The following is a 57,290-nucleotide window of genomic DNA, read 5'->3' as shown; positions in this document are numbered from 1 at the left end:
GTTCGGCAACGACCGCCTCGACTTCCGCCCCGAGAAGTACTGGGCCCCCGGCACCAAGGTCACCCTCCGCCTCGCCCTCGACGGCGTCGAGGGCCGCCCCGGCGTCTACGGCACCCAGGCCAAGGAGGTCTCCTTCACCATCGGCCGCAGCCAGGTCAGCACCGTCGACGCCCGGTCGAAGCGGATGACGGTGGTGCGCGACGGCAAGACCCTCAAGAACGTGCCGATCAGCGCGGGCGCCCCGGGCACCGAGACCTACAACGGCCAGATGGTGATCAGCGAGAAGCACCCGGTGACGCGGATGAACGGCCAGACCGTCGGCTTCGGCGGCCAGTACGACATCAAGGACGTCCCGCACGCGATGCGGCTGAGCACCTCCGGCACCTTCATCCACGGCAACTACTGGTCGGGCCGGGCCGCGTTCGGCACCCGCAACGCCAGCCACGGCTGCGTCGGCCTCTACGACCAGCGCGGCGGCGGCGACCCCGACACCCCCGCGGCCTGGTTCTACCGCAACTCCCTCATCGGCGACGTCGTCATCGTCAAGAACTCCCACGACGGCACCGTCCAGCCCGACAACGGCTTCGGCGACTGGAACCTCTCCTGGGCGAAGTGGCAGGCCGGGTAGGACGGTCAGGGGCAGGGCGGCGCGCGGCGTTAACGCGTACTAACCTGCCCGCATGACTGTGCATCTTGAGGTCGCCGACGGCGTCGGCACCATCCGCCTGGACCGCCCGCCGATGAACGCCCTGGACGTCGCCACCCAGGACCGGCTCCGCGAGCTCGCCGAGGAGGTCGGCCGCCGCGACGACGTCCGCGCGGTCGTGATCTGGGGCGGCGAGAAGGTGTTCGCGGCCGGTGCGGACATCAAGGAAATGCAGGCCATGGACCACGCCGCCATGGTCGTCCGGTCCAAGGCCCTCCAGGACTCCTTCACCGCCGTGGCCAGGATCCCCAAGCCGGTGGTCGCCGCGGTCACCGGCTACGCCCTCGGCGGCGGCTGCGAACTGGCGCTCTGCGCCGACTTCCGGATCGCCGCCGACAACGCCAAGTTGGGCCAGCCCGAGATCCTGCTGGGCCTGATCCCGGGCGCCGGCGGCACCCAGCGGCTGGCCCGGCTGGTGGGCCCCGCCAAGGCCAAGGACCTGATCTTCACCGGCCGCCAGGTGAAGGCCGCGGAGGCGCTCACCCTCGGCCTGGTGGACCGGGTGGTGCCCGCCGACGAGGTCTACGCGCAGGCGCACGCCTGGGCGGCGCGGCTGGCGTCCGGGCCGGCGCTGGCGCTGCGGGCCGCCAAGGAATCCGTCGACGCCGGGCTGGAGACCGACATCGACACCGGGCTGACGGTCGAACGCACCTGGTTCGCCGGGCTGTTCGCCACCGAGGACCGGGAGATCGGCATGCGGAGCTTCGTCGAGGACGGCCCCGGCAAGGCCAAGTTCCTCTGAAACGACCGGGGTTGACGGGGCGGGCGGGGTTTGGCCGGGCGGTCGTGCCTCGTGCGGGCGAATGGCCGCACGCCCCGTCGCGCCGTACCGGGGCCCCGCCGGCGGCCGGTGACGCGCCGCCATCCGCGGAAGGTCGTCGCAGGTCAGCGCGGTGACGTGGGCTCCCGCTGCCGTCCGCGTGGGTCCGGGGGAGGCGCGGGCCCGGCGGTTTCGGACAACGGATTCCGCAGGTTCCGCCCCCCGGGGCGGCGCCGGGCCGCCATCATGGGGGCATGGCGGGTCTCGATGGAGTGGAGCAGCCGCGGCCGCAGAGCGGGGCGGCCGCCGCACGCTGGGAAGTGCCCGGGGCGGACGGGCCGGCGGCCCCGGCCCCGGCCCCGGCCGGTCCGGTGCCCGTCGGGATCGACCTGGTCGGCGACCCGACCCTGGGCGAGGTCAGACTCCCCTCGCGCCCCCAGTCCGCGCGCACCGCGCGCCGGTTGACCGCCGCCATCCTCCTCAAGCAGTGGTCCCTGTCGCCGCAGCTCGCCGAGCACGGCGTGCTGCTGGTCTCCGAGTTGGTCGGCAACGCTGTACGGCACACCGGCGCCCGGACGTTCGGACTGCGGATACTGCGCCGCCGCGGCTGGATCCGGGTGGAGGTCCGCGACCCCTCGCGCGGGCTGCCCTGCCTGATGCCGGTGCAGGCGATGGACGTCAGCGGCCGCGGGCTCTTCCTGGTGGACAAGCTCTCCGACCGCTGGGGCGTGGACCTGCTGCCGCGCGGCAAGACGACCTGGTTCGAGGTCCGGGTCACCGACCGCTGAGATCCCGCCCGCGGAACGGGACTGGGGCCCTCCCGCGGGGATGCCGCGGGGTGAGCCCCAGTTCCCGGCCGTCCGCGGGCGGAAGGGGGGTGCCCGCGCGACCGGAGGCGACCGGGCCCGCGCCGGCGGGGGTCGCCGCGGACGACTATGGCAGGCCGCCCCGCCGTCGACCAAAGTCGGCAAAGCGGAAAAAGAGGGACATCTCGCCATCAATGGAGGGGTGTTCCGGGGTGAGCTGTGCCACCGCGGACGTGCGGCGCCGGCGGTCCGTAGGATGGGACGAACCGGAAGACCCGGGCCGACACCGAGGGGGAGGGACCATGCACCGGCTGCGCCGCTCGGCGACGCTGACCCTGCTGCTCCTCCTCGCGGTCGCCTTCGGGGCGCTGCTGTGCCGGACCGGCGGCGACCAGGCGTGGCGCGAGGGCCGCGCCACCGCGGCCGTCGCGAACGGGCGGAGCGTCTTCGCGGACCCGGTCGCCGCACCGCCCGCCGCCACCGCCCCGATCGCGGTCGCCGACGGCATCAAGAACTGCTCCGGCCACCGCGCGCCGAGCCCCGGCGAGAGCGCCCCGCTGCCCGCCCCGCACCGCGCCGAGCCGCTCGCCCCGGACACCACCGGCGCCGGGCCGCTCGCCGCCGACCTGCCCCACCAGTTCGCCCTGGCCCGCCCGCCCACGGGCGCCGGCCCCGCCACGGACCACACCGCGCTCCTGCCCGTACTGCGGATATAGGCCGCCCCGCGCGGGCCCGTCGCCACCCTCCCGCCCGCCCTCCCGGCGGACGACGGGACCGTGCCGACCGGCCCCGGGCCGCCCTTGTGCACATCCCTTCCGTACGTCAGGAGCTTTCGCATGTCCGCTTCCGCCTCGCCCGCCCGCAAACTCGCCGCCATCGGCGCGGTCCTCGCCCTGGTGGTGGCGCTGGTCGCGCTCGCCGTCGCGGTCGGCAGGACCATCGAGAACGGCCGGGAGACCGCCGCCCCCGCCGCCACCGCCCACACCGGCCCCGGCCAGGACGACGGACAGCAGAAGCTGTACGACGACCTCGCCCGGCGCACCGTCCGCCGCACCGCCGGCGACCCGCTGGCCCTCGGCAAGCCCCATGCCCCGGTCGTGCTGGTCGAGTACGCCGACTACCAGTGCTCGTTCTGCGGCCGGTTCAGCCGCGAGACCCAGCCCGCCCTGGTCAAGAAGTTCGTCGACGACGGCACCCTGCGCATCGAGTTCCGCAACTTCCCCGTCTTCGGCGCCGATTCCGAGCGCGCCGCCCGCGCCGCCTGGGCCGCCGGCCGGCAGGGCAGGTTCTGGCAGCTGCACGACGTCCTCTACGCCAAGACCCGCAAGGGCGACGCGCTCGCCGAGGACAAGCTGGTCGACATGGCCCGCACCGCCGGCGTCCCCGACCTCGACGCGTTCCGCACCGACCTGAACTCGCCGGCCGCCGAGCAGGCCCTGAAGAAGGACCAGGACGAGGGCTACCAGCTCGGCGTGCAGTCCACCCCGTCCTTCCTGATCAACGGCCGGCCGGTCGCCGGGGCGCAGGAGTCCCAGGTCTTCGAGCAGGCCATCGAGCAGGCCGCCAAGGCCGCCCGGCACGGCGGAGCAGGGGCCCGGAAGTGACCACCGACATCGGCTACCTCGCCGCGTTCCTGGGCGGCACGCTCGCGCTGATCAGTCCGTGCAGCGCCCTGCTGCTCCCGGCGTTCTTCGCGTACTCGCTGGCCGGCCCCGGCCGGCTGCTGGCCCGCACCGGGGTGTTCTACCTGGGGCTGGCCACCACCCTGGTGCCGCTGGGCGCGGCCAGCACGGCCGCCAGCCGGCTCTTCAACGGCCACCGCGACCTGCTCATCGCCCTCGGTGGCTGGATCGTCATCGCCCTCGGCGTGGCCCAGATCCTGGGCCTGGGCTTCGCCTCCCGGCGCGCCCAGGCCGCGGCCGCCCGCATCACCCCGCGCACCGCGCTCTCCACCTTCCTGCTCGGCTGCGTCTACGGCCTGGCGGGCTTCTGCGCCGGGCCGATCCTGGGCGCGGTGCTGACCGTGACCGCGGTCAGCGGCTCCCCGGTCTACGGCGCCTCGATGCTCGCCGTCTACGCGCTGGGCATGGCGCTGCCGCTGTTCCTGCTGGCCCTGCTGTGGGACCGCTTCCGGCTCGGCACCCGGCGCTGGCTGCGCGGCCGGGAGTTCGCGCTGGGCCGGCTGCGGCTGCACACCACGTCCGTGCTCTCCGGGCTGTTCTTCATCGCCATCGGCGTGCTGTTCCTGACCTTCAACGGGACCAGCGCGCTGCCCGGCATCCTCGACGCGGACACCGAGGCCCACCTGGAGGAGTGGGCGGCCCGCCTGGGCAACGGCGTACCGGACGCGGTCCTGCTCGCGGTGGCCGCGCTGGCCGTCGCCGCGGTGCTCGGCCGGATCGCCCTGCGACCGGAACGCCAACGGGACGCCGGGGCGGGGCGCGGCGAAGGGGAGGCGGACGACTCCGGCAGCGCGTCCAACTAGGGCGTTTCTGACGGATATCCGACGCCGCGGAGATCCGTCAGAAGCGGCCCAGGCGCCCCCGCCCCGCCGTTACGCGCTCAGGCGCCGGTGCCAGCCCGGATGCGGGCGGGAGCGCGGGCGGGCGATCGGGCGGACGTGCCCCGGCTGCGCGTCCGCCCGGCGCCGGCGGTCGTTGCACAGCAGGCATTTGCCGTAGCCCGGCGGAAGCGGGTCTTCCGGGTCGCCGTAGAGGGGGTCCACCGCACCGCCCGGGTGCAGGGCACAGCCCGTCGGGCCGGTGGTGAGGGCCCCCAGCGAGCCGGCGGCGGTCAGCGCCTGGCGGAGGACGTCGACGAGTCGGTCGGCGTCCTGCCGGGTCGGTGCCGAGCGGAGCGCGGAGGCGAGGTCGGAGGCAGTGGTCAGCGCGGTCTGGAGTTCGTGCAGGCGTGCGTCACCCATGTCGTGGAGAGTAAGCGGCCCCACTGACAGTTGATCTTCCGATCGCACTTCGTGGCTTCCCATGGCCGGATGCATGCCCGCTGCGACCCGTGGTTTAGCACCGGGCCGGTGACCGCTGCGTTGCCGGCGGGTGACCGGACGGTGCGGGGCGGGCCCGCGGTGGGCCCGCCCCGCCCGCCTCAGGGAGCGATCGGCAGCGCCCGCTTGTGGGCGGTGCGGCGGTAGCGCCCGACGATCGCTCCAAAGGCGGCCTCCTCGACCGGCTCGCCCTCCAGGAAGTCGTCGATCTGGTCGTAGCCGACGCCCAGCGCGTCCTCGTCGGGCTTGCCCGGGTCGAGGGTCTCCAGATCGGCCGTGGGGACCTTGTGGACCAGCTCGGCGGGGGCGCCCAGCGCCTGCGCGACGGCGCGCACCCGGCGCTTGGTCAGCCCGGTCAGCGGGACCACGTCGGCCGCGCCGTCGCCGAACTTGGTGAAGAAGCCGGAGACCGCCTCGGCGGCGTGGTCGGTGCCCACCACCAGGCCGCTCGTGGCGCCGGCCACCGCGTACTGGGCGATCATGCGCTGGCGGGCCTTGATGTTGCCGTGCACGAAGTCCTGGTGGTGCGCGTCACGGAAGACGACGCCGCCCTCGACGGCCGCGGCCAGCGCGGCGTCGCTGGCCGGCCTGACGTCGACGGTCAGCAGGCGGTCGGGGCGGATGAACTCCACCGCCCGCTGCGCGTCCTTCTCGTCCGCCTGCTCGCCGTAGGGCAGCCGCATCGCGTGGAACGCCGCGTCGTGGCCCTCGGCGCGGGCCCGCTCCACGGCGAGCTGGCAGAGCCGGCCCGCGGTGGTGGAGTCGACCCCGCCGCTGATCCCCAGCACCAGGGAGCGCAGCCCCGCGGAGGTCAGCTGCGCTGTGAGGAAGGACACCCGGCGTTCGATCTCCCGCACGGCGTCGAACTCGGCGGTCACCTGGAGTTCGCGGGCTATCTCCTGCTGCAGGGCCTTGGCCGCCTGGTCCGTCACCGGTGCTCCTTACGCTGTTCGTCACGCGCTGTTCCCCAGCCGCGCGACGCGGGTCACGCGGAGTGTCGGCCAGGCGTATCGGGGTACTGCCCAGGAAGTTTATGCGGGGTGCGCCCACTTCTTGAGCTCGGCCTTGCTGCCGAACGCCGCGACGTCCTTGTCCAGCGGGGAGTCGGTGTACTGGTGGATACGCCAGTTCGCCTTGATCCGCGGGTGCCCGGCCGCGACGTAGTCGGCGATCCACAGCCCGTCCGCGGCGTAGGAGGTGGTGTCGCGGTGCAGCCAGAACTCGCGGTTGCAGTAGAGCAGCACCCGGTGGGTGGGGCGCAGCTTCTTGACCTCCACGAGGAACTGGTCCTTCTGCGCGTTGCTGGCGTAGCTGCCGGAGCCGGTGGTCTCCCAGTCGGCGGCCAGCAGATCGCCCTGGACCGATGCGCACTTCTCCACGAAATAGCGGGCCTGGGCGGCGATGTCGCCCGGCCACAGGAAGTGGTAGAAGCCGACCACGGCACCCGCCTCCCGGGCCCGCGCCGCCTGTGCCGACTGGTGCGGATTGACGTAGGAGCGGCCTTCGGTCGCCTTGATGAAGACGAAGTCCAGCCCCTTGGCGGAATATCCGGTGTTGTAGGAGCTGACATCGACACCGTGCAGCATGAGCGGCCTCCTGCCGTCGGACCTGCGGAATGCGAAGCGTCATCTGCGCGAAGCGGCAGCCGCCCCGTCAGCAGTTCAGCATGTTCACATCCGGGGACGCCAGATTGCCGCGCCGAAGTTCCCATCAGAGAAGGGGAGTTGGGGGCGCGAGGCGCGGATGATGTGAATGAGGGGGAAGGGGTGGGTGGGCGGTCCGGTCGTGTTCGCCCGGTCGTTTCACGTTCGTTCGTTCCTGCGGGGGAGTGCCCGGGAACGGGCCCGGCCGAGCACGCGGTGCACGGACCGGCTCCGGCGGGTGGCCCGCAGCTCCGCGATCAGGCGGTCGTAGCGCTCGGCGACCGGCCCGGGGCCGTGCCGCCGGGCGCTCTCCAGCGCCGCCGCGCCGAGCGCCCGGCGGCGCTCCGGGTCCCCGGCCAGCTCCAGCAGCGCCCCGGACAGCGCCCGCCCGTCGTCGCACGGCACCAGCACCCCGCCCCCGCCGCCCTGGATCAGCTCCGTCGGGCCGGGCGGGCGGCCGGTGCCGACGACCGGCACACCGCGCCGCATCGCCTCGACCAGCGCCGGCCCGGACGCCCCGGCGTCGGCGGCCGAGGCGGCCAGCGCCGCGCCCGCGAACTCCGCCCCGTCGGGCGAGCGCGGCCCGGCCAGCTCGGCCCGCCCGGCCAGCCCCAGCCCGTCGATCAGGCTCCGCAGCCGGGCGCGTTCGGGGCCCTCGCCGTGGATCCGCAGCCGCCAGTCGGGGTGCCTGGCGCAGACTGAGGAGAACGCCTCGACGAGCAGGTCGAAGCGCTCGGCCGGGACCAGCCGGCCGGCCGCCGCGAGGACCGGACCGGCCCCTTCCGCGTTCGCGGTGGGCGGCGGGGCGTCCGGCGACGGGACCACCGCCGGCATCGCCAGCACCCGCACCCCGGGCAGCGGCAGCCGCGACCGCCAGATCGCCGCCTGAGCCTCGGTGGTGGTGACCAGGGCGTCCAACGCCCGGTAGGGACCGGCGAGTTCGGCCCGCAGCGGGGCGCCGTGCGCGTCGTACCGCAGCGGCACCTGGGCGATCCGCAGGGCCCGGCGGGGGCCGAAGCGGGCCAGCGCGGCGTTGACGCCCGGCCGGGTCCCGATGAGGACGTCGGCGTCGGTGCCGCGCAGGAACTCCGCGGCCCGCAGATCGACCAGCCGGCTGTACTGGTGGTGCCGCCGATCGGCGCGCGGGAGGTCCACCGCCGGCTCGCCGAACAGCGGGTGCGCCATGTCGGCGCTGCCCATCCGGGTGTCCACCAGCGGCACCAGCCGCACCCGCGGGTCCACCGCGCACCGCGGGACCTCGCGGTGCCGCAGCATCGAGACCAGCTCGACGTCGTGCCGGTCGGCGAGCGCGGCGGCCAGCGCGAGGGTGGCGCGCAGCGGGGTGCCGACGGCGTACGCGTTGTGCAGCAGGAACGTGATCTTCATGCGGTGTCTTCCGGGAGTCGCGCCCAGGGAGCCCGGGTGAGTGCTCCCGGGGTGCCGGGCCGTCCGTACGCCGACCGGGCCGGTCCTCGTGTCCGGTCCCCGCGGGCGGCCCGGCCGGCACCGGCAACCGTTGCGGGCACGGGTAAGCCGAGGGCGTGCCCCGGGTGAGAGCCCGGTAAGAAAGCGCCCGCCGGACCGGCCGCCCTGTGAGGGGGACGGGGTGCCTTGGCAGACTTGCCGGGTGACCCACTCCGTGCTGCTCGCCGAGGACGACCGCCCCATCCGCACCGCGCTGGAACGCGCGCTGACCCTGGAGGGGTACCGCGTCACCGCCGTCGCCGACGGCATCCAGGCACTGGCCGCCGCGCACCGCGAGCGGCCGGACGTGATCCTGCTGGACGTGATGATGCCGGGGATCGACGGGCTCCAGGTCTGCCAGGTGCTGCGCGCCGAACAGGACCGCACCCCGGTCCTGATGCTGACCGCCCGGGTCGAGACCGCCGACCGGATCGCCGGGCTGGACGCCGGCGCCGACGACTACGTGGTCAAGCCGTTCGAGGTCGAGGAGGTCTTCGCCCGGATCCGGGCGCTGCTGCGGCGCACCGCGGAGCCGCCGTCCCCGGCGGGCGCCGACGGCACCGGGGCCGGCGAGCCCGGTGCCGGCCATGACGCCCGGGCCGCGGAGAGCGGCGTCGTCGAGGCGGCCGACCTGCGGATCGACGGCCCCTCGCGGCGCGCCTGGCGCGGGACGCGCGAACTGGAGCTGACCCGCACCGAGTTCGAGCTGCTGGAGCTGCTGGCCCGCAACGCCGGCATCGTCCTGGACCACTCGACGATCTACGACCGGATATGGGGCTACGACTTCGGACCCGGCTCGAAGAACCTCGCGGTCTACGTCGGCTATCTGCGGCGGAAGGTCGATGTGCCGGGCAGCCGGCCGCTGATCCACACGGTGCGCGGCGTCGGCTACGTCCTCAGGGAGGACTGAGGTGCCCGGGCGCCGCGGTCCGTCCGCCCGGCCGCCGGGGGCCCGCCGGCCCCGCCGGCGGCTGCCGGCCTGGCTGCGGTCGCGCGAACCGGCCAGTCTGCGCACCTCCTTCGCGCTGGCCTTCGGCGCCGTCGCCGCCGGGGTGACCGTCCTGGTCGGCTTCCTCAGCTACGACGCGGCCGCCCGGCTGGTGCGGATGGACGAGAAGTCGGTCTTCTCCCAGGTCGTGAAGGACCTGCGGACCCAGGTGCGGGAGGAGCCGCACACCGCCGCCGACTACGCGGCGGGCCCCGGCCGCGCCCACGGCGGACCGCGCGACGAACTGACCGGCGCCACCCGCACCGACGTCCAGGTCCTGGCCGCCGACGGGCGGATCGTCGACGCCGGGCACCCGGTGCTCCCGGTGGGCGCGGGCGAACGGGGCCTGGCGGCACGGCCGGAGGCCGGCCGCTACGAGGAGCGGGTGGCCGTCCTGGGCGAGGAGGAGTACCACGTCGCCACCGTGGCGCTCGGCGGCGGGCGCGGCGCCGTCCAGGTCGCCCAGAAGCTCAGCGGCACGGAGGTGCTGCTCGCCACGCTCCAGCAGCGCACCGTGCTGCTGGCCGCCGGGGTGATCGCGCTGGCCGGGGCCGTCGGCTGGTGGCTGGCCTGCCGGATCACCGGGCGGCTGGTCCATCTGACCGCGGCCGCCGAGAGCGTCGCCGCGCACGGCCGGGTCGACGTCGAGGTGCCGGTGGCCGGCCGGGACGAGGTCGCCCGGCTCGGCCGGGCCTTCGACGACATGCTCGGCCGGCTGACCACCGCCGTCCGCGACCAGCAGCGGCTCGTCCAGGACGCCGGGCACGAGCTGCGCACCCCACTGACCTCGCTGCGCACCAACATCTCGCTGCTCAAGCGCTTCGACGAGCTGCCGCCGGACGCCCGCGAGGAACTGCTGGCCGATCTGGCCGGCGAGGCCCGGGAGTTGACCGACCTCGTCAACGAACTGGTGGCGCTGGCGGCCGGGCAGCACGGCGACGACCCGGCCTCCGACGTCCGGTTGGCCGAGGTCGCCGAGCGCGCGGCCGCCGCGACCCGGCGCCGCACCGGCCGCGAGATCACCGTGCACACCGACCGCCCGGCGGTCGTCGAGGGCCGGTCGGCCGCCCTGCACCGGGCGGTCGGCAACCTCCTGGAGAACGCCGCCAAGTTCGACGCCGACGGCACCGCGCCGATCGAGGTGGTGGTCCGCGGGGCCCGCGTCGAGGTCCTCGACCGCGGCCCCGGCATCGCCGACAGCGACCTCCCCTACGTCTTCGACCGGTTCTACCGCGCCCCGGCCGCCCGCGGCCTGCCCGGCTCGGGGCTCGGGCTGGCCATCGTGCGGGAGGTCGCGGTGACCCACGGCGGCCGGGCCTTCGCCGCCACCCGCCCCGGAGGCGGCGCCCGGCTGGGCTTCACGGTCGGCGAGGACGGCCCGGACCCGGCGGCCGACGGGATGACCAGGGCCGCCGGCCGGCTGAGGTGACGCCGGCCGCGGGCCCCTTGCGCCCCCGATCCGCCGGAGGCGCCCTGGTCGGGCACCGGCACCGAACTCCCGTGTGCCGGGCGGGGCTTGACGACGCGCCCTAACGTCCCGAGTGCTCCCCCTGGGCCGTCTCCACGGTCTGGTGCAGATCGGCCGCCGCGTCCACCGCGGCCGCCGCGGAGAACGCGACGCAGGCCAGCAGGGCGGCGGCTCCCAGGCGGCGGCCGCGCGGGACGGGGCGGCGGCGCGGGCGGTCCGCCGGGGCGTGGGGGGCGAGCAGGGCGGCGACCCGGCGGGGGACCGGGCCGGCCGTCGCGGCGAGCACGGCGCTCGGGCGGGCCGGGCCCGCGGTGCGCTCCCGGGCGGCCAGCGCGGCCCGGCCGATCGCCCGCGCGGTGACCTGGCGGTCGCCCACCTGACCGGCGGCGGTCTCGTCCGCCCAGCGCTCCAGCGCGTACGCCAGCGGGGAGCGCAGCCCGCGCAGCAGCGGATGGCAGACCGCGGACAGCGCGACGGTCAGCAGGAAGAGGTGGTGGCGGCCGGCGAGATGGGCGCGCTCGTGGGCGAACAGGGCTTCCCGCTCGGCCGGCGGCAGCGCCCGCAGCATCCCGGCGGTGACCACCACCCGGCCCGGCCGGCCGGGCAGGGCGTAGGCGTCGGGCGCCGCGTCCGGCAGCACGCACAGGTCGCCGGCGAGGGCGTGGGCGTCGGCGGTGCGCCGGGCGGCGCGCAGCTCGGCGCGGTGCCGCAGGGCGCGGCGGGCGAGCGCGAGGGCGGCCCAGACCAGCAGCGCGCCGGCGACCGGGGCGGCCGGGACCGCCACCATCGTGTCGGCACCGGGGAGCGCCCGCTGGAGATGGCCGAAGGCGGCGACCGGCGGCAGCCGCAGCGCCCCGGCGACCGTGAGCAGTCCCAGCGCCGCGGCCGTGCAGCCGGCCAGCACCGCGGCGCAGCCGGTCAGCAGCCAGGCCGCGGCGCGCGGCGGCAGCGACTCGGCGAGCCGGCGGGCGGTGGGCACCGCCAGCAGCGGCATCAGCAGCGGGACCCAGACGGCGATGATCACGAGGTGGCCCCGGAGCCGGGGAGGTGCCCGCCGGCGCCGCCCTCGGGGCCCGCCTCGTCCAGCAGGGAGCGGAGCAGCCGCTCGTCCTCGGTGGTCAGCTCGGAGACGAAGCGGGCGAGCGCGGTGGTGCGGTCGTCCTGCTTGTCCAGCTCGCTGCGCATCCGCCGGGCGGTCAGGCCGGCGGAGTCGTGTATCGGGGAGTAGGCGAAGCCGCGGCCGGCCCGGGTGCGGGAGACCGCCCCCTTGCCGTGCAGCCGGCTGAGGATGGTGGTGACGGTCGTCCGGGCGAGTCTGCCGCCCAGCTCGCCCTGGACCTCGGCGGAGGTCAGCGGACCGTCGGCCGCCCACAGGGCCGCCAGTACGCTGGCCTCCAGCTCGCCGGCCGGACGGCGCGGCGCGGGTGTCGCCTCTGCCACGGAACCGTCCTCCACCCTTCCGTCGTCTACAGTGCTGTAGACCGTCTGCGGCAACCGCAGACGGCGGGGTCCGCCGCTCGGCAGGCCCGCAACCCATTATGGGAGGGGCCACCGACATGGCCGTAGCGGCCGCGGCACTGCACGCCGGCACCGTCACCCAGGCGGTCAACATCCTCGACGCCGGCTCACTGCTCGCCGCCTTCGGCGCGCTCGGCGTCGCCGTCGTCCTCTTCGCCGAGACCGGTCTGCTGGTCGGCTTCCTCCTCCCCGGCGACTCGCTGCTGTTCACCGCCGGGCTGCTGTGCGCGCCCGGCGTCGGCGGCGCCGTCCACCTCTCCCTGCCGCAGGTGCTGGCCGCCGCGGTCGTCGGCACGCTCCTCGGATCGCAGACCGGCTACTGGATCGGTCGCCGCGGCGGCCGCGCCCTGCTCACCCGCGGCCGCTCCCGCAAGCTCGCCGAGGGCGCCGCCCGTGCCGAGGAGTACCTGGCCCGCTACGGCCACGCCAAGGCGATCGTCCTGGCCCGCTTCGTGCCCGTCGTCCGCACCGTGCTCAACCCGCTCGCCGGCGCCCTGAACGTGCCCATCCGCACCTTCACCCTCTGGCAGGCCCTCGGTGGCTTGATCTGGACGCTCGGGCTCACGTTCGCGGGATATCTCCTGGGCGCATCGGTGCCCAACGTGGACCGCTATCTGCTTCCGGTCGTCGCTCTGGTCGTGCTGGTCTCGCTGGCGCCCATTGCCCTGGAGGTGCTCCGGGCCCGCAAGCGCCGCAGGGCCGGCGGGCCGGAGGCGGAGCCCGCCGATGCGCCGGATCGCGCCACCGCGCCACCGGCACCCTGATCGACCCGTCACACTTGCTGGAGCACGCCGGCGGCCGGTGCACCACCGAGGCCGTCCGGCAGCCAGCCCACGCACCATGCATCGACCCGCCAAGGAGTAAAGCCCAGTGACCGACCTCGCCTTCGGCGGCGCCTCGATCGACGGCGGCCTGTACACCTCCGTGACCGGCTTCGCCCAGGACATGCCGCACTTCCTCAACGTCCTGGTCTCGTACTGGACCGACTTCGGGCTGGGGGTCTTCGCGCTGCTGATGCTGGTCGGCTGGTGGAACGCCCGGCAGCGGCTGGGCGGCAGCACCCGCCGCCGGCTGGGCCCCGGGGAGGGCCGGCACTCCGGACCGGTGACGATGGCGATGGCGCTGGCCGTCCCGGTCATCGTGATCCTGGCCTACGTCGCCAACGACATCGTCAAGAGCTTCTTCCACGAGCAGCGCCCCTGCCAGACCCTGCACGTGATCACCGTCGACGCGTGCCCGCCGCTCGGCGACTGGTCCTTCCCCAGCAACCACTCGACCATCGCCGCCGCCTCAGCCGTCGCCCTGCTCCTCCTGGACCGCCGGCTCGGCGCCCTCGCCATCCCGGCAGCGCTCCTGATCGGCGCCTCGCGGGTCTGGGTCGGCGCCCACTACCCGCACGACGTCCTGGTCGGCCTGATCGTCGGCTCCGTGGTGGCCGCGGCCCTCATGCCGCTCGCCCGGCGCGCCGCCCCGCTCGTCGAACGCGTCCGGGAGACCCCGCTGCGCCCGCTGGTCGCCGCCCGGTGACGTCCTCGGGGGCGTCGCCGGAGCCGGCCGCCGCGATCCGCGGCCCACGTCTCGGCGCACCCCCGAGCCGACTGCTCGCCCTCGCGGCCGTCTGCGCCGCCCTCTTCACGGCCCTGGCCGTCACCACGGCCCTACGGCACGGCGCCCCGCTCGCTCCCGAGCGGGGCGCTCTGCATGCGGCCCTCGCCCACCGCGGGGAGCCGCTGCGCTCCCTGGCCGGCGCGCTGACCGCCACCGGAACCGGCGTCGTCCCCTATCTGATGGCACTCCTCGCCGGTCTGTCGGCCGGCCGCGACGCCCGCGGCCGGCTCCGCGCGGCCCTCGGCGCGGTGCTCGTCCTCGCCGCCGGCCAGGCCGTCCGCTACGGCCTGATGGAGCTGCTCGCCCGACCCCGGCCGCCGCACGCCGACTGGGCCGCCGGGGCCACCGGCTTCTCCTTCCCCTCCGGCCACGCCACCACCTCCGCACTGGCCGCCGGCCTCCTGGCCTGGGGCGTGCTGCACCGCACCCGCCCCGGCGCCGGCCGCCCCTGGTGCGCGCTGCTCGCCCTGTGGGCGGTCGGCGTCGGCCTCACCCGTGTCTACCTGGGCGTCCACTGGGCCGGCGACGTCCTGGCCGGCTGGCTGCTGGCCGGCGCGCTGCTCGCCCTCGCGCTGCTCCTGGACCCCCTTCTCGTGCCCCGCGCGCCGGGGACGGCGGAAGCTCTGCCCACCGCTTGGCCATGAATCGCTGACGATCGGCCCAGGTCTTCCCCAAGGCCGCATGGACCCTTGCCGTGCCGAGCACCACTGTGCTGGGCACCGGCCGACCGCGCCCGGCCGCCGCCGGTGCCGCATCCGCACCAGCGCAAGCCGAGGGGGACCGCCATGCACCACCGCACCCGTACCCTGACCGCCGCCCCGGACGCCGCCGGGCACCGCTGCCCCGCCGCCGCGGCCGCCGACCCCACACCGTGCGACGGCCCGCCCGCCGCCACCCTCATAGACCGCGACGGCCGGGAGCTGGCCGGCTGCGTCCACCACTGCGCGCGCCTGCTCCCCGGCCTCGACGGCGCCCGCGTCCACCCCTTCGCCCCCGCCGCGCAGGCCCTGGACATCTACGTCCGGGCCCGTGAACTCCCGCCGTTCGCCTGGGAGATCGGCCGGTAGCGGAGCGCCCCGCGCATACGCCCCGGGCGCCGGCGAGGGTGGGCCTCGCCGGCGCCCGGGGCGCGGAACGGAAGGGGGGTCAGCACTCGATGATGTTCACCGCGAGGCCGCCGCGGGCGGTCTCCTTGTACTTGACGCTCATGTCGGCGCCGGTCTCCTTCATGGTCTTGATGACCTTGTCGAGGGAGACGTGGTGGCGGCCGTCGCCGCGCAGCGACATCCGGGCCGCGGTGACGGCCTTCACCGCGGCCATGCCGTTGCGCTCGATGCACGGGATCTGGACCAGGCCGCCGACCGGGTCGCAGGTCAGGCCGAGGTTGTGCTCCATGCCGATCTCGGCGGCGTTCTCCACCTGCTCGGGGCTGCCGCCGAGGACCTCGGCCAGACCGCCGGCCGCCATGGAGCAGGCCGAGCCGACCTCGCCCTGGCAGCCGACCTCGGCGCCGGAGATCGAGGCGTTCTCCTTGAAGAGCATGCCGATGGCGCCGGCGGCGAGCAGGAAGCGGACCACCCCGTCCTCGTCGGCGCCCGGGACGAAGTTGACGTAGTAGTGCAGCACCGCGGGGATGATGCCGGCCGCGCCGTTGGTCGGGGCGGTCACCACCCGGCCGCCGGCGGCGTTCTCCTCGTTGACGGCCATCGCGTAGAGGGTGACCCACTCCATGGCGCGGGCCGCCGCGTCGCCCTCGGAGCGCAGCGCGCGGGCGGCGTTGGCGGCCCGGCGGCGGACCTTCAGACCGCCGGGGAGGATGCCCTCGCGGGACATGCCGCGGGTGACGCAGGCCTCCATGACCCGCCAGATCTCCAGCAGGCCGGTGCGGATCTCCTCCTCGGTGCGCCAGGCCTTCTCGTTCTCCAGCATCAGGGCGGAGATGGACAGGCCGGTCTCGCGGGAGAGCCGCAGCAGTTCGTCGCCGGTGCGGAAGGGGTGGGTCAGGACGGTGTCGTCGAGCCTGATCCGGTCCTCGCCGACCGCGTCCTCGTCGACGACGAAGCCGCCGCCCACCGAGTAGTAGGTCTTCTCCAGCAGGGGGGCGCCCGCCGCGTCGTAGGCGAAGAGGGTCATGCCGTTGGCGTGGTACGGCAGCGACCGGCGGCGGTGCAGGATCAGCTCGGTGGACTCGTCGAAGTCGATCTCGTGCGCGCTGCCTATCTCGGCGCCGAGGAGCCGCAGCCGGCCGGTGGTGCGGATGCGCGCGACCTCGTCGTCGGCGCGCTCGACGTCGACGGTGCGCGGGGAGTGGCCCTCCAGCCCGAGCAGGACGGCCTTGGGGGTGCCGTGGCCGTGGCCGGTGGCCCCGAGCGAGCCGAAGAGCTCGGCGCGCACCGAGACCGTCTGGGCGAGCAGACCGTCCTTCTTGAGCCGGCGGGCGAACATCCGGGCGGCCCGCATGGGGCCGACGGTGTGGGAACTGGAGGGGCCGATGCCGATGGAGAAGAGGTCGAAGACGGAGATGGCCACGGGGGCTGACTCCCTTGTCTGCTCGGGGTGGATGTTGTGCAGATACGGGCAGGACGGGGTATTCCGGCCCGAATGTCGAGCGTAACCCGCTCGCGGGGGATTGCCGCCGGCCGGGAAGCGGCGGGCGGCGGAAGGGGAGGTGAAGCCGGACGGGCGGCGGGCGCGGGGAGGGCGCCGGGCGCGGGCGGTCCGGGAAGGGGAAGCGCGGCTCCGGGCCGGGGCCCGGCCCGGAGCGCGGGTGGGGTGGCGGGCCTGGGGCGGCCCGCCACCGGGTCACCGGGGGCCGTGGCGCCCCGGTGACCGGCCCGTCACAGCGACGGGTACAGCGGGTACTTCTCGGCCAGGGCCGTGACCCGGGCCTTGAGGGCCTCGCGGTCGTAGGAGGGCTTGAGCGCCTCGGCGATGATGTCGGCGACCTCGCGGAAGTCCTCGGCCGTGAAGCCTCGGGTGGCCAGGGCCGGGGTGCCGATCCGCAGGCCGGAGGTGACCATCGGGGGCCGCGGGTCGTTCGGGATCGCGTTGCGGTTGACGGTGATGCCGACCTCGTGGAGGCGGTCCTCGGCCTGCTGGCCGTCGAGCTGCGAATCGCGCAGGTCGACCAGGACGAGGTGGACGTCGGTGCCGCCGGAGAGCACCGAGACGCCGTGCTCCTTGACGTCGTCCTGGACCAGGCGCTCGGCCAGGATCCTGGCGCCCTCAAGCGTGCGCTGCTGGCGCTCCTTGAACTCCTCCGACGCGGCGACCTTGAAGGACACCGCCTTGGCGGCGATCACGTGCTCCAGCGGACCGCCCTGCTGGCCGGGGAAGACCGCGGAGTTGATCTTCTTGGCCAGCTCGGCGGTGGACAGGATCACACCGCCGCGGGGGCCGCCCAGCGTCTTGTGCGTGGTGGTGGTCACCACGTGGGCGTGCGGCACCGGGGAGGGGTGCAGACCCGCGGCCACCAGACCGGCGAAGTGCGCCATGTCGACCATCAGGTACGCGCCGACCTCGTCCGCGATCCGGCGGAAGGCGGCGAAGTCGAGCTGGCGCGGGTAGGCGGACCAGCCGGCGACGATCAGCTTGGGCCGGTGCTCCTTGGCGAGGCGCTCGACCTCCTCCATGTCGACCAGGTTGGTCTTCTCGTCGACGTGGTAGGGCACCACGTTGTAGAGCTTGCCGGAGAAGTTGATCTTCATGCCGTGGGTCAGGTGCCCGCCGTGCGCGAGGTTCAGACCCAGGATGGTGTCGCCCGGCTTGATCAGCGCGAACATCGCGGCGGCGTTGGCCTGCGCGCCGGAGTGCGGCTGGACGTTGGCGGCCTCGGCGCCGAAGAGCGCCTTGATCCGGTCGATGGCGATCTGCTCGACCACGTCGACGTGCTCGCAGCCGCCGTAGTAGCGGCGGCCCGGGTAGCCCTCGGCGTACTTGTTGGTGAGGACCGAGCCCTGGGCCTCCATGACGGCGACCGGGGCGAAGTTCTCCGACGCGATCATTTCGAGGGTGGACTGCTGGCGGTGCAGCTCGGCGTCGACGGCGGCGGCGACGTCGGGGTCGAGCTCATGGAGGGAGCTGTTCAGAAGCGACATGAGACTTCCTGGAGTTAAGGGCGAGCGGGCAGGGCGCCGCGGCCCCGCCCGTGGCGGGTGCCGGGCCGGGTCAGCCGGCGGCGAAGGCGGTGTACTCGTCGGCCGTGAGCAGGTCCTCCGGCTCACCGGCGAGCTTCACCTTGAACAGCCAACCGCCCTCGAACGGGGCGGAGTTCACCAGCGAGGGGTCGGCGGCGACGTCCTCGTTCACCTCGGTGACCTCGCCGTCCACGGGCGAGTAGAGGTCGCTGACCGACTTGGTCGACTCCAGCTCACCGCAGGACTCGCCCGCGGTGACGGTGGCCCCGACCTCGGGGAGCTGCACGAAGACCACATCGCCGAGGGCGTTGGCCGCGTGCTCGGTGATGCCGACCGTCGAGACGCCGCCCTCGGCGTCCGACAGCCACTCGTGCTCCTTGCTGTAGCGCAGCTGCTGGGGGTTGTCCATGGCTCGATTCTCCTGTACGCGGGGGTGTGATGGTGACGGGGGTCTTGCCCAGTGAGACGCGTGGCGCCGGGCGCACGGGCGCAGGTCCGCGGTGGGCGCCGCGGACTCGCCGCTCCCGCCTGCTACTTCTGGCGCTTGTAGAAGGGCAGCGCGGTGACCTCGTAGGGCTCGTGGGCGCCGCGGATGTCCACCCGGACGCCCGCCGTGCCCGGCGCGGCGTACGCGGCGTCGACGTAGGCCATGGCGATCGGCTTGCCGAGGGTGGGGGAGGGCGCGCCCGAGGTGACCTCGCCGATCACCGTGCCGTCGGCCGCCACGACCGGGTAGCCGGCGCGCGGCACCCGGCGGCCCGCGGCCACCAGGCCCACCAGCGTGCGCGGCGGGGACTGCTCGGCGCGCTCGGCGGCCGCGGCCAGCGCCGCGCGCCCGACGAAGTCGCCCTCCTTCTCGAACTTCACGACCCGGCCCAGGCCCGCGTCGAACGGGGTGAGCGCGGTGGTCAGCTCGTGTCCGTACAGCGGCATCCCCGCCTCCAGGCGCAGGGTGTCGCGGCAGGACAGACCGCAGGGGGCCAGGCCGACGTCCTCGCCCGCCGCGGTCAGCGCCTCCCACAGCGCGACCGCGTCCGCCGGCCGGACGAACAGCTCGAAGCCGTCCTCGCCGGTGTAGCCGGTGCGGGCGATCAGCGCCTCGACGCCGGCGACCGTGCCGGGCAGGCCCGCGTAGTACTTCAGCCCGTCCAGGTCGGCGTCGGTCAGCTTCTTGAGGATGCCGGGGGACTCCGGGCCCTGCACCGCGATCAGCGCGTAGGCGTCCCGGTCGTCGCGGACCGCGGCGTCGAAGCCCGCCTGGCGCTCGATCAGCGCGTCCAGCACCACCTGGGCGTTGGAGGCGTTGGCGACGACCATGAACTCGGTCGCGCCGAGGCGGTAGACGATCAGGTCGTCGAGGATGCCGCCGTCGGGGGCGCAGATCATGGTGTAGCGGGCGCGGCCGACCTTCAGCGCGCTGAGGTTGCCGACCAGCGCGTGGTCGAGCAGGGCGCCGGCCTGCGGGCCGGTGACGGTGAGCTCGCCCATGTGGGAGAGGTCGAACAGGCCGGCGCGGGTGCGGACCGCGAGGTGCTCCTCGCGCTCGCTGCGGTAGCGCAGCGGCATGTCCCAGCCGGCGAAGTCGGTCATGGTCGCGCCGAGCGCGCGGTGCGTGGCATCGAGCGCCGTGCGGCGGGGGGCTTCAGTCATCGTTCCGGGCTCCCAGGCATGGGTGACAAGACGGTCTCCCCATCTGTCATCGGAACCTGAGAGGTTCACCGGGATCCCGCGGGCGGGCCCGGTTTGCACCTTGGGTGGAGCCGCCCCGTTCAGCCAGGCAGTGGCTCGCTTTTCAGATCTGCCTCGCCCGCGCGGTATATGGGGCCTGAGAGATTCAAGGGAGGACTTGCTCCTTCGGCGCCCCGCCAAGACGGCCGGGGACTCTCCCGCGCGGATTCAAGCGGCCGGTATGGAATTGGCTGACTGCGCACGGGGCGACCTTCCGGTGCGCCCGTGGCGGCCACATCATTACACGGGAACGCCGTTTGCAGGAGTCCCAGCTGCCGCTTTTGTTCCCGGTCGGGCCTGCCGCACCGCCCGCGGCGGGGCCCGTCGCCGGGCCGCCCGGCGGGCCGTCACCTCGGGGGCGCACCCGCCGGCCCTTGCCGCGCATTACCTTTTCTTGACACTCTGCACGCTCTGCGGGAGCGCCGGGGCACGCGCCCGGCGCGGGTCCTCGGGGAGGGGCGGGCACGGTGCACGGCGAGCTGGCGTACACGAGAACGGCGGGGGCCGCGCCCCCGGAACCGGTCCGGGACGAGCCCCCGGAACGACACCGCGGGCGCCGTGCCGACCGCCCCCGCCGCACCGATCTGCGCGGCCCCGGCCGGCCCCCGCACACCGTGCTCCGCTTCCCGCCCGGCGATCTCGTCGTGGTCTCCGGACTGCCGGGCAGCGGCAAGAGCACCCTGATGCGGCGGGCGGTGCCCGTGCGCGACGGCCGCGGCGCACCGGTGCACCGCGTCGACTCCCAGGACGCCCGGGAGACTTGGGAGGGCGGCCCGCTGCGCCGGCTCCCCTACGCCCTCTGCCGCCCGCTGGTCCGCGTCGCGCACTACCGCACGCTGCGCCGCGCGCTGCGCTCCGGCGCGAGCGTGGTGGTGCACGACTGCGGGACATGGGCGTGGGTGCGCCGCTGGCTCGCCCGGACCGCCCGGCGCGGCGGCCGGGCGCTGCACCTGGTCCTCCTCGACGTACCGCCCGCGGCGGCCCTGGGGGGCCAACGGGCGCGCGGCCGCGGGGTGTCGCGGTACGCCTTCGCCCGCCACCGCCGGGCGGTGCGCCGCCTGGTGAAGCGGGCCGAGACGGCCCGGCTCCCGAGAGGCGTCGGCTCCGCGGTGCTGCTGGACCGGCGCTCCGCCGCGGCGCTGGAGCGGCTCACCTTCGACTGAGCGGACCGTCCCCGCGCACGTCGCCGGCTTCGAGCCGCGGCCCGTCGCCCGTTAGGGTCTGATCCACCGGGCGGGTCCGCACACCCGCCTCCGGGAGGAGTCGGCCGGGCAGCCCGGCCAGTAATGGGTGGGTGAGATGAACTATCCGGACAATGACCCGCGGCACGGCGGGCCGGTGCCGGCAACGGACGCGGGGATACCGCCGGTCGCCTGGCCGGCCAACGAACTGGAAGAGGTGCTGGGCGCCTCGGTCGGCCACCCCGAGGCCGGCGGCCGGATCGTCGAGGTGCTGGGCCGCAGCCAGGTATGGGTGCCGCTGCCCGAGGGCGGCGGACCGGACAGCGCGGGCCCGGGGGCGTCCGGCCTGGACGTGCCGACCACCGAGATCGACGGCGCCGCGTACGTCCCGGTCTTCAGCTCCGAGCAGGAGTTCCGGCGGGTCGTCGGCACGCACCTGTCGTACACCGTCGCGCCCGCGGGGGAGTTCGCCCGCGGGCTGCCGCCGCTGCTGGGCCTGGTGGTCAACCCCGGTGGCACCGTCGGCGTCCCGCTGCCGCCGCCCGCGGTGGCCGAACTGTGCCGGACCGGGCGCACGGAACTGGACGGCCCGCCGACCGCCGGCGCCCGGGTGCGGCTCTTCGAACCGGACTGGCAGGACGAGCCGGTGGACTTCCTCGCCGCCGCCGGACTGGCCTTCTCCGGCGCCGGGTTCGTGCGCACCGCCCGGCGCGCGCTGGCCAGCGTCGAGGGCGACACGCCGGCGCTCTTCGTCGGGGTGCAACTGGACGTCGCGCCCGAGCGGTTCCAGGACGGCTCCGCCCGCGACGAGGCGCTGACGGCCCTGGGGCGGGCCCTGGGGCAGGTGCCGGTGCCCTGGCCGGTCCAGCTCGTGCTGCTCGACGTCGCCCAGGGCGACCCGGTCGCCGACTGGATGCTGGAGCGCGTGCGGCCTTTCTACACCTCGGACCACTCGTAAGCTGGTGGACGACGGGCGGGCGGGCGCCCGGCCGGGAGAAGGGACGGACCACGTGAGCGCGGGTGCGCATCAGGGAGCGGCGGCGGCCGACCAGGTCGAGCAGATGCTGCGAGCGGTCTCGCCCGGGCGCTACGACGCCTACGAGGCGCTGCTGCGCGCCCTCGCGCACGGGCAGGTCTGGATGCTGCTGTGGCACGGCCGGGCCGGGCAACCCGACGCGCAGTACGGGAACATGGAGGTCGAAGGGCTCGGCTACGCGCCCTGTGTGACCTCCGCCGCCGAGCTCGCCGCCTCCGGCTGGACCCGCGACCACGAGCTCGTCAGCGGCCCCGAGATCGCCGCCTCCCTCTTCCCCGACCGCTGGGGCCTGTGGCTGAACCCGCACGCCCCCGGCGGCGGGGTCGGCATCCCCTGGCTCGACCTGCGCCGGATCGCCGGGGGCCTGGACCGGCTGCCCGCCGGACCGCTGCGGATCTGCGAACCGGCCGTCGACATCCCGCAGTTCTACGCCCTGCTCGCGCAGAACGCCCACCGCACGCCCCCCGTCCGGTCGTTGCGCCGGGCCTGGGTGCAACCCGCCCTCGGCGCCCCGTACTTGGCGATCGGCCTGGATCTGTACGACACCGGGCAGCCGTCGGTGGACGCCGCGCGGCTGATGATCCAGCAGTCGATGGGCGCCGTGCCGGACGGGCTGCCGGTGTCCACGGTCGCCATGAACGACGAGTACGACCCGGTCGGCATGTGGATGCGGGCCTGCGCCCGCCCGTTCTTCGACCGCGACGGCTACGCGCAGCCGCCCGCCCCCGGGCCGGGCTACGGCTACGGCTACCCGCGCCCCTACTGACGCCGACGCCGGCGGGCGCCCTTTGCCGGGCGCCCTTTGCCGGGCGCCCGCGCACGGCCGCTCTTCGGCCGAATTCCCCCTAGTGATCCGGCGATCGAGGCCCTCGCCGACCCGTCGGCGCACCGCTCAGTCCGAACTGTTGTCCGCATAACGGAAAGCTGCGGGCCACATCACAGTTGCGCATCCTTTCCCCACCAGGGCTGGTGAGTGATCGCGCGTCGGATGAAGACTCCCGCAGCAAGGACCTCGGTCCTTTGTACGAACGCCGTCCCCGGCCGGAGTCCTGCGCGTCTTTGTGAACGTCCGCAGTGCCAACTCCCGCTAGACCCGGAGGAGATGGCGGCAAGGGAACACCAGTGAGGTTACAGACCAGGCCGCTACCGCGGCGGGCAGGCGCCCGCCGCCGTCGGCCGGGAGGGGTTCTGAAGCACCGTGACCGCACCGATCGAGACCACCGGGGCAGCTGCGCAGGCGCAGCCGGAAGCGGTGCTGGAAGGCGTGGAGAGCAAGCGGATCGAGGGGCGCTCGCTCGGCCAGATCGCCTGGCTGCGTTTCCGCCGGGACAAGGTCGCGATGGCCGGTGCCATCGTTGTCATCCTGCTCATCCTGACCGCGGCGCTCTCCCGGCCGCTCCAGCACCTGCTCGGACTGGACCCCAACCAGCCCCACCAGGACCTGATCGACCCCAACACCACGCTCCCCAAGGGCGACTTCGGCGGGATGAGCGGCAGCCATCTGCTCGGCGTGGACCCCAAGTTCGGCCGTGACCTGTTCTCCCGGATCCTGGAGGGGTCCTGGGTGTCGCTGCTGGTGGCGTTCGGCGCGACGCTGCTGTCGGTGGCCATCGGCACCGTCCTCGGCGTGGTCGCCGGCTTCTACCGCGGCCGGGTGGACGCCTTCATCAGCCGGCTGATGGACGTCTTCCTGGCCTTCCCGCTGCTGCTGTTCGCCATCGCGATCTCCGCGTCTCTCCAGGGCGGCGCGTTCGGTCTGGACGGCCTGCCGCTGCACATCTCGGTGCTGATCTTCGTGATCGGCTTCTTCAACTGGCCCTACATGGGCCGGATCGTGCGGGCCCAGACCCTGTCGCTGCGGGAGCGGGAGTTCGTGTCCGCCGCCCGCGGCCTGGGAGCCCGAGGGCCGTTCATCCTCTTCCGGGAGCTGCTGCCCAACCTCGTGGGACCGGTCATCGTCTACTCGACGCTGCTGATCCCCTCCAACATCCTCTTCGAGGCGGCGCTGAGCTTCCTGGGCGTGGGCATCCAGCCGCCGCAGTCGTCGTGGGGCGGCACGCTCACCCAGGCGGTCAAGTACTACGAGGTCGACCCCCAGTACATGCTCGTCCCCGGCCTCGCCATCTTCGTCACCGTGCTCGCGTTCAACCTGCTCGGTGACGGTCTGAGGGACGCGCTGGACCCGCGCAGCCGCTGACCGGCACCGGTTCCGCGCCTCACCCTCTCAAGCCTTTTCGCTCTGACGTATCGATCTGACGTTTCTCGACGAACGAAAACGAAGGGGACACCCAGCATCATGCGAAGGTCACTTCCGGTCGCGACCATCGCGGCCGTCACCAGCGCGGGCCTGTTGCTGTCCGGCTGCAGCGGAAAGGGTTCCTCCGACAGTTCGGCCGGGGCCAACGCCGCCACCAAGGGCATCGTCAACGCCTCGGACGCGAAGGGGGGCACCGTCACCTACGCGATGAGCGACGCCCCCGAGTCCTTCGACCCGGGCAACACGTACTACGCCTTCGTCTACAACTTCAGCCGGCTGTACGCCCGCCCGCTGACCACCTTCAAGCCGGGTCCCGGCACCAAGGGCAACCAGCTGGTCCCGGACCTCGCCGAGTCGATGGGCAAGTCCAGCGACGACGGCAAGACCTGGACGTACAAGCTGCGCAAGGGCGTCACCTACGAGGACGGCACCCCGGTCACCTCCCAGGACGTCAAGTACGCGGTGGAGCGCAGCAACTTCGCCCGCGACACCCTCTCCCTGGGCCCGAACTACTTCCAGCAGATCCTCCAGGACAACGACGGCGGCTATAAGGGCCCGTACAAGGACAAGAGCAAGGAAGGGCTCAAGTCCATCGAGACGCCCGACCCGCAGACGATCGTCTTCCACCTGAAGAAGCCGTTCGCCGAGTTCGACTACCTGGTCAGCGCCCCGCAGACCGCCCCGGTCCCGCAGGCCAAGGACAAGGGCGCGGACTACACCAAGTCCGTGGTCTCCACCGGCTCGTACAAGTTCGAGAGCTACCAGGAGGGCAAGCGGCTCACCCTGGTCCGCAACCCGCACTGGTCGGCCGCCAACGACCCGCTGCGCAAGCAGCTCCCGGACAAGATCGTCCTCAATCTGAAGGTCGCCCAGTCGACCATCGACAAGGACCTCCAGTCCGGCAACACCATGGTCGACATGGCCGGCCGCGGTGTCGACGGCCAGACCCAGGCGCAGCTGCTGACCGACCCCTCGCAGAAGTCCAACACCGACAACGCGCTCGGTCAGCGCCTGGTCTACACGGCGATCAACACCAAGGTGGCGCCGTTCGACAAGCTGGAGTGCCGCAAGGCCGTCGAGTACGCCATCGACAAGAAGGCCGTGCAGACCGCGCTCGGCGGCCCGATCCGCGGTGACATCGCCTCCACGGTCCTGCCGACGGACATCGCCGGCTACCAGAAGTACGACCTGTACCCGCAGAAGTACAAGGGCGACAACCTGGACCTGACCGAGGCCAAGCAGCACTGGCAGAAGTGCGGCGCCGGCAACGTCAACACCACCATCCTGGCCCGCAACGACCGCCAGGACGAGGTCGACGCGGCCACCTCGATCATCGGCTCGCTGAAGAAGATCGGCATCAACGCCAAGCTCCAGCAGTACCCGACCGGCAAGTACTTCTCGGACTACGCCGGTGTGCCGGGGTTCAACAAGACCAACCACGTCGGTCTGATGATGATGCAGTGGGGCGCCGACTTCCCGACCGGCTACGGCTACCTCCAGCAGATCCTCAACGGCAAGGCGATCAGCCAGTCCGGCAACACCAACCTGTCCGAGCTGGACGACCCGGACATCAACAAGCTGCTGGAGGGGGCCATCGCCACCACCGACCAGGCCGCCCGCGAGAAGGCGTACGCGGAGGCCGACCGGAAGGCGATGGAGCAGGCGGCGCTCGTCCCGCTGACCTACTTCAAGGTCCTGATGTACCGCTCGCCGAAGGCCACCAACATGGTGTCCACCTCGGCCTTCAGCGGTGAGTACGACTACCTCAACATCGGCGTCAAGAAGTAGCAGCCCCGGAAGGCAGGTGAAGGCATTGGTGTCCGCGGGCCGGTCGCTCCCGGCCCGCGGCACCGGCGCCGCATCCCCGTGTTCTCGTACATCATCCGCAGGTTGATCAGTGCAGTGATCCTGCTGCTGATCGTCAGCGCGGTCACTTTCGGTATCTTCTTCCTGCTGCCGAAGCTGGCCGGGCAGACTGCCGACCAGCTTGCCCAGCAGTACATCGGAAAGGCCCCCACGCCCGCGGACATCGCCGCGGTGAAGAAGAACCTCGGTCTGGACAAGCCCGTGTACGAGCAGTACTGGGAGTTCCTCAAGGGCATCTTCGTCGGCATCGACTACAAGTTCGGCCCGGAGGCGGCCACCTGCCATGTGCCGTGCTTCGGTTACTCGTTCAAGACCCATATCGAGGTCTGGCCGGAGATCCAGTCCCGGCTCCCGGTGACGCTGTCGCTGGCCGCCGGCGCCGCCGTGCTGTGGGTCCTCTCCGGCGTCGCCACCGGTGTGCTCTCCGCGCTGCGCCCCGGTTCGCTCTTCGACCGGATGGCGATGGGCGTGGCGCTGGCCGGCGTCTCGCTCCCGATGTTCTTCACCGGCGCGCTGGCCCTGGCCCTGTTCACCTACCAGTGGCCGCTCTTCGAACGCAGCGACTACATCCCGCTGTTGACCGATCCGGTCGGCTGGGCGCGGACCATGTTCCTGCCCTGGGTCACCCTGGCCTTCCTCTACTCGGCGCTCTACGCCCGGCTCACCCGGGCGGGCATGCTGGAGACGCTGAGCGAGGACTACATCCGCACCGCCCGCGCCAAGGGCCTGCGGGAGCGCCGGGTGGTGATCCGGCACGGTCTGCGGGCCGCGCTGACCCCGATCATCACCGTCTTCGGCATGGACCTGGGCCTGCTGCTCGGCGGTGCGCTCATCACCGAACAGGTCTTCTCGCTCAAGGGAGTCGGCGCCTTCGCGGTCGACTCCATCAACGCCAACGACCTGCCGAACATTCTCGGCGTCACCCTGCTCGCCGCGTTCTTCATCGTCCTGTGCAACCTGGTGGTGGACGTTCTGTACGCCGCCGTCGACCCGCGGGTGAGGCTCTCGTGACCGACTCTTCCGAGGACAAGACCACGGCGGCGGGGCCGGCGGACGCCAAGGCCGCCGGGGCCGAGCCCGCCGAGCCGGCGAAGGCCGAGCCCGCCCGGGCCGCCCAGGCCGAGCCCGCCGGGACGAAGGCCCCGTCCGCCTTCCTCGAAGTGCGTGACCTGAAGGTGCACTTCCCGACCGACGACGGTCTGGTGAAGTCCGTCGACGGGCTCAACTTCAGCCTGGAGAAGGGCCGGACGCTCGGCATCGTCGGCGAGTCCGGCTCCGGCAAGTCGGTCACCTCGCTGGCCATCATGGGTCTGCACCGGGCCTCCCGGCAGCAGCGCAGCAAGGTGCGGATGTCCGGCGAGATCTGGCTGGACGGCAAGGAGCTGGTCGGCGCCGACCCCGACGAGGTGCGCCGGCTGCGCGGCCGCGAGATGGCGATGATCTTCCAGGACCCGCTGTCCGCGCTGCACCCCTTCTACACCGTCGGCAAGCAGATCGTGGAGGCGTACCGCGTCCACCACGACGTCGACAGGAAGACCGCGCGGAAGCGGGCCGTCGAGATGCTCGACCGGGTCGGCATCCCGCAGCCCGACAAGCGGGTGGACGACCATCCGCACCAGTTCTCCGGCGGTATGCGCCAGCGCGCCATGATCGCGATGGCGCTGGTCAACAACCCCGAGCTGCTGATCGCGGACGAGCCGACCACCGCCCTGGACGTCACCGTCCAGGCGCAGATCCTCGACCTGATCCGCGACCTCCAGAAGGAGTTCGGCTCGGCGGTCATCATCATCACCCACGACCTCGGTGTGGTCGCCGAACTCGCCGACGACCTGCTGGTGATGTACGGCGGCCGGTGCGTGGAACGGGGGCCCTCGGACCGGGTGTTCGCCACCCCGCAGCACCCCTACACCTGGGGCCTGCTCGGCTCGATGCCGCGGATCGACCGCGACCAGACCGACCGGCTGATCCCGGTCAAGGGCTCGCCGCCCAGCCTGATCAACGTGCCGTCCGGCTGTGCCTTCAACCCCCGTTGCCCGTACGCGGACGTCCCCAAGGACAACGTCACCCGCACGGTGCGCCCCGAACTGCAACGGGTCGAGGGCCGGCACTTCTCCGCCTGCCATCTGCCGCAGGAGGAGCGGGACCGCATCTGGACCGAAGAGATTGCGCCGAAGCTGTGACCGAGACGACCGAGACCACCAAGACCACCGAGTCGGCCGGGAACACCGCGCCGGGCGCACCGCTTCTGAAGGTCCGCGGCCTGGTCCGGCACTTCCCGATCACCAAGGGGCTCCTCAAGCGCAGGGTCGGCGCCGTGCAGGCGGTCGACGGGATCGACTTCGACGTCTTCCCCGGGGAGACCCTCGGCGTGGTCGGCGAGTCCGGCTGCGGCAAGTCGACCATGGGCCGGCTGATCACCCGGCTCGACGAACCGACCGGCGGCACCGTCGAGTTCGAGGGCCAGGACATCACCCATCTGTCCCCGGGCCGGCTGCGTCCGCTGCGCCGCGACGTCCAGATGATCTTCCAGGACCCGTACGGTTCGCTGAACCCGCGGCACACCATCGGCGGGATCGTCTCCACCCCCTTCCGGCTCCAGGGCGTCACGCCCGAGGGCGGGGTGAAGAAGGAGGTGCAGCGGCTGCTGGAGCTGGTGGGCCTGAGCCCGGAGCACTACAACCGCTATCCGCACGAGTTCTCCGGCGGTCAGCGCCAACGCATCGGGATTGCCCGGGCGTTGGCCCTCAAGCCCAAGCTGGTGGTGGCCGACGAGCCGGTCTCCGCCCTCGACGTCTCCATCCAGGCCCAGGTCGTCAACCTCATGGACGACCTCCAGGAGGAGCTGGGGCTGACCTACGTCATCATCGCCCACGACCTCTCGGTCATCCGGCACGTCTCGGACCGGATCGCGGTGATGTACCTCGGCAAGATCGTCGAACTGGCCGAGCGGGACGCGCTGTACTCCGCACCGCGGCACCCGTACACCAAGGCGCTGCTCTCGGCGGTGCCGGTGCCCGACCCCAAGCGGCGCACCCAGCGCGACCGCATCCTGCTCAAGGGCGACGTCCCCTCGCCGATCAACCCGCCGTCCGGCTGCCGGTTCCGCACCCGCTGCTGGAAGGCGACGCAGGAGTGCACCACCACCGAGCCGCCGCTGGTCCGCCTCGCGACCGGGCACCAGGTGGCCTGCCACCACCCCGAGGAGCCGGACGGCGATTCCGGCGCCAACGCCCCTGCGGCGACCGAAAGTTCGGACGGTAAGGGATCAACCGGGCAGTAACGCCTGACGACTTGGCAAAGTCGCTGGTGGAGGTGGACGGGAGAGTGCAGAGTCAGCGCGGTTGTTCTTCTTTCTTCCGCGTATTCGAAGGGACGGCTCATGGCACTCTCCCGTTCTGCGCGTCGCACCTCCCGCTGGCTCGCCCTGGCCACCGCCGTGGCCGCGGCCGCCTCGCTGGCCTCCGCCCCCGGGGCCTCGGCCTCCGCCGCCGGCCCCACCCCCGGCGCCCCCGGTATCGGTGACCCGTACTTCCCCGACCTGGGCAACGGGGGCTACACCCCGCTCCACTACGACCTCGGCGTGAGCTACCAGCCCGACTCCGGCCGGCTCGACGGCCGGACCACGCTGACCGCCCGGGCCACCCAGAGCCTGTCCACGTTCGACATGGATCTCCAGAAGCTGACCGTCGACCAGGTCAAGGTCAACGGCCGCACCGCGGGCTTCTCCAGAACCGGCGACGAACTCGTGATCCGGCCCGCCCGCCCGCTCCCGCGCGGGGAGCGCTTCGCGGTCACCGTCGTCTACCACGGCGTCCCCCAACCGCTCAGCGGCCCGATCGTCTTCGGCTCCCAGTACGGCTGGATGAAGACCAAGGACGGGGTGTTCGTCGCCTGCGAGCCCAACGCCGCCTCGACGTGGTTCCCCTCCAGCGACCACCCGGACGAGAAGGCCACCTACGACATCCGCATCGACGCCCCCAAGGGCCTGACCGGGGTCTCCAACGGGCGGCTGGTCGGCTCCGGGGAGCGCGGCGGCCGTGCGTGGTCCCACTGGCGCGAGACCCGCCCGATGGCGCCGTACCTGGCGACCGCCACCATCGGGAAGTTCGACGTGCGCACCGGCACCACCCCCGGCGGCACCCCGATCTACGTCGCCACCGACCCCACCCTCCCGACCGGCAAGGTCGACGTCTACGGCGTCACCGCGGAGGCCACCGACTACTGGTCGAAGGTCTTCGGGCCGTACCCGTTCGAGGAGACCGGCGCGATCGTGGACGACATGCCGCAGGCCGGCTTCTCCCTGGAGGTGCAGTCCAAACCGGCCTACTCCGCCGTCCGCAGCGAGTCCACCATCGTCCACGAGCTGGCGCACCAGTGGTTCGGCGACTCGGTCTCGGTCAAGCAGTGGAAGGACATCTGGCTCAACGAGGGCTTCGCCACCTACGCCCAGTGGCTGTGGGCCGAGCACCGCGGCACCGCCACCGCCCACGACGCCTTCCGCAAGGCCTATCAGTCCCTGCCGGCCGGCGACCCGTTCTGGAAGATCAAGGTCTCCGACCCGCAGCGGGACACCATGTTCTCCGATGCGGTCTACCAGCGCGGGGCGATGACCCTCCAGGCGCTCCGCGAACGCATCGGCGACCGGGCCTTCTTCCGGCTGCTGCCGGCCTGGACCGCGCGGCACCGCTACGGCAACGCGGACACCGCCGACTTCATCGCGCTGGCCGAGAAGGTCTCCGGGCAGCGCCTCGGCGACCTCTTCCACACCTGGTTGGACACCCAGAGCCGCCCCGCGCTGCCGGGGGAGTGACCGGCTAGCCGGCCTCCTCCTCGGCGCCCCGGCCGCGCAGGTGGTGCGGCCGGGGCAGGTGCAGCCCCAGATAGAGCGCGCCCATCCGCAGTGCGAACACCAACCCCGCCGAGACCACCGCGGCGGGGTTGGCCCCGGCGCCGAGGCGGTCCATCAGCAGGTAGCAGCAGGCGCCGGCGAGGGCGGCGATGGCGTAGACGTCCTCGCGCAGCAGCAGCGGCGGGAACTCCCCGCACAGCACGTCGCGGATCACCTCGCCGGTCACGCCGGTCAGCACCGCCAGGATGATCACCGCGAGCGGGGTGGCGCCCGCCGAGATCGCCGCCCGGGCCCCTATGACGGTGACGACGGACAGTCCGATCGCGTCCGCCACCAGGAGCGACTTCCGCGGCAGCGACCAGAACCGCAGATAGACGATGGTGCCCACGCCGACGCAGATGATCAGCGTCAGCAGTACCCAGTCGTGCGTCCAGTACAGCGGCCGCCGGTCCAGGATCAGATCGCGCAGCGTGCCGCCGGAGATGGACGCGGCGAACGCGATGACCAGGCCGCCGAAGGGATCCATGTTGGCGCGGTAGGCCGCCAGCACGCCGCTCGCGGCGAAGGCCGCGACCCCGACCAGGTAGAGCAGATGAAGCATGCGGTCATGATGACAGCCGCGGAACGGGGCACTTCGGGCGCGTTCCCCTTTCGGCCGCGACGCGGTCCTTGAAATTGACACTACCGGTCGGTAATCAATCCGTGTACCGTGCCGCCATGGCAACGGTGACCGCAGGAAACAGCGAGTTCGACCGCGACACCGCGGTCGCCCGGCGCGCCCCCGGCGTCTACGACGCCCACCTCTCCGCGGGCTGGACGATCATCAACGCCGTCAACGGCGGCTATCTCCTCGCCCTGTTGGGCCGCGCCCTGGGCGACGCGCTCCCGCACCCGGACCCGCTCACCGTCACCGCGCACTATCTGACGGCCTCCGTCCCCGGTCCCGCCGTCATCCGCACCGAGCTGGTCCGCACCGGCCGCACCCTCTCCACCGGCACCGCCACCCTCGTCCAGTTCGCCGACGACGGCACCGAGGTCGAGCGGATCCGGGTGCTGGCCACCTACGGCGACCTCGCCGCCCTCCCCGACGACGTCCGCACCACCGCCAAGCCCCCGGCCCTCCCGCCCTACGAGCACTGCCTGGGCACGGAGAGCGCCCCCGACGGCAAACCGGCGATCCCCGGCAGCACCGCGATCGCCGAGCGGCTCGACCTCCGGCTCGACCCGGCCACCCTCGGCTGGGCGGTGGGCGCCCCGTCCGGCAACGGCCAGATGCGCGGCTGGTTCGGACTGGCCGACGGCCGCGACCCCGACCCGCTCTCCCTCCTGCTGACGGTCGACGCCCTGCCGCCCACCGCCTTCGAGTTGGGCCTGCGCGGCTGGGTCCCCACCGTCGAGCTGACCTGCCACGTCCGGTGCCGCCCGGCCCCCGGTCCGCTCCGGGTGGCCATCACCACCCGCAACCTGGCCGGCGGCTTCCTGGAGGAGGACGCCGAGGTCTGGGACTCCGCGGACCGCCTGGTCGCCCAGTCCCGCCAGCTGGCCCGCACGGTCCTGGTGTCGTAGCGGTCCGTGAGGCCGCCCCCGGCCGGAACCGCCGGACCGGTCCCGGCCGGGGGACCGGGCGACGACCCGGTGACGTCACGTCCTAGCCCAGGAACTCCCGCAGCGCCACGGCCAGTTCGCCCGGTGCGTCCTCCTGGACCAGGTGGCCCGCCCCCTCGATCAGGCGCAGCCGCGCCCCGGGGACGCGCGCGGCCAGCTCCTGCCCCCGGGCGACCGGAATCCAGGTGTCCGCGGTGCCCCAGCAGACCAGCGTCGGCACCGCGATCTCCCCGTACCGCCCGGCCACCTCGTCGGTGAACCGCTGGTCGTTCTGCGCGATCTGGCGGTAGAAGGCCGGCTGCCCCCGGTCCGTGCACCACGGCTCCACCAGGCGCTCCAGCACGTCGGGACGGAGTCCCGGACGGCTGGCCGAGGAGACGTACTCCCGCACCAGCGCCCGGTGCAGCTCCCGCGGCAACTGCCTGAAGACCTCGGCGTGCGCGCCCAGCAGCCGGTACGTCGGCGACCCCCAGGGCGCCAGCGCCACCGGGTCGACCAGCGCCAGCCGTTCGTACCGCGCCCCGTGCAGCAGATGCGCCCGCAGTGCGACGCAGCCGCCGAAGTCGTGCGCCACCACCGCCGGCCGGCGGTCCGGACCGGTCAGCCCCCAGTGCGCCAGCAGCTCCGTGAAGACCGCGGCCTGCGCGGCCAGTGAGACGTCCTGCCCGTCCCGCATCTCCGAGGCGCCGTACCCCGGCATGTCCCAGACGTACACCTGCCGCCCCGCGGCCAGCGCCCGGGCCACCCCGCGCCACACGAACGACGAGAACGGCGTCCCGTGCAGCAGCACGACCGGCGCCGCCCCGCCTCCGGCCCCGTCCCTTTCTCCCAGCGAGGTCCACCGCACCTCGCCCGACGCGCTCCGGAACGTCCGATCCAGCAGCCACTCTGTCATGACCGTAAGGCTAGTGACTCCTTACAGGGGCTGTCGAGGCCGAAGTACGGCTTGCGCTCCGAGGAATGCGCCCCCGCACGGGGCACGCGCGCCAGAGGGGCTCGTAGAATCGGCGCACCATGGTTTACCTCGACCACGCCGCCACCACCCCGATGCTTCCGGAGGCGGTGCAGGCGATGACCGCCCAGCTGACCGTCACCGGCAACGCCTCCTCCCTGCACGCCGCCGGCCGGCGGGCCCGGCGCACCGTCGAGGAGGCGCGGGAATCACTCGCCGCCTCCCTGGGTGCGCGCCCCAGCGAAATCGTCTTCACGGCGGGCGGCACCGAGGCCGACAACCTCGCGGTCAAGGGCCTGTACTGGTCCCGCCGGGCGGCCGACCCGGCCCGCACCCGGATCCTGGCCAGCCCCGTCGAGCACCACGCCGTCCTGGACGCCGTCGAGTGGCTCGCCGAGCACGAGGGCGCCACCGTCGACTGGCTGCCGGTCGACGGCCACGGCCGGGTGCACGCCGAGGCGCTGCGCGAGGCCCTCGTCCGCAACCCCGACGACGTCGCGCTGGCCACCGTCATGTGGGCCAACAACGAGATCGGCACCGTCCAGCCGATCCGCGAACTGGCCGAGACGGCCAAGGAGTTCGGCGTCCCGCTGCACGCCGACGCGGTCCAGGCGGTGGGCCAGCTGGACGTCGACTTCGCCGCCTCCGGACTGGCCGCGATGACCGTCTCCGGCCACAAGATCGGCGGCCCGTACGGCATCGGCGCGCTGCTGCTGGGCCGGGAGTACGCCCCCGTGCCCGTGCTGCACGGCGGCGGGCAGGAGCGGCACGTCCGCTCCGGCACCCTCGACACCCCGGCCGTCGCCGCGTTCGCCGCGGCCGGCCGGTACGCCGTGGCGCACCGCGCGCAGTTCGCCCGCGAGATCGGCGCGCTCCGCGACGACCTGATCGCCGCCGTCCGGGCGGCCGCCCCCGACGCGATCCTGGGCGGCGACCCGGACCCGGCCGGACGCCTCCCCGCCAACGCCCACTTCACCTTCCCCGGCTGCGAGGGCGACTCCCTGCTGCTCCTCCTGGACGCCCAGGGCATCGCCTGCTCCACCGGCTCCGCCTGCACCGCCGGCGTCGCCCAGCCCAGCCATGTGCTGCTGGCCACCGGGATGTCCCAGGACCTGGCCCGCGGCACGCTCCGCTTCTCCCTGGGCCACACCTCCACCGCCGCCGACGTCGCCGCCCTGGCGGACGTCATCGGCCCGGTGGTGGAGCGGGCCCGGGGCGCGGGGCTGAGCTAGGGCCGTCCGCCGGGCGGCATGTACCGGCCGTCGGTCGGGACGGGGCCGCGGACGTCTTTGCCGCTCCTCGTCCCGCGTCCGGCCCGTCGCCGCGATGCCTTCCACAAGGCTTTCCGGGCGCTCCGCGGTTGCGATTACTCTTGAGGGGCTATGACTGATGCCGCCGCCCCCCGCCTCCGCGTCCTCGCCGCCATGTCCGGCGGCGTGGACTCCGCCGTCGCCGCGGCCCGCGCCGCCGAGGCGGGCCACGACGTCACCGGCGTCCACCTCGCGCTCTCCGAGAACCCCAAGTCCTTCCGCACCGGCGCCCGCGGCTGCTGCACCATCGAGGACTCCCACGACGCCCGCCGCGCCGCCGACGTGATCGGCATCCCCTTCTACGTCTGGGATCTGGCCGAGCGCTTCCGCGAGGACGTCGTCGAGGACTTCATCGCCGAGTACGAGGCCGGCCGCACCCCGAACCCGTGCCTGCGCTGCAACGAGAAGATCAAGTTCGCCGCCCTGCTGGACAAGGCGCTCGCCCTCGGCTTCGACGCGGTGTGCACCGGCCACTACGCCCAGGTCGTCCGCCGCGAGGACGGCACCCGCGAACTGCACCGCGCCACCGACATGGCCAAGGACCAGTCCTACGTCCTCGGCGTGCTCGACGACCGCCAGCTGGCGCACGCCCTGTTCCCGCTCGGCGACACCCCCACCACCAAGGCCGAGATCCGCGAAGAGGCCGCCCGCCGCGGCCTGTTCGTCGCCAAGAAGCCCGACAGCCACGACATCTGCTTCATCGCCGACGGCGACACCCAGGGCTTCCTCGCCAAGCGGCTGGGCACCGCCGAGGGCGACATCGTCGACGAGTCCGGCGAGGTCCTGGGCACCCACGACGGCGCCTTCGGCTTCACCATCGGCCAGCGCAAGGGCCTGCGCATCGGCACCCCGGCCGCCGACGGCAAGCCCCGCTACGTCCTCGACATCTCCCCGGTGGACAACACCGTCACCGTCGGCCCGGCCGCCTCCCTCGACGTGACCGCGCTCACCGCCATCCGCCCCCGCTGGTGCGGGCGCCCCCCGGAGGCCGGACCGGCGCTCTACACCGCCCAGCTGCGCGCCCACGGCGGCGAGACCGAGGTGCGCGCCGAGCTGATCGACGACACCGAGCTGCGGGTCTCCTTCGCCGCACCGGTGCGCGGCGTCGCGCCCGGCCAGGCGATCGTCCTCTACGACGGCACCCGGGTGGTCGGCTCGGCGACGATCGCCACCACCACGCGGCGCCCCGCCGCCGCGGCGGCCGAGCAGCCGGCCGGCTGACCCCACTGGGCGCACCCCGCGGCGGGGCCCCGTGGGCCTCCCGGGGCTCCCTGCGGCCCGTCCGCACCTCCCGTCTGCCCCGTGGCGCACGCGAGTTGGGGAAAACACATACCGGATTGGCGCGTCGGGCACATTGGCCCTCGATCCGGCGGCCGACGCCGCATAAGGTCTGCGATGCGACGGGACACCCACGGCCCCGCGTCGACGGTTCAACGGCGATCCGGACGGCACGCGGCTTTCGTCCACGAAGGGAACGGAAGTCATGTCGACTGTTCAACCCGAGGTCACGCACGACGGTCTCACCGCCGAGCTGGCATCCGTGCACGCCGAGCTGATCCGCAGGAACCCCGGCGAGGCGGAGTTCCACCAGGCGGCCCTGGAGGTACTGGAGACGCTGGCACCGGTGCTGGCCGCCCGCCCCGAGTTCGCGGACGCCAAGGTCCTGGAGCGGATCGTCGAGCCGGAGCGGCAGATCATGTTCCGCGTGCCCTGGCAGGACGACTCCGGGGAGATCCGGGTCAACCGCGGTTTCCGGGTGGAGTTCAACAGCGCGCTCGGCCCGTACAAGGGCGGCCTGCGGTTCCACTCGTCGGTCAACCTCGGCATCGTGAAGTTCCTCGGCTTCGAGCAGATCTTCAAGAACGCGCTGACCGGGCTCAACATCGGCGGCGGCAAGGGCGGCAGCGACTTCGACCCGCACGGCAGGTCGGACGCCGAAGTGATGCGCTTCTGCCAGTCCTTCATGACCGAACTGCACCGCCACCTCGGCGAGCACACCGACGTGCCGGCCGGCGACATCGGCGTCGGCGGCCGGGAGATCGGCTACCTCTTCGGCCAGTACCGCCGGATCACCAACCGCTGGGAGGCCGGCGTCCTCACCGGCAAGGGCCTGGCCTGGGGCGGCTCCAACGCCCGTACGGAGGCCACCGGCTACGGCAATGTGCTCTTCACCGAGGAGATGCTCAAGCAGCGCGGTGAGGAGCTGGACGGCCAGCAGGTGGTCGTCTCCGGCTCCGGCAACGTCGCCCTCTACACCATCGAGAAGGCCCAGGCGCTCGGCGCCAACGTCCTGACCGTCTCGGACTCCGGCGGCTACGTCGTCGACGAGAAGGGCATCGACCTGGCACTGCTCCAGCAGATCAAGGAGGTCGAGCGCGGCCGGGTCGCCGACTACGCGCGGCGGCGCGGCGCCTCGGCGAAGTACGTCGCCGGCGGCAGCGTCTGGGACGTCGCCTGCGACGTCGCACTGCCCTCGGCCACCCAGAACGAGCTCGACGCGGACGCCGCCCGGGTCCTGGTGCGCAACGGCGTCAAGGCGGTCTCCGAGGGCGCCAACATGCCCACCACCCCCGAGGCGGTGGCGCTGCTGAAGGCGGCCGGTGTGGCGTTCGGCCCGGGCAAGGCCGCCAACGCCGGCGGGGTGGCGACCAGCGCGCTGGAGATGCGGCAGAACTCCGCCCGCGAGACCTGGTCGTTCGAGCGCGCGGAGGGCGAACTCGCCACCATCATGCGGGGGATCCACGACACCTGCTTCCAGACCGCCGAACGCTTCGGACGGCCCGGCGACTACGTGGCGGGCGCCAACATCGCCGGCTTCGAGCGGGTCGCGGACGCGATGCTGGACCAGGGCCTGATCTGACGGCCGCGCCCGGCCCGGTGGCGGCGGACGGATCGCACCACCACCGGGCCCGGGGCGCACCGGGCGCGCCGTAGGGTGAACGGCATGAATATCTGCGTCTTCTGCTCCGCCGCCGACCTCGACGACCGTTATGTCACGCCCGCCCGGGAGTTCGCCGAAAGGATCGGTAAGGGTGGACACGCCCTGGTATGGGGCGGTTCGGACACCGGGCTGATGAAGGTCATGGCGGACGGCGTCCAGGAGGCCGGCGGCAAACTGCTCGGCGTCTCCGTGGAGTTCCTGGCGGACAAGGCCCGGGCCGGCGCGGACGAGATGGTCATCACCAAGGACCTCGCCGAGCGCAAGGCGCAGTTGCTGGCGCGCGCCGACGCCGTCGTCGTCATGGTGGGCGGCACCGGCACGCTGGACGAGGCCACCGAGATCCTGGAGCTGCGCAAGCACGGGATGCACAGCAAGCCGGTGGTGCTGCTGAACACCGCGGGGTTCTACGACGGCCTCAAGAGCCAGTTCGAGCGGATGGCGGCGGAGGGCTTCCTCCCGGTGCCGCTGGCCGACCTGGTCCACTTCGCCGAGGACGGCGCGGGCGCGCTGGCCCACCTGGAGCAGCGGGCGGGCGTCTAGTGCCGCGGAGATCCGTCCGAAGCGCCCTGGCGTTCGTGGTGCTGACCTGCGCCTCTTCGGGGAGCACGCCGTAGGATCGGCCCCATGGGTACGCATCTGATCACTGGCGCCGGTTCGGGCATCGGAGCGGCGCTCGCGCGTCGGCTCGCCGAGCGCGGCGAGGAGCTGTGGCTGCTGGCGCGGGACGTCGGCCGCGCCAAGGAACTGGCCGAGCGGTTCCCCGGGGCCCGCACCCTCGTCGGTGACCTGGCCAACCCCGAGAAGCTCGACTGGGCCTTCGGGAAGCAGGCGCTGCCCGAGCGGCTCGACTCGCTCCAGCACATCGCGGGCGTCATCGAACTGGGCGCGGTCGGCGACCTGCCCGCCAGGGCGTGGCAGCGGCAGCTCGCGGTCAACCTCGTCGCGCCCGCCGAGATCACCCGCCTGCTGCTGCCGCTGGTGCGGGTCGCCCGCGGCGACGTGGTCTTCGTCAACTCCGGCGCCGGGCTGAACGCGAACGCCAACTGGGGCGGGTACGCGGCGAGCAAGCACGGCCTGAAGGCGCTGGCCGACGCGCTGCGCGCGGAGGAGCACGGCAACGGCGTCCGGGTCACCTCGGTCTACCCGGGGCGCACCGCCACGCCCATGCAGGAGTCCACCCACCAGCAGGAGGGCAAGGACTACGACGCCTCCCGGTGGATCGACCCGGAGTCGGTGGCCACGGCCATCCTCGCCGCGATCGACCTCCCGCGGGACGCCGAGATGAAGGACGTGGTGGTCCGGCCGGGCCGGTGACCGCCGCCGACCCCGGGGCCCCTTAGACGGCCCGGCCGCTTTTCGCCCCCGTGCACCGCGCGGGGGCGTCGTGCTGCGCGGGGGCGAGCGTGCCGCGGCCGGCCGACGGCGGCGGGCCGGGCGGAGGTTGGGGCCCCCGGCCCGCCGCCGCATACCCTTCCGGGGTGAGCGAGAACAGCAGGCACAAGTGGGCCGCGGGCGTGGCGACCGGCATCGGGTCGATGCCCGGCGGTGACGCACGCGAAGCGGCGAAGACCGTCACCGGATCGCTGGAGGACTTCCCCTTCCTGCCCGAGCTCCCGGCCCGGGGGCCCGGCGCCGACATGCTCGGGCGGACCCTCGGCATGCTCGTCGAGCTCTACGCCCATGTGGAGCCCAGCGGTTGGCGGATCAGCGACCGGCCCGGCCGCGACACCCGCCGGGCCCGCGCCTGGCTCGGCGAGGACCTCGACGCCCTGGAGGAGTTCACCCAGGGGTACACCGGGCCGCTGAAGGTCTCCGCGGTCGGCCCGTGGACCCTGGCCGCCGGCCTGGAACTGCGAGGCGGCGAGGCGGCGCTCGGCGACCCCGGCGCCTGCCGGGACCTGACCGCGTCCCTCGCCGAGGGGCTGCGCGGCCACCTCGCGGACGTCCGGCGGCGGGTGCCGGGCGCCGAGCTCGTGCTCCAGCTCGACGAACCGTCGCTGACCGCGGTGCTCCAGGGCCGGATCAGGACCGCGAGCGGCTACCGCACCCACCGGGCCGTGGACCGCGCGGTCGTCGAGGGCGCGCTGCGCGACCTCGTCGGGGCGGCCGGCGGCGCACCGGTCGTGGTCCACTCCTGCGCGCCGGAGGTGCCCTTCGCCCTGCTGCGGCGGGCCGGCGCGGCGGGCATCGCGTTCGACGCCGGACTGCTCACGGAGCGTGAGGACGAGGTGCTCGGCGAGGCGGTCGAGGGCGGTACCGCGCTGTTCGCTGGCGTGGTGCCGGGCGTGGACGGCCGACTGTCAGACCCTGCCGGTAGCGTCATGGGTGTCCGGACGCTGTGGCGCAGGCTGGGGCTGGCACCGGGACTCCTCGCGGAGTCCGTGGTGGTCACCCCGTCGTGCGGCCTGGCGGGCGCCTCGCCCGCCTACGCCCGCGCGGCCCTCGCCCACTGCGTCCGGGCGGCGAGATCACTCGCAGACAACCCAGAGTGACCGCTTTCGACAGGACACGGGAGGACAAGACGGTGGCTGGCGAACAGCACGCAGCGGCATCCGAGGTGCCGGCCGCGGCGCGGGAGGAGCACGCGCGGCTCGCTGCGCAGATCGAGGAGCACCGCTTCCGGTACTACGTGAAGGACGCCCCGGTCGTCAGCGACGCGGAGTTCGACGCGCTGCTGCGCTCCCTCGTGGCCCTGGAGGAGGCGCACCCGGAGCTGCGCACCCCGGACTCCCCGACCCAGAAGGTCGCCGGCTCCTACGCCACGGAGTTCACCGAGGTCGCCCACCGCGAGCGGATGCTCTCGCTGGACAACGCCTTCGACGACGAGGAGCTGTCGGCCTGGGCCGAGCGGATCGCCACCGAGCTCGGCGGCGACCCCAGGAGCGCCGGCTACCACTTCCTGTGCGAGCTGAAGGTGGACGGCCTCGCGGTCAACCTCACCTACGAGCACGGCCGGCTCACCCGTGCCGCCACCCGCGGCGACGGCCGCACCGGCGAGGACATCACGCCCAACGTCCGCACCATCGCCGAGATCCCGCACCGCCTCACCGGCGAGCGGGTCCCCGACCTGGTCGAGATCCGCGGCGAGGTCTACTTCCCGATGGAGAAGTTCCTGGAGCTCAACGAGCGCCTGGTGGCCGACGGCAAGCCCCCGTTCGCCAACCCCCGCAACGCCGCGGCCGGTTCGCTCCGCCAGAAGGACCCCAAGGTCACCGCCACCCGCCCGCTGCACATGGTGGTGCACGGCCTCGGCGCCCGCGACGGCCTGGAGATCGACCGCCTCTCCGAGGCGTACGACCTGCTCAAGGAGTGGGGCCTGCCCACCGCGACGCACAACGAGGTCGTCGACTCCCTCGCCGCCGTCCGGAAGTTCATCGCCCGCTACGGCGACCCGGAGACCCGCCGCACCGCCGTCGAGCACGAGATCGACGGCACGGTGGTCAAGCTCGACGAGATCCGGCTCCAGGGCCGGCTGGGCGCCACCTCGCGCGCGCCCCGCTGGGCGATCGCCTGGAAGTACCCGCCGGAGGAGGTCAACACCAAGCTGGTGGACATCCGCGTCGGCGTCGGCCGCACCGGGCGGGTCACCCCGTACGCCGTCGTCGAGCCGATCACCGTCGCCGGTTCCGAGGTGGAGTTCGCCACCCTGCACAACCAGGACGTGGTCAAGGCCAAGGGCGTGCTGATCGGCGACACCGTCGTCATCCGCAAGGCGGGCGACGTCATCCCGGAGATCCTGGGCCCGGTGGTCGACCTGCGGGACGGCACCGAGCGGGAGTTCGTGATGCCGGCCCAGTGCCCGGAGTGCGGTTCGCTGCTCCAGCCCGCCAAGGAGGGGGACATCGACCTGCGGTGTCCCAACGCCCGCTCCTGCCCCGCCCAGATCCGCGAGCGGCTGTTCTACCTCGCCGGCCGCAAGTGCCTGGACATCGAGAACTTCGGCTATGTCGCCGCCACCGCCCTCAGCCAGCCGCTGGAGCCCGCCGAGCCGCCGCTGAAGGACGAGGGCGGCCTCTTCGACCTCTCCGTCGAGGAGCTGCTGCCCATCAAGTCCCATGTGCTGGACCCGGATACGGGCCTGCCCAAGCGCGACCCGAAGACCGGCGAGGACAAGGTCGTCACCTTCTTCGCCAACCAGAAGGGCGAGCCGAAGAAGAACACCCTCACCATGCTGGAGAACATCCAGGCAGCCAAGGCGCGCCCGCTGGCCCGGATCCTCACCGGGCTGTCGATCCGCCACGTCGGCCCGGTGGCCGCCCAGGCACTGGCCCGGGAGTTCCGCTCCATCGACCGCATCCGGGAGGCGAGCGAGGAGGAACTGGCGGCCGTGGACGGCGTCGGCGCCACCATCGCCGCCTCGCTCACGCAGTGGTTCGCGGTGGACTGGCACCAGGAGATCATCGAGCGCTGGCGGGCCGCGGGCGTCCGGATGGAGGAGGAGCAGACGGGCGAGGCGGGCCCGCGCCCATTGGAAGGCGTCACCGTCGTGGTAACGGGCACACTCCAGTCACACACCAGAGATGGCGCGAAAGAAGCGTTGCAGGGTCTCGGTGCGAAGGTGACCGGATCCGTTTCCAAGAAGACCGGATTCGTAGTAGTGGGCGACAACCCCGGTTCGAAGTACGACAAGGCCATGCAGTTGCGGGTTCCCGTGCTGGACGATGATGGCTTCGCTGTGCTGCTGGAGCAGGGCCCCGAGGCGGCACGAGCGGTAGCTGTCACTCCGCCTGAGGAGGAGTGAGGTGTCACCCCATCGGCGCATACCAGATTGATCCGGGAGGCCGGGTCGCATTCGGGCAACCGCTGCGGATCGCTGCCCGTGGGGGCCTTCCGCGGCCTACTGTTGACGTGTGCGCCTGCCGTGGCGCGGGCACAGCCGGCTGTGAGAGGGATCGGAATGAAACCGACCGACAGCGCCGCTCCGGCGTCGCGGCTCCGCCGGCTCGTGGTGCCCGCGTTGCCGGCGGCCATCGTCATGGCGGCGGGCGTCGCGCTCGCCGCCGGTGTGCTGGGCACTCTCGGCGGCGGCGAGCCGCTGTTCCCCGCGGGAGCCGTCGGCTGGTCGCTGGCGATGCTGACCGGCGTCCTCGTCGGCCATCTGGTCGCCCTCGGCCGCGACCGGTGGTGGGGCGGCACCGGCTCCGGGGCGGCCCTCGCCCTCGCCGTACTCCTCCTGTACGGCTGGATGCCGGCCGTCCTGGTCAGCCTCATCGTCGTGGTCCTGGTCGGCGCCGCCCGGCGGCAGCGCTGGCGACAGGCCCTGTTCCACGGGGGCGTTGACGTCCTCGGCATCGGCGCCGCGGCGCTCGGCCTGTCGGCCAGCGGGGTGCACGCCGACATCCGCCGCCCCTGGTCGCCGCATGCCTGGGACCTCACCGTCCTGCCCCAAGTCCTGGTGATGGCCGGGAGTTACCTCCTCGTCAGCCGCGGGCTGCTCTGGGTCAGCCGGCTGCCGCTCGGCGGCGGCCTGCCCGCCATCGCCCGCACGACGGTGGTGCGGCAGTCGCTGATCGGCATCGCGCTGCTCGGCATCTCCCCGCTGATCGCGGTCTGCGCGGTCAACGCCCCTTTGCTGCTGCCCCTGTTCGCGGTTCCGCTGATCGCCCTGGACTCCACCCTGTGGATAGCCCGGGCCCGCGCCGAGGAGCAGCTGCGCGACCCGCTCACCGGCCTGCCCAACCGCCAGTGGCTGCTGGAGCGCACCTGGACGGCCCTGGACGAGGCCGAGCGGGCCGGCACCCGGGCCGCCCTCGTCCTGATCGACCTCGACCGCTTCCGCTCGGTCAACGACACCCTCGGGCACCTCGCCGGCGACCGGCTGCTTCTCCAGATCGCCGACCGGCTGCGGCACGCCCTGCCACGGGGCGCGGAGGCCGCCCGGCTCGGCGGCGACGAGTTCGCCGTCCTGCTGCCGGCCACCGACTCCCTCACCAGCTCCCAGCGGGTGGCCCGCAACCTCGTCGCGGCCCTCAGCTCGCCGCTGGACCTCGACGGACTGACCCTCGTGCTGGAAGCCAGCGCGGGGGTCGCGGTCTTCCCCGAGCACGCCCTGGACGCCGAAGGGCTGCTGCGCCGCGCCGATGTGGCGATGTACCAGGCCAAGCGGGACCGCAGCGGCGTCGAGCTCTACGAGGCCAAGCGGGACGGCAACACCCCCGACCGGCTCGGCCTGCTCGGCGATCTGCGCCGCGCCCTGGACGCCGGCGAGGTGGAGCTGCACTACCAGCCCAAGGTCGGCTTCGACGGCCGCGTCGCGGGCCTGGAGGCGCTGGTCCGCTGGGTCCATCCCGACCGCGGCCGGGTCCCACCGGACGAGTTCATCGCCATCGCCGAGTCCTCCGGCCTGATGCCCCGGCTGACCGAGTACGTCCTGGAGACCGCGCTCGCCCAGGTGGCGCGCTGGCGGGCGATGGGCCTGGAGGTGCCGGTCGCGGTGAACGTCTCACCGCGCGATGTGCACTCCCCGGGCTTCGCCGGCGCGGTCGCCGCCCGGCTGGCCCGACATCGGGTCCCACCGGGCGCCCTCCAGTTGGAGATAACCGAACACGTCCTCCTGGAGGACCCGCAGCGGGCCGCCGACACCCTCGCCGGACTCACCGCACACGGCGTGAAGATGTCCCTGGACGACTTCGGCACCGGCTACAGCTCCCTGGTCCACCTGAGGCGCCTCCCGGTCAGCGAGCTCAAGATCGATCGCTCCTTCGTCGCCCGGCTGGCCGTCGACACCGAGGACGCCGAGATCGTCCGCTGCACCCTCGACCTCGCCCACTCGCTGGGCCTCCTGGTCGTGGCCGAGGGCGTCGAGGACGACGAGACCTGGGAGCGCCTGCGGGACCTCGGCTGCGACGCCGTACAGGGCTGGCTGGTGGCCGCCGCGATGCCACCGGACGAGACCACGGCCTGGCTGAGGGCCCGCGGTGAGCACGGGTGGCACCGTGCGTCGGAGACGTCCGCCCTGGCGGCGGAGAAGGCAGCCGAGCGCCCTTCGGGACAGGTCCTGAACTGACCCGGCCACCGGCCGTCCCGTTTCCCCGCTCCGACACCACCGCGCAAGACCCCACACCGGCAACGCCGGCAGCACCCGAGTCCGCGGCAGCCGCGGCGGACACGTCCGCACCGGTTGCGTGCACACCGGATGAGCGCACGCCGGATGAGTGCGCACCGGAAGAGTCCGGGCAGGGCGCGTCGGCACCAGGTGCGCCCGCGTCCGACGAGCCGGCACCGGACGCGTCCGTGCCGGTTGAGCCCCCACCAGAGGGGCCGGCACCGGACGAGCCCGCACCGGGCGCCTCCGCGCGCCACGAGCCCGCGGGCGACGACGCCGTGGCGGCCGCCGATACCGACGCCGAGAAGCCGACGGAGAGCGGCGGATGAGGCCCGCCCGTCGCGGCCCGTGGAGCGGTCCGGAAGGGACGTCCACGGGCCGCCGCGGGCGTCCGGGCGAAAGCGTTTCGCGGCAGCGTTCCCGTACGCCATAGGATTGGGCCGGAATACTCCGCCGGAGAATTCGCCCAGAAATCTCCTTTCGGAACACTCCACCCAGAACACCCGCCGAAAACACCAGAGGATCGCTGCATGCCTGGCATCACGCGCGAGGAGGTCGCTCACCTCGCCCGGCTGGCACGTCTGGAGCTGAAGGACGAAGAGCTCGACCACTTCGCCGGACAGCTCGACGACATCATTGGCGCGGTCGCCCGCGTCTCCGAGGTCGCCGGTCAAGACGTCCCGCCGACCTCCCACCCGCTGCCGCTGACCAATGTGATGCGGCCGGACGAGGTCCGTCCGTCGCTCACCCCGGAGCAGGCGCTCTCCGGCGCCCCCGCCCAGGAGCAGCAGCGTTTCAAGGTGCCGCAGATCCTGGGGGAGGAGTGACCGACATGGCAGACCTGATCAAGCTCACCGCCGCCGAGACCGCGGCGAAGATCGCCGCCGGCGAGCTCACCGCGGTCGAGGTGACCGAGGCCCACCTGGCCCGCATCGAGGCCGTCGACGAGAAGGTGCACGCCTTCTTGCACGTGGACCGCGAGGGCGCGCTGGCCCAGGCCCGCGCCGTCGACGAGAAGCGCGCCCGCGGCGAGAAGCTCGGCCCGCTGGCCGGCGTCCCGCTCGCGCTGAAGGACATCTTCACCACCGAGGACATGCCGACCACCGTCGGCTCGAAGATCCTCGAAGGCTGGATGGCGCCCTACGACGCCACCCTGACCAAGAAGCTCAAGGACGCCGACGTCGTCATCCTCGGCAAGACCAACATGGACGAGTTCGCCATGGGGTCGTCGACGGAGAACAGCGCCTACGGGCCGACCGGCAACCCCTGGGACCTCACCAAGATCCCCGGCGGCTCCGGCGGCGGCTCCTCCGCCGCCCTGGCCTCCTTCCAGGCCCCGCTGGCCATCGGCACGGACACCGGCGGCTCGATCCGCCAGCCCGCCGCCGTCACCGGCACCGTCGGCGTCAAGCCCACCTACGGCGGCGTCTCCCGCTACGGCATGGTGGCCTTCTCCAGCTCCCTGGACCAGGGCGGCCCGTGCGCCCGCACGGTGCTGGACGCCGCGCTGCTGCACGAGGTCATCGCCGGCCACGACCCGCTGGACTCCACCTCCATCGACGCCCCGGTCCCGGCGGTCGTCGAGGCGGCCCGCAACGGCAGCGCGGAGGGCATGCGGGTCGGCGTCGTCAAGCAGTTCCGCGGCGAGGGCTACCAGCCCGGCGTGCTCCAGCGCTTCGACGAGTCGGTCGTGCTGCTCAAGGAGCTGGGCGCCGAGATCGTCGAGCTGGACTGCCCGTCCTTCGACCTGGCGCTGTCCGCGTACTACCTGATCGCGCCCTCCGAGTGCTCCTCCAACCTCGCCCGCTTCGACGCCATGCGCTACGGCCTGCGGGTCGGCGACGACGGCACGAAGTCCGCCGAGGACGTCACCGCGCTGACCCGCGAGGCCGGCTTCGGCCCCGAGGTCAAGCGCCGCATCATGCTCGGCACCTACGCGCTCAGCTCCGGCTACTACGACGCGTACTACGGCAGCGCCCAGAAGGTCCGCACGCTGATCACCCGCGACTTCGAGCGGGCCTTCGAGCAGGTCGACGTGATCATCTCGCCGACCACGCCGACCACGGCGTTCCCGATCGGCGAGCGCACCGACGACCCGATGGCGATGTACCTCGCCGACGTCTGCACCATCCCCGCCAACCTGGCGGGCAACGCCGCGATGTCGCTGCCCTGCGGTCTGGCGCCCGAGGACGGGCTGCCGGTGGGCCTGCAGATCATCGCCCCCGCCATGGCCGACGACCGGCTCTACAAGGTCGGCGCGGCGGTCGAGTCCGCACTCAAGCAGAAGTGGGGCCACCCCTTGCTGGAGGAGGCCCCGGCCCTGTGAACGCCGTAGGGGACACCACCCAGGCCGTCCAGGCACTGGGAGACAACCCGGACCTGCCGAAGGAGACGCCGTGAGTGGAAAGCTGGCCAAGGCCAAGAACTTCAAGAAGTCCAAGCCCGGCACCTATCTGTCCATCGGCACCACGCTGTTCGGCGCGGTGGGCGTCGTCAAGCAGGCGAAGAAGGCCAGGGGGGAGCACGACACGCTCCAGCTGGTCGACGCCGTTGTCTCCGCCGCCGCCATCATCACCGGCGTCGCCCTGCTCGTCCGCGAACTGCGCCGTCTCAACGACGACGACGTGCTCGCGGGCTGACCGGCGCCGGACCTGAGAGGTTAGTTTCACCGTGACTGTCACCGACCTGGTGCCGTACGAGGACGCGCTGGCCACCTACGACCCCGTGATGGGTCTGGAGGTGCACGTCGAGCTCGGTACCAAGACCAAGATGTTCTGCGGGTGCGCGACCACCCTGGGCGCCGACCCCAACTCGCAGACCTGCCCCACCTGTCTGGGCCTGCCCGGCTCGCTCCCGGTCGTCAACGCGACCGGCGTCGAGTCCGCCATCAAGATCGGCCTGGCCCTGAACTGCACCATCGCCGAGTGGTGCCGCTTCGCCCGGAAGAACTACTTCTATCCGGACATGCCGAAGAACTTCCAGACCTCCCAGTACGACGAGCCGATCGCCTTCGACGGCTACCTCGACGTGCAGCTGGAGGACGGCGAGGTCTTCCGGGTGCACATCGAGCGCGCCCACATGGAGGAGGACACCGGCAAGTCCACCCACATCGGTGGGGCGACCGGCCGGATCCACGGCGCCCAGCACTCGCTGCTGGACTACAACCGCGCCGGCATCCCGCTCATCGAGATCGTCACCAAGCCCATCGAGGGCGCGGGCGAGCGGGCCCCCGAGGTCGCCAAGGCGTACGTGGCCGAGCTGCGCGAGCTGATCAAGGCGCTGGGCGTCTCCGAGGCCCGTATGGAGATGGGCCAGATGCGCTGCGACGTGAACCTCTCGCTGCGCCCCCTGGGCACCGAGAAGTTCGGCACCCGCTCGGAGACCAAGAACGTCAACTCGCTGCGCTCCGTGGAGCGGGCCGCCCGGTACGAGATCCAGCGGCACGCCGCGGTGCTCTCCTCCGGCGGCACGATCGTCCAGGAGACCCGGCACTTCCACGAGGACGACGGTTCCACCACCTCGGGCCGGATCAAGGAGGAGGCGGAGGACTACCGCTACTTCCCCGAGCCGGACCTGGTGCCGGTGGCCCCGTCCCGCGCGTGGGTCGAGGAGCTGCGGGGCACCCTGCCCGAGCTGCCGCGCGTGCGCCGCAACCGGCTGCGCGAGGAGTGGGGCGTCTCCGAGCTCGACATGCAGTCGATCCTCAACGCCGGTGCGGTCGACCTGATCGTCGCCACCACCGAGGCCGGTGCGGACGCCGCCGCGGCCCGCAAGTGGTGGATGGGCGAGCTGGCCCGCCGCGCCAACGAGGACGGCGTGGAGCCGGCCGCGCTGGCGATCACCCCGGCGCAGGTCGCCCGGGTCGCCGCGCTGGTCGCCGACGGTTCGCTCAACGACAAGCTGGCCCGCCAGGCCATCGAGGGCGTGCTGGCCGGCGAGGGCGACCCGGACACGGTCGTCGAGAAGCGCGGTCTGAAGGTCGTCTCCGACGAGGGTGCGCTGGGCACCGCCGTGGACGAGGCGATCGCCGCCAACGCCGCCATCGCCGACAAGATCCGCGGTGGCAAGGTCGCCGCGGCCGGCGCCCTGGTCGGCGCGGTCATGAAGGCCACCCGCGGCCAGGCCGACGCGGCCCGGGTCCGCGAGCTGATCCTGGAGAAGCTCGGCGTCGAGGGCTGACCCCCTCACCGGTACGCCAAGCGGCCGTCCCTCCTCGGAGGGGCGGCCGCTTCGCGTACGGGCGCGGACTCCCCGTACGAGGGCGGCACTTCCCGTACAGGGGCGGCACTTCCCGTACGGGGGTGGGAAAAGGGCGCGCGGGCGGGAATGCCGGGCTCGCGCCGGACGCTGTGGAGGATACGAACAGCGATCTTCATCCCTGGACAGTGGAGGAACGGTGGACCAGCACGCTCTCGCCTCGCGGATCGGCCGGGTCGGGGTCTGGCACGGCGGACTGGGCCGGGTACCGGCCGCGGCCGCCCGCCAGGCGGCCCGCGAGATCGAGCAACTCGGCTACGGCGCCCTGTGGTTCGGCGAGGGGCCCGCTTCCAAGGAGGCCTTCAGCCACGCCGGGCTGCTGCTCTCCGCCACCGAGCGGATCACCGTCGCCACCGGCATCGCCAACATCTGGGGCCGCGACGCCGCCGCGGCGAACGCCGCCACGCACACCCTCGCCGAGGCGTACGAGGGCCGCTTCCTGCTCGGCCTGGGCGCCAGCCACGCCCCGCTGGTCAGCATGCGCGGCCACACCTACGCCAAGCCGCTGGCCACGATGCGGGACTACCTCGACGCGATGGACGGCGCCCCGTACGAGGGGCCGGTCGCCGAGCCCGCACCGGCCCGGGTGCTGGCGGCCCTCGGCCCGAAGATGCTGGAGCTGTCCAGGGGCCGGGCGGCCGGCGCCCACTCGTACTTCGTGCCCACGGAGCACACCGCCGGCGCCCGCGAGATCCTCGGCGCCGGCCCGCTCCTCGCACCCGAGCAGGCCGTCCTGCTGGAGACCGACCCGGCGGCGGCCCGCGCCCTGGCCCGCGAGCACTACACGCGCTTCTACCTGGAGCTCCCCAACTACGTGGGAAACCTGCGCCGGTTCGGCTTCGAGGACGAGGACTTCACCGGCGGCGGCAGCGACCGGCTGGTCGACGCGATCGTGGCCTGGGGCGACGCGGACGCGATCCGCACGCGGGTCCGCGCACACCTCGACGCCGGCGCCGACCACGTCTCCATCCAGCCCCTGGTGGCCGACCGCGGCCTGGGCCTGGAGCAACTCCGCGAGCTGGCACCGGCGTTGCTGGCCGACTGAGCCCGCGCCCCGGAGGACGGCGGCCTCGCCCGGTGAGGGCGGGTGGGGAGCTGTTCGCAAAGTTGTCATTCCGATACCTGTCGCGCGTCACGGGCGTCCACTACCGTCCCCGTCGCACCACCTCAATGGGCTGATCCGAAGACCATTGACTGACGACTGGGAGGTCGGGCGTGGCACCGGAGGTATCTCGTAGACGGGTTCTGGGAGTCGGCGCGGCGGCGGCGGGCGCGGCGGTGGCCGGGTCGCTGCTGCCGCCCTCGCTCCAGCAGGCGCTGGCCCAGGACGCCGCCCGCCCCGCGCCGCACGGCGGGGGCGGGCTCCGCGACATCAGGCATGTCGTCGTGCTGATGCAGGAGAACCGCTCCTTCGACCACTACTTCGGGATGCTGCGCGGCGTCCGCGGCTTCGGTGACCGCAACGCCGTCGAACTGCCCGGCGGCGGGAGCGTCTTCGAGCAGCCGGGGCCGTCGGGGGCCGGGCGGGTGCTGCCGTTCCCGGTGCGGGAGGCGGCCGCCGCCCAGAAGAAGGACCTCCAGTACATCGGCAACCTGGACCACAGCTGGGAGGGCGGCCACCGGGCCTGGAACGGCGGCTGGATGAACAACTGGGTCACCGCCAAGACGGCCGCCACCATGGCGCACTACGACCGCCGGGACGTCCCGCTGCACTACGAGCTCGCCGACACCTTCACGGTCTGCGACGCGTACCACTCCTCGATCCACTCCTCCACCAGCCCCAACCGCAACCACCTGGTGAGCGGGTGGACCGGCTTCGAGCCGGGCAGCGGCAAGCGGGCGGTGGGCAACGATGCCTACGACGAGGACACGCACACCGGCTACACCTGGACGACCTACCCCGAGCGCCTGGAGAAGGCCGGCCGCACCTGGCGGGTCTACCAGGAGTGGGACAACTTCACCGACAACAACCTGGAGTTCTACGCCTCCTTCAAGGCGGTCGCGCACAAGGCCCTGGCCAAGGTGGACGGGGTGCACACCATGACGGCGTACTACGGGAAGCTGGCCGGCGCCGACGGTACCGAGCGGACCCGGCTGGCCGGGCTCCTGGAGGAGGGCGTCAAGAGCCTCGGCCAGGCCGAGCGGAGCCTGTTCGAGCGGGCGCTGCGGCGCGGCGAACCGCACTCCACGGCCGCCGCGTTCGCCGCCGACGTGGCGAGCGGCAAGCTGCCCGAGGTCTCCTACATCGTCCCGTCCGCGGCCGACTCCGAGCACCCCGGCTCGTCCTCGCCCATCGAGAGCGCCACGATCGTCTACAAGATCCTGGACGCGCTGGGCAGCCATCCGGAGGTCTGGCGGCACACCGCGCTGTTCCTGACCTACGACGAGAACGACGGGTTCTTCGACCACGTACCGCCGCCGGTGCCGCCGGCCGGGACCGACGCGGAGTTCTGGGACGGGCAGCCGGTCGGGCTCGGCATACGGGTGCCGATGCTGGTCATCTCGCCCTGGACGGTGGGCGGTTACGCCTGCTCCCAGGTGTTCGACCACACCTCGATCACCCGGTTCCTGGAGCGCTGGACCGGGGTGGCGGAGCCCAACATCAGCGCCTGGCGGCGCACCGCCTGCGGCGACCTGACCGCCGCCTTCGACTTCTCGCGCGGCCGGAAGCAGCCGGCGGTGCAGCAGCCCGGCCCGATCCCGCCGTTCAGCGGCCGCTGGCAGCCGCGGCCGCCGGCCGAGCAGGCGCTGCCCCGGCAGGAGCCGGGCACCCGTCCGGCCCGTGCGCTGCCCTACCAGCCGGACGCCGACGGCGGCTTCGAGCCGGGTGCCGGGCTCTTCCGGCTGGCCGTGCGCAACGGCGGCCCCGCCTCGGTGCACCTGGCGCTCCACCCGTACGCCAAGGAGTTCGACGCGCCGCAGCACCGGGACGTCGAGAAGCAGGCGGAATGGCCGGTCCCGGTCAAGGGCGACGGCTACCGCTTCACGGTGACCGGGCCCAACGGCTTCCGGCGCGAGTTCGCCGGCACCGCCGCCGGTGCCGCCGCGGGCGTCCGGATCGGCTCCCGGATCGACGCCGCGCGGCGGGAGCTGCACCTGACCCTGGTCAATCCGGGCGCCGCCGACCTCACCGTCACCCTGACCCCGCTCGCCTACGCGCACACCGCGCCCCGCACGCTGACCGTGAAGGCCGGCGGCACCCGCACCGTCGCGCATGCCGCGGGGGACGCGCACGGCTGGTACGACCTGGAGTTGAAGATCGCCGAGGACGCCTCCTTCCATCGGCGACTGATGGGGCATGTGGAGGACGGCCGGGAGTCGGTCACGGGGTGAGGTGTGGGCGGCGGCGGTGGGGGAGTGGCGAAGGTGGGAAAGTCCGTTAAGGGGCTTTTGGCGGGTTTAACCGGCGGATAAATGGGGCGGGTTGCCTCTGTCGTCCCCTTTGTGGGGAAGCCCACAAAGGGGACAAAGGATCTTTTCGGGCTGACAGTCTGCACTCGGAAGCGGGACCGCCCGGGCCTGCATCGGCGGCCCCGTGCCGCCCCATGCCCGGCCCCGGCCCGCCCCTGTTCCCGTATCCCCCCTCGTCCGTCCGCGTTCGGCACCACCCGCTCCCGGGAGATATCGGCGCACGACCCGGGAAGCAGCCCGTGACCGCTCTGGCCCGTTGGTGCCTCAGGCGCCGCCTCGTGGTGATCCTCCTCTGGCTCGCCGCCCTCACCGGCACGGCCGTCGCCGCGGGCGTGGCCGGATCCGCGTACTCCACCGACTACGCGGTCCCCGGCACCGAATCCGGCCGGGCCGGCGCCCTGCTGGCCAAGGCGTTCCCGGACCGCGCCGGGGACGCCGACACCCTCGTCTGGCACACCGACGGCAGTGGCGGCGTCCGCTCCACGGCGGTCCGGGCGACCATGACCCACACCCTGGACGCGGTGTCCGAACTGCCCGGCGTCGCCGCCGTCCAGGGCCCCTACGGGCCGGGCGGTGCCGGGCAGATCAGCGGCGACGGGCGCACCGCCTACGCCTCGCTGACCTTCCGCAGTTCGCCCGACGACCTGCCCGCGGCCCAGGTGCGCGCGGTGGTGGACACCGCCAAGGCGGCCGCCGGGAACGGCCTCCAGGTCGAGTTGGGCGGCAGCGGGATCGCGCTCACCCAGGCGCCCCAAGGCCATCTCCCGGAGGCGATCGGGCTGGCGGTGGCGGCCGTGGTGCTCTTCCTCGCCTTCGGCTCGCTCGCCGCGACCCTGCTGCCGATCGTCACCGCACTGGCCGCCGTCGGCACCGCCACCGCCGGGATCAGCCTGCTCGGCCACGCCATGACGGTGGCCGACTTCGCCCCGATGCTGGGCATGCTGATCGGCCTGGGCGTGGGCATCGACTACGCGCTGTTCATCGTCACCCGGCACCGCAAGGGGCTGCGGGCCGGACTGACCGTCCAGGAGGCCGCCGAGCGCGCGGTGGCGGTGTCCGGGCGCGCCGTGGTCTTCGCCGGCGCCACCGTCTGCATCGCCCTGCTCGGCATGCTCACCCTGCGGCTGGACTTCCTCAACGGGGTCGCGCTGGCCGCCTCGCTCACCGTCGTCCTCACCGTCGCCGCCTCGGTGACGCTGCTGCCGGCGCTGCTCGGGCTGATCGGGACGCGGGCGCTGGGGCGGCGGGAGCGGCGCCGGCTGGCCGCCGAGGGACCGCGGTCCGACCCGGGCACCGGCCCGGCTGCCCGCTGGGCCGGCTTCGTCGAGCGCCACCCCAAGCTCCTCGGCGCCACCGCGGCGGCCGTGATGCTGACCCTGGCGCTGCCCACCCTCGGCCTCCACCTGGGCACCTCCGACCAGGGCAACGACCCGGCCACGGCGACCACCCGCAAGGCGTACGACCTGCTGGCGGACGGCTTCGGGCCGGGCTTCAACGGGCCGCTGACGCTGGTCGGTTCGCTCGACGGCGCCGCCGACCGGCTCGCCTTCGACGGGCTCCCGCACACCCTCCGTGACACCCCGGGCGTCGCCCGGGTCAGCGGGCCGGAGTTCGACGGCGGCCACGCCACCGGCGTGATCACCGTCGTACCGGACAGCGCACCGCAGTCCCGGCAGACCTCCGACCTGGTCGCCCGGCTCCGCACCGAGGTGCTGCCGGCCGCCGCGGACGGCACCACGCTCCAGGTGCGGGTCGGCGGGGTCACCGCCGGCTACGACGACTTCGCTCGTGTCATCGTCGGCAAACTGCCGCTCTTCCTGGGCGCCGTCATCGGCCTCGGCTCGGTCCTGCTGCTGCTCGCCTTCCGCAGCATCGGCATCCCGCTCAAGGCCGCGCTGATGAACCTCGCGGCGGTCTCGGCGTCGTTCGGGATCGTCGTCGCGGTCTTCCAGTGGGGGTGGGGGAGCGAGGCGCTCGGACTCGGCCGGGCCGGCCCCGTCGAACCGTTCCTCCCGGTCATCATGGTCTCGGTGCTCTTCGGGCTCTCGATGGACTACCAGGTCTTCCTGGTGAGCCGGATGTACGAGGAGTGGCAGCGGACCGGGGACAACCGGCGGGCGGTGCGGGTCGGGCTCGCCGAGACCAGCCGGGTGATCAACTCGGCCGCGGTGATCATGATTGCGGTCTTCGCGGCCTTCGTCCTCAGCGGCGACCGGATCATCGCCATGTTCGGCATCGGCCTGGCCGCCGCCGTCGCCCTGGACGCCTTCGTGCTGCGCACCCTGCTGGTCCCGGCCCTGATGCACCTGCTGGGCGGCGCCAACTGGTGGCTGCCGGCATGGCTGGAGCGATGGCTGCCGCGGCTGAGCATCGAACCACCCGAGGAGCCCGTGGCACCCGGGGCGGAGGCGGGCGCGGAGGACGGGACGCGGAGCGCGGACCGGGCACGGGCGGCGGTCTGACGTCGCCTGGGGGGTTGATGCCGGGGGAGTGGTCTGACCTCGGTCGGGGGTTTGACCTCGGTCGGAGGTGTGACGCCGGGGTGGCGGTCTGACATGCGGTCTGACGTCGCCTGGGGGGTTGATGCCGGGGTGGTGGTCCGCTCTCGGTCGGGGGTTTGACCTCGGTCGGAGGGTTGATGCCGGGCGGCGGTTTGACCTCGGCCGGAGGTGTGACCTCGACCGGTGGTCCGATGGGGCGGTCCGACGGCCCGGGGCGGGTGCGCGGCCGCTCTCATCCGACTCTCAGACGCGGCACCTACGGTCGCGCCCATGGGAACGACGACCGACAAGCGAACCGACGACGAGACGACCAAGGACACGGTGGCCGAGGGCGCCACCGCCGAGGGGACCGAGGCCGACGCCGCCAAGGCCGATGCCACGGCCGCCGCCAAGGCTGACGTCGAGACCGCCGCCAAGCCCCCCGCCAAGACCGACGACGCGACGACCGACGGCGCCGTCGCCGCCGGGACCGACAGCGGCGCCGACACCACCACCGACGCCAAGGCCGCCGCCGACACCGCGACCGACATCGAAGCCGAAGCCGACACCGAAGCCGACGACGACGCCGAAGCCGACGACGACGCCGAAGCCGACGACGACGCCGAAGCCGACACCCCGGACCAGCCCGCCACCGCAGGCGCGGCCGCCGGCGCCGGTGCCGTGGTCGCCGCCGGGCTCGGTCTGGCCTCCGTCACCGGCACCTGGCTCGGCACGCTGCTCGCCGAACGGCAGACCCTGCTCGGCCAGATCAAGCTCCAGTCCGGTCGCGCCACCGACCAGATCGCCACCGTCTACGGCGCCCCCTGGCACACCACCGCGCTGGTCAACGGGGCCTTCGCGGTGCTCGCCATGGTCATCGCCGCGGTGGTGCTGACCGGGCGCCGCGCCACCTGGGCGCGCGCCGTCGCCTGGGGCGCGCTGGTGCTCGGCCTCCTCGGACTGCTCATCTCGGCGGGCATGTACCTCGACCTGTTCGCGAGCCTGCCCAGCATTCCTAAGGGGCCCGGCGGCGGCGCCTGAGCCCGGCTGAGGCCGGTGGCGGTCGCGCCTAAGGACCCCTGCGGGCGAGGGGGCGTTCCGCCGCCGCGAGGTGGGCGGGACCAGGGGGTTCCTAGGTCGCCCGGTGGCCCCGCCGTCCCGGATCGGGGCACCGGGGCGGCCCGGAGATCGGGCACTCTCCCGATGTGCCGGACCCCCCTTGGTGAGGAGAGTGGAGGCCATCGGCGCCCGGAACGGCCGGGCGCCGCCACCGCCTCATCCCAAGGGGAGAGACCATGTACGCCTCCGAACTGGAGCTCCGGGTCCGCTACGAGGAACTGCGCCGCGAGGCCGCCCACCGCCGTCTGGTCCGTGAGGCCACCCACGGGACGGGCGACGCCGCCCACTTGGGGGACGACGCTCCCGAGGGGCGGGTGAGAGGGGGCCGGACCCGGAGGGGACGCCTCCGGCGCGCCACCGTCTGACCGCCCCGGGATCCTGGGCGGCCGGGATGCGCCCCCAGGGTGTGCCGGACACCACTGCCGGATCGTCAGATCCCTGTGCCATGCTCGGCACCGTGGAGAGCAGACCCATCAGTCCCGTTTTCGTCGGTCGCGCGGCCGAACTCGCCGAGCTGGGCGACGCGCTGGCGCGGGTCGCGGCGTCCCGCGAGCCCCAGGCCCTGCTGATCGGGGGCGAGGCGGGGGTCGGCAAGACCCGCCTCATCGAGGAGTTCTGCGAGACGGCCCGCGCCCGCGACGCCCAGGTCGCGCTCGGCGGCTGCATCGAAATCGGCTCCGAGGGGCTGCCGTTCGCCCCGTTCTCCTCGATCCTGCACACCCTCAACGCCCACCTGCCCGACGAGCTGGCCGCGGCCGTCTGCGGCCAGGAGGGCGAACTGGCCCGTATCCTCCCCGAGTTGGGCGAGCCCGCGGGGGAGAACCGCGACGAGGAGACCGGCCGCGCCCGGCTCTTCGAGCTGACCGCCCGCCTCCTGGAGCGGCTCGCCGCCCACCGCACCCTCGTCATCGTCATCGAGGACCTCCACTGGGCCGACCGCTCCACCCGCGAACTGCTCACCTACCTGCTGCGCGCCCTCCACGACGCCGGCATCCTCCTGGTCGCCACCTACCGCTCCGACGACATCCACCGCCGCCACCCGCTGCGCCCCTTCCTCGCCGAGATCGACCGGGTGCGCACCGTCCGCCGCATCGAACTGGACCGCTTCAACCGCGACGAGGTCCGCACCCAGATCGCCGGCATCCGCGGCAGCGA

General features: G+C 73.3%; 52 protein-coding genes and 1 riboswitch (2 of these 53 only partly in view). Of the genes, 40 read left to right on the top strand and 12 right to left on the bottom strand.

Features of this window, described 5'->3' with window-relative positions:
* From ACIQE0_RS18440 to ACIQE0_RS18415, 6 genes are all read left to right on the top strand, one after another.
* Positions 1-628 carry the 3' portion of an Ig-like domain-containing protein gene (locus ACIQE0_RS18440; protein WP_402333225.1) on the top strand. It extends 590 nt beyond the left edge of the window, so the window shows 628 of its 1,218 coding nt (coding positions 591-1,218); its start codon lies off the left edge, out of view; its stop codon occupies positions 626-628.
* 52 nt (positions 629-680) lie between these two features.
* The gene (locus ACIQE0_RS18435) at positions 681-1,448 is read left to right on the top strand and encodes an enoyl-CoA hydratase-related protein (RefSeq protein WP_366330745.1); all 768 of its coding nucleotides are present in this window, start codon (positions 681-683) and stop codon (positions 1,446-1,448) included.
* A 272-nt stretch (positions 1,449-1,720) separates the two neighbouring features.
* Positions 1,721-2,254, top strand: coding sequence for an ATP-binding protein (locus ACIQE0_RS18430; RefSeq protein WP_402333221.1), 534 nt, complete (start codon positions 1,721-1,723; stop codon positions 2,252-2,254).
* Positions 2,255-2,574: 320 nt separating this feature from the next.
* A complete protein-coding gene (locus tag ACIQE0_RS18425) occupies positions 2,575-2,988 on the top strand; it encodes a hypothetical protein (protein WP_402333218.1) in 414 nt (137 codons plus the stop codon).
* A gap of 120 nt (positions 2,989-3,108) precedes the next feature.
* Positions 3,109-3,876, top strand: coding sequence for a DsbA family protein (locus ACIQE0_RS18420; RefSeq protein ID WP_402333215.1), 768 nt, complete (start codon positions 3,109-3,111; stop codon positions 3,874-3,876).
* Positions 3,873-4,757, top strand: a complete 885-nt coding sequence (locus tag ACIQE0_RS18415) for a cytochrome c biogenesis CcdA family protein (protein ID WP_366330741.1) — start codon at positions 3,873-3,875, stop codon at positions 4,755-4,757. Before ACIQE0_RS18420 ends, ACIQE0_RS18415 begins: the two co-directional genes overlap by 4 nt.
* Before the next feature lie 69 nt (positions 4,758-4,826).
* Here ACIQE0_RS18415 and ACIQE0_RS18410 read toward each other — a convergent pair whose 3' ends face one another.
* From ACIQE0_RS18410 to ACIQE0_RS18395, 4 genes are all read right to left on the bottom strand, one after another.
* Positions 4,827-5,195: a hypothetical protein gene (locus ACIQE0_RS18410; RefSeq protein WP_402333212.1), complete on the bottom strand. Its 369-nt coding sequence runs from the start codon at positions 5,193-5,195 to the stop codon at positions 4,827-4,829.
* Positions 5,196-5,374: 179 nt separating this feature from the next.
* On the bottom strand, positions 5,375-6,205 hold the full coding sequence (nadE, locus tag ACIQE0_RS18405) for an ammonia-dependent NAD(+) synthetase (protein ID WP_402333209.1): 831 nt from the start codon (positions 6,203-6,205) through the stop codon (positions 5,375-5,377).
* A 99-nt stretch (positions 6,206-6,304) separates the two neighbouring features.
* Positions 6,305-6,859: a glycoside hydrolase family 25 protein gene (locus ACIQE0_RS18400; protein WP_366330738.1), complete on the bottom strand. Its 555-nt coding sequence runs from the start codon at positions 6,857-6,859 to the stop codon at positions 6,305-6,307.
* A gap of 216 nt (positions 6,860-7,075) precedes the next feature.
* On the bottom strand, positions 7,076-8,302 hold the full coding sequence (locus tag ACIQE0_RS18395; RefSeq protein ID WP_402333205.1) for a glycosyltransferase: 1,227 nt from the start codon (positions 8,300-8,302) through the stop codon (positions 7,076-7,078).
* A 241-nt stretch (positions 8,303-8,543) separates the two neighbouring features.
* Between ACIQE0_RS18395 and ACIQE0_RS18390 the strand changes: the two genes are divergently transcribed.
* Positions 8,544-9,290 carry a response regulator transcription factor gene (locus ACIQE0_RS18390; protein ID WP_402333202.1) on the top strand — a complete coding sequence of 249 codons (747 nt, stop codon included), beginning with the start codon at positions 8,544-8,546 and terminating at the stop codon, positions 9,288-9,290.
* 1 nt (position 9,291) lies between these two features.
* A complete protein-coding gene (locus ACIQE0_RS18385; RefSeq protein ID WP_402333199.1) occupies positions 9,292-10,797 on the top strand; it encodes an ATP-binding protein in 1,506 nt (501 codons plus the stop codon).
* 100 nt (positions 10,798-10,897) lie between these two features.
* Here the strand turns inward: ACIQE0_RS18385 and ACIQE0_RS18380 are convergent, their stop codons facing one another.
* Both ACIQE0_RS18380 and ACIQE0_RS18375 read right to left on the bottom strand, forming a co-directional pair.
* On the bottom strand, positions 10,898-11,860 hold the full coding sequence (locus ACIQE0_RS18380; protein WP_402333196.1) for a M56 family metallopeptidase: 963 nt from the start codon (positions 11,858-11,860) through the stop codon (positions 10,898-10,900).
* Positions 11,857-12,276: a BlaI/MecI/CopY family transcriptional regulator gene (locus ACIQE0_RS18375; protein WP_402333193.1), complete on the bottom strand. Its 420-nt coding sequence runs from the start codon at positions 12,274-12,276 to the stop codon at positions 11,857-11,859. The genes ACIQE0_RS18380 and ACIQE0_RS18375 overlap by 4 nt, the downstream gene beginning before the upstream one ends.
* A gap of 116 nt (positions 12,277-12,392) precedes the next feature.
* On the opposite strand from ACIQE0_RS18375, the gene ACIQE0_RS18370 reads away from it, so the two are divergent.
* From ACIQE0_RS18370 to ACIQE0_RS18355, 4 genes are all read left to right on the top strand, one after another.
* On the top strand, positions 12,393-13,118 hold the full coding sequence (locus ACIQE0_RS18370) for a DedA family protein (RefSeq protein WP_402333190.1): 726 nt from the start codon (positions 12,393-12,395) through the stop codon (positions 13,116-13,118).
* Between the two features lie 106 nt (positions 13,119-13,224).
* Positions 13,225-13,881 carry a phosphatase PAP2 family protein gene (locus tag ACIQE0_RS18365; RefSeq protein ID WP_366330732.1) on the top strand — a complete coding sequence of 219 codons (657 nt, stop codon included), beginning with the start codon at positions 13,225-13,227 and terminating at the stop codon, positions 13,879-13,881.
* On the top strand, positions 13,878-14,606 hold the full coding sequence (locus ACIQE0_RS18360; protein ID WP_402333187.1) for a phosphatase PAP2 family protein: 729 nt from the start codon (positions 13,878-13,880) through the stop codon (positions 14,604-14,606). Before ACIQE0_RS18365 ends, ACIQE0_RS18360 begins: the two co-directional genes overlap by 4 nt.
* 141 nt (positions 14,607-14,747) lie before the next feature.
* Positions 14,748-15,029 carry a hypothetical protein gene (locus tag ACIQE0_RS18355; protein WP_366330730.1) on the top strand — a complete coding sequence of 94 codons (282 nt, stop codon included), beginning with the start codon at positions 14,748-14,750 and terminating at the stop codon, positions 15,027-15,029.
* A 79-nt stretch (positions 15,030-15,108) separates the two neighbouring features.
* Here ACIQE0_RS18355 and ACIQE0_RS18350 read toward each other — a convergent pair whose 3' ends face one another.
* The 4 genes from ACIQE0_RS18350 to gcvT form a co-directional block, all read right to left on the bottom strand.
* Positions 15,109-16,491, bottom strand: coding sequence for an L-serine ammonia-lyase (locus ACIQE0_RS18350; RefSeq protein ID WP_402333184.1), 1,383 nt, complete (start codon positions 16,489-16,491; stop codon positions 15,109-15,111).
* A 308-nt stretch (positions 16,492-16,799) separates the two neighbouring features.
* Entirely contained in the window at positions 16,800-18,059 is a 1,260-nt protein-coding gene (gene glyA, locus ACIQE0_RS18345) for a serine hydroxymethyltransferase (RefSeq protein ID WP_366330728.1), read from the bottom strand.
* A 70-nt stretch (positions 18,060-18,129) separates the two neighbouring features.
* Entirely contained in the window at positions 18,130-18,507 is a 378-nt protein-coding gene (gene gcvH, locus ACIQE0_RS18340; RefSeq protein ID WP_366330727.1) for a glycine cleavage system protein GcvH, read from the bottom strand.
* Between the two features lie 122 nt (positions 18,508-18,629).
* The gene (gene gcvT, locus ACIQE0_RS18335) at positions 18,630-19,748 is read right to left on the bottom strand and encodes a glycine cleavage system aminomethyltransferase GcvT (RefSeq protein ID WP_402333179.1); all 1,119 of its coding nucleotides are present in this window, start codon (positions 19,746-19,748) and stop codon (positions 18,630-18,632) included.
* A gap of 152 nt (positions 19,749-19,900) precedes the next feature.
* A riboswitch (glycine riboswitch) is annotated at positions 19,901-19,997 on the bottom strand.
* Between the two features lie 296 nt (positions 19,998-20,293).
* On the opposite strand from gcvT, the gene ACIQE0_RS18330 reads away from it, so the two are divergent.
* The 9 genes from ACIQE0_RS18330 (at position 20,294) to ACIQE0_RS18290 (ending at position 30,976) form a co-directional block, all read left to right on the top strand.
* Entirely contained in the window at positions 20,294-20,989 is a 696-nt protein-coding gene (locus ACIQE0_RS18330; protein ID WP_402333176.1) for an AAA family ATPase, read from the top strand.
* A 136-nt stretch (positions 20,990-21,125) separates the two neighbouring features.
* On the top strand, positions 21,126-21,965 hold the full coding sequence (locus ACIQE0_RS18325; RefSeq protein WP_366330724.1) for an enhanced serine sensitivity protein SseB: 840 nt from the start codon (positions 21,126-21,128) through the stop codon (positions 21,963-21,965).
* Between the two features lie 52 nt (positions 21,966-22,017).
* Positions 22,018-22,809 carry an enhanced serine sensitivity protein SseB C-terminal domain-containing protein gene (locus ACIQE0_RS18320; protein WP_402333172.1) on the top strand — a complete coding sequence of 264 codons (792 nt, stop codon included), beginning with the start codon at positions 22,018-22,020 and terminating at the stop codon, positions 22,807-22,809.
* 432 nt (positions 22,810-23,241) lie between these two features.
* The gene (locus tag ACIQE0_RS18315; protein WP_366330722.1) at positions 23,242-24,240 is read left to right on the top strand and encodes an ABC transporter permease; all 999 of its coding nucleotides are present in this window, start codon (positions 23,242-23,244) and stop codon (positions 24,238-24,240) included.
* Positions 24,241-24,339: 99 nt separating this feature from the next.
* Positions 24,340-26,088 (top strand): ABC transporter substrate-binding protein, encoded by a 1,749-nt coding sequence (locus ACIQE0_RS18310; protein ID WP_366330721.1) that lies wholly within the window; start codon positions 24,340-24,342, stop codon positions 26,086-26,088.
* Between the two features lie 78 nt (positions 26,089-26,166).
* Positions 26,167-27,177, top strand: coding sequence for an ABC transporter permease (locus tag ACIQE0_RS18305; protein WP_366330720.1), 1,011 nt, complete (start codon positions 26,167-26,169; stop codon positions 27,175-27,177).
* Positions 27,174-28,346 carry an ABC transporter ATP-binding protein gene (locus ACIQE0_RS18300; protein ID WP_402333167.1) on the top strand — a complete coding sequence of 391 codons (1,173 nt, stop codon included), beginning with the start codon at positions 27,174-27,176 and terminating at the stop codon, positions 28,344-28,346. Before ACIQE0_RS18305 ends, ACIQE0_RS18300 begins: the two co-directional genes overlap by 4 nt.
* The gene (locus ACIQE0_RS18295) at positions 28,343-29,446 is read left to right on the top strand and encodes an ABC transporter ATP-binding protein (RefSeq protein ID WP_402333164.1); all 1,104 of its coding nucleotides are present in this window, start codon (positions 28,343-28,345) and stop codon (positions 29,444-29,446) included. Before ACIQE0_RS18300 ends, ACIQE0_RS18295 begins: the two co-directional genes overlap by 4 nt.
* A 99-nt stretch (positions 29,447-29,545) precedes the next feature.
* Positions 29,546-30,976: a M1 family metallopeptidase gene (locus ACIQE0_RS18290; RefSeq protein WP_402333161.1), complete on the top strand. Its 1,431-nt coding sequence runs from the start codon at positions 29,546-29,548 to the stop codon at positions 30,974-30,976.
* A 4-nt stretch (positions 30,977-30,980) separates the two neighbouring features.
* Here ACIQE0_RS18290 and ACIQE0_RS18285 read toward each other — a convergent pair whose 3' ends face one another.
* Complete coding sequence (locus ACIQE0_RS18285; RefSeq protein ID WP_402333158.1) at positions 30,981-31,616, bottom strand: trimeric intracellular cation channel family protein; 636 nt, start codon at positions 31,614-31,616, stop codon at positions 30,981-30,983.
* A 116-nt stretch (positions 31,617-31,732) separates the two neighbouring features.
* On the opposite strand from ACIQE0_RS18285, the gene ACIQE0_RS18280 reads away from it, so the two are divergent.
* Entirely contained in the window at positions 31,733-32,581 is an 849-nt protein-coding gene (locus ACIQE0_RS18280; protein ID WP_402333155.1) for a thioesterase family protein, read from the top strand.
* Between the two features lie 82 nt (positions 32,582-32,663).
* On the opposite strand, the gene ACIQE0_RS18275 is transcribed toward ACIQE0_RS18280, so the two are convergent.
* Positions 32,664-33,515: an alpha/beta fold hydrolase gene (locus ACIQE0_RS18275; RefSeq protein WP_402333151.1), complete on the bottom strand. Its 852-nt coding sequence runs from the start codon at positions 33,513-33,515 to the stop codon at positions 32,664-32,666.
* A 119-nt stretch (positions 33,516-33,634) separates the two neighbouring features.
* Between ACIQE0_RS18275 and ACIQE0_RS18270 the strand changes: the two genes are divergently transcribed.
* The 18 genes from ACIQE0_RS18270 to ACIQE0_RS18185 all read left to right on the top strand — a co-directional run.
* Positions 33,635-34,804 (top strand): cysteine desulfurase family protein, encoded by a 1,170-nt coding sequence (locus tag ACIQE0_RS18270; protein WP_402333148.1) that lies wholly within the window; start codon positions 33,635-33,637, stop codon positions 34,802-34,804.
* Between the two features lie 150 nt (positions 34,805-34,954).
* The gene (mnmA, locus tag ACIQE0_RS18265) at positions 34,955-36,103 is read left to right on the top strand and encodes a tRNA 2-thiouridine(34) synthase MnmA (protein WP_366330713.1); all 1,149 of its coding nucleotides are present in this window, start codon (positions 34,955-34,957) and stop codon (positions 36,101-36,103) included.
* Positions 36,104-36,365: 262 nt separating this feature from the next.
* Complete coding sequence (gene gdhA, locus ACIQE0_RS18260; RefSeq protein ID WP_366330712.1) at positions 36,366-37,742, top strand: NADP-specific glutamate dehydrogenase; 1,377 nt, start codon at positions 36,366-36,368, stop codon at positions 37,740-37,742.
* A gap of 84 nt (positions 37,743-37,826) precedes the next feature.
* Positions 37,827-38,363 (top strand): TIGR00730 family Rossman fold protein, encoded by a 537-nt coding sequence (locus ACIQE0_RS18255; RefSeq protein WP_366330711.1) that lies wholly within the window; start codon positions 37,827-37,829, stop codon positions 38,361-38,363.
* An 84-nt stretch (positions 38,364-38,447) separates the two neighbouring features.
* Positions 38,448-39,137 carry an SDR family oxidoreductase gene (locus ACIQE0_RS18250; RefSeq protein ID WP_366330710.1) on the top strand — a complete coding sequence of 230 codons (690 nt, stop codon included), beginning with the start codon at positions 38,448-38,450 and terminating at the stop codon, positions 39,135-39,137.
* Between the two features lie 221 nt (positions 39,138-39,358).
* The gene (locus ACIQE0_RS18245) at positions 39,359-40,315 is read left to right on the top strand and encodes a methionine synthase (protein WP_402333268.1); all 957 of its coding nucleotides are present in this window, start codon (positions 39,359-39,361) and stop codon (positions 40,313-40,315) included.
* A 32-nt stretch (positions 40,316-40,347) separates the two neighbouring features.
* Positions 40,348-42,564 (top strand): NAD-dependent DNA ligase LigA, encoded by a 2,217-nt coding sequence (gene ligA / locus ACIQE0_RS18240; protein ID WP_402333143.1) that lies wholly within the window; start codon positions 40,348-40,350, stop codon positions 42,562-42,564.
* A gap of 156 nt (positions 42,565-42,720) precedes the next feature.
* A complete protein-coding gene (locus ACIQE0_RS18235) occupies positions 42,721-44,829 on the top strand; it encodes a putative bifunctional diguanylate cyclase/phosphodiesterase (RefSeq protein ID WP_402333140.1) in 2,109 nt (702 codons plus the stop codon).
* 569 nt (positions 44,830-45,398) lie between these two features.
* Entirely contained in the window at positions 45,399-45,695 is a 297-nt protein-coding gene (gene gatC, locus ACIQE0_RS18230) for an Asp-tRNA(Asn)/Glu-tRNA(Gln) amidotransferase subunit GatC (RefSeq protein ID WP_016573597.1), read from the top strand.
* Positions 45,696-45,700: 5 nt separating this feature from the next.
* Complete coding sequence (gene gatA / locus ACIQE0_RS18225) at positions 45,701-47,194, top strand: Asp-tRNA(Asn)/Glu-tRNA(Gln) amidotransferase subunit GatA (protein ID WP_402333137.1); 1,494 nt, start codon at positions 45,701-45,703, stop codon at positions 47,192-47,194.
* A 70-nt stretch (positions 47,195-47,264) separates the two neighbouring features.
* Positions 47,265-47,507, top strand: a complete 243-nt coding sequence (locus ACIQE0_RS18220) for a hypothetical protein (protein WP_366330705.1) — start codon at positions 47,265-47,267, stop codon at positions 47,505-47,507.
* Between the two features lie 31 nt (positions 47,508-47,538).
* The gene (gatB, locus tag ACIQE0_RS18215; RefSeq protein WP_402333132.1) at positions 47,539-49,047 is read left to right on the top strand and encodes an Asp-tRNA(Asn)/Glu-tRNA(Gln) amidotransferase subunit GatB; all 1,509 of its coding nucleotides are present in this window, start codon (positions 47,539-47,541) and stop codon (positions 49,045-49,047) included.
* Positions 49,048-49,264: 217 nt separating this feature from the next.
* A complete protein-coding gene (locus ACIQE0_RS18210) occupies positions 49,265-50,170 on the top strand; it encodes an LLM class F420-dependent oxidoreductase (RefSeq protein WP_402333129.1) in 906 nt (301 codons plus the stop codon).
* Between the two features lie 170 nt (positions 50,171-50,340).
* Positions 50,341-52,458: a phosphocholine-specific phospholipase C gene (locus ACIQE0_RS18205; protein ID WP_402333126.1), complete on the top strand. Its 2,118-nt coding sequence runs from the start codon at positions 50,341-50,343 to the stop codon at positions 52,456-52,458.
* 317 nt (positions 52,459-52,775) lie between these two features.
* Positions 52,776-54,998, top strand: a complete 2,223-nt coding sequence (locus ACIQE0_RS18200) for an MMPL family transporter (protein ID WP_366330701.1) — start codon at positions 52,776-52,778, stop codon at positions 54,996-54,998.
* Positions 54,999-55,307: 309 nt separating this feature from the next.
* Positions 55,308-56,057: a hypothetical protein gene (locus ACIQE0_RS18195; protein WP_402333123.1), complete on the top strand. Its 750-nt coding sequence runs from the start codon at positions 55,308-55,310 to the stop codon at positions 56,055-56,057.
* 254 nt (positions 56,058-56,311) lie between these two features.
* Positions 56,312-56,500: a hypothetical protein gene (locus tag ACIQE0_RS18190; protein WP_366330699.1), complete on the top strand. Its 189-nt coding sequence runs from the start codon at positions 56,312-56,314 to the stop codon at positions 56,498-56,500.
* A gap of 80 nt (positions 56,501-56,580) precedes the next feature.
* On the top strand, positions 56,581-57,290 hold the beginning of the coding sequence (locus tag ACIQE0_RS18185) for an AAA family ATPase (RefSeq protein ID WP_402333118.1). Its footprint extends 2,374 nt past the window's final position; the window shows 710 of its 3,084 coding nt (coding positions 1-710); its start codon is at positions 56,581-56,583; the stop codon falls past the right edge of the window.

Source organism: Streptomyces sp. NPDC093097, assembly GCF_044754325.1.
Lineage (GTDB): Bacteria > Actinomycetota > Actinomycetes > Streptomycetales > Streptomycetaceae > Streptomyces.
This window is presented reverse-complemented; position numbering and strand designations above follow the sequence as displayed.

Bases quoted from the DNA above. Each gene is read 5' to 3' on its own strand.
- gatC (WP_016573597.1), top strand. From the start codon at position 45,399: ATGCCTGGCATCACGCGCGAGGAGGTCGCTCACCTCGCCCGGCTGGCA.
- ACIQE0_RS18370 (WP_402333190.1), top strand. From the start codon at position 12,393: ATGGCCGTAGCGGCCGCGGCACTGCACGCCGGCACCGTCACCCAGGCG.
- glyA (WP_366330728.1), bottom strand. From the start codon at position 18,059: ATGTCGCTTCTGAACAGCTCCCTCCATGAGCTCGACCCCGACGTCGCC.
- gdhA (WP_366330712.1), top strand. From the start codon at position 36,366: ATGTCGACTGTTCAACCCGAGGTCACGCACGACGGTCTCACCGCCGAG.
- ACIQE0_RS18395 (WP_402333205.1), bottom strand. From the start codon at position 8,302: ATGAAGATCACGTTCCTGCTGCACAACGCGTACGCCGTCGGCACCCCG.
- ACIQE0_RS18280 (WP_402333155.1), top strand. From the start codon at position 31,733: ATGGCAACGGTGACCGCAGGAAACAGCGAGTTCGACCGCGACACCGCG.
- mnmA (WP_366330713.1), top strand. From the start codon at position 34,955: ATGACTGATGCCGCCGCCCCCCGCCTCCGCGTCCTCGCCGCCATGTCC.
- ACIQE0_RS18435 (WP_366330745.1), top strand. From the start codon at position 681: ATGACTGTGCATCTTGAGGTCGCCGACGGCGTCGGCACCATCCGCCTG.
- ACIQE0_RS18250 (WP_366330710.1), top strand. From the start codon at position 38,448: ATGGGTACGCATCTGATCACTGGCGCCGGTTCGGGCATCGGAGCGGCG.
- ACIQE0_RS18410 (WP_402333212.1), bottom strand. From the start codon at position 5,195: ATGGGTGACGCACGCCTGCACGAACTCCAGACCGCGCTGACCACTGCC.
- ACIQE0_RS18245 (WP_402333268.1), top strand. From the start codon at position 39,359: ATGCCCGGCGGTGACGCACGCGAAGCGGCGAAGACCGTCACCGGATCG.
- ACIQE0_RS18430 (WP_402333221.1), top strand. From the start codon at position 1,721: ATGGCGGGTCTCGATGGAGTGGAGCAGCCGCGGCCGCAGAGCGGGGCG.
- ACIQE0_RS18290 (WP_402333161.1), top strand. From the start codon at position 29,546: ATGGCACTCTCCCGTTCTGCGCGTCGCACCTCCCGCTGGCTCGCCCTG.
- ACIQE0_RS18425 (WP_402333218.1), top strand. From the start codon at position 2,575: ATGCACCGGCTGCGCCGCTCGGCGACGCTGACCCTGCTGCTCCTCCTC.
- ACIQE0_RS18400 (WP_366330738.1), bottom strand. From the start codon at position 6,859: ATGCTGCACGGTGTCGATGTCAGCTCCTACAACACCGGATATTCCGCC.
- ACIQE0_RS18195 (WP_402333123.1), top strand. From the start codon at position 55,308: ATGGGAACGACGACCGACAAGCGAACCGACGACGAGACGACCAAGGAC.
- ACIQE0_RS18355 (WP_366330730.1), top strand. From the start codon at position 14,748: ATGCACCACCGCACCCGTACCCTGACCGCCGCCCCGGACGCCGCCGGG.
- ACIQE0_RS18190 (WP_366330699.1), top strand. From the start codon at position 56,312: ATGTACGCCTCCGAACTGGAGCTCCGGGTCCGCTACGAGGAACTGCGC.
- ACIQE0_RS18285 (WP_402333158.1), bottom strand. From the start codon at position 31,616: ATGCTTCATCTGCTCTACCTGGTCGGGGTCGCGGCCTTCGCCGCGAGC.
- ACIQE0_RS18270 (WP_402333148.1), top strand. From the start codon at position 33,635: ATGGTTTACCTCGACCACGCCGCCACCACCCCGATGCTTCCGGAGGCG.
- gcvH (WP_366330727.1), bottom strand. From the start codon at position 18,507: ATGGACAACCCCCAGCAGCTGCGCTACAGCAAGGAGCACGAGTGGCTG.
- ACIQE0_RS18420 (WP_402333215.1), top strand. From the start codon at position 3,109: ATGTCCGCTTCCGCCTCGCCCGCCCGCAAACTCGCCGCCATCGGCGCG.
- gatA (WP_402333137.1), top strand. From the start codon at position 45,701: ATGGCAGACCTGATCAAGCTCACCGCCGCCGAGACCGCGGCGAAGATC.
- ACIQE0_RS18275 (WP_402333151.1), bottom strand. From the start codon at position 33,515: ATGACAGAGTGGCTGCTGGATCGGACGTTCCGGAGCGCGTCGGGCGAG.
- ACIQE0_RS18310 (WP_366330721.1), top strand. From the start codon at position 24,340: ATGCGAAGGTCACTTCCGGTCGCGACCATCGCGGCCGTCACCAGCGCG.
- ACIQE0_RS18325 (WP_366330724.1), top strand. From the start codon at position 21,126: ATGAACTATCCGGACAATGACCCGCGGCACGGCGGGCCGGTGCCGGCA.
- ACIQE0_RS18255 (WP_366330711.1), top strand. From the start codon at position 37,827: ATGAATATCTGCGTCTTCTGCTCCGCCGCCGACCTCGACGACCGTTAT.
- gcvT (WP_402333179.1), bottom strand. From the start codon at position 19,748: ATGACTGAAGCCCCCCGCCGCACGGCGCTCGATGCCACGCACCGCGCG.
- ACIQE0_RS18235 (WP_402333140.1), top strand. From the start codon at position 42,721: ATGAAACCGACCGACAGCGCCGCTCCGGCGTCGCGGCTCCGCCGGCTC.